Below are 56,736 nucleotides of genomic sequence, written 5' to 3'. Positions count from 1 at the left end.
ACGATCTCACAAACTAAAAATGCCCGGTCGTGACCCGGGCATCGCGTTTCGTTCTAGCGTGTTATACGCGCGCTGTCAGTTCGTGGTCGTCTGGACCTTGGCACGCGCCTGCTCTTCGGCAACCCGCTGCGCAAACATCTGAGAGAAATCGATTGGATCGATCATCAGCGGCGGGAAGCCACCATTGCGCGTGACATCGGCAATGATCTGACGTGCGAACGGGAAGAGCATGCGCGGGCACTCGATGAAGAGAACCGGTAGCATGTGCTCCTGCGGGAAACCGGCAATCCGGAAGACGCCGCCATAGACGAGTTCGGTATGGAATACCGTCTTGTCGCCATCCTTGGCTTCGGCATTCAGAGATAGAACGACGTCGAAATCCGTATCGGAGAGCGGATTGGCGTTGACGTTGACATTGATGTTGATGGCCGGAGCCTTGTCACGCGCCTGCAGCGAACGCGGCGCACCCGGATTTTCGAAGGAGAGATCCTTGGTGTATTGGGCAAGGATAGTAAGGCTTGGGCTCGTTGCACCGTTATTGCTGTTTTCGTCGGCCATTGGCTTTTCCTCGAGGGCATTGGATGGGTGCCGCTCTATCATTTCGGACATGGTGTTACAACCCTGGGCCAGTCGGCCGGCTGGGACGGTTCATCACTTGCCAAGATGCTTCCCTGACCAGGGAGAGTTGTCGTTGGGTTCGCGTCGATAATCCTCGTCGTCAAGGTCGACGATCTTGGAGTCCTTGGTGCGTCTTGACGCGTTGAAGCCGCTCGTTGACCCCACGACAACGAAACGGCGGCTAACATATTGCCAGGCGAGATCGCGCACAGCAGGAATGAAGATCAGCAACGCCACGATGTCGGTGATGAAGCCGGGGATCATCAGTAACAAAGAGGCGATCACGAGCATCGCCGGGCGAAGCAGCTCACGCCCAGGCACCGTGCCGTTTCGCCCTTCGGCAGACATACGGCGGAGGATCCCGATGCCTTGGCGCCTGAGCAGGGCCATACCGAGCATGAAGCTCAGAATGACAAGCGCCAGCGTCGGCCAAAGTCCAATCGCCTTTCCGACAAGCACGAAACCAGCAATCTCGGCGAGCGGAAGCAGCAGCAGAAAACCAGGCAGGATCTTCAAGGGCATCGTTTTATTCCGGCGTGAGCCGGACTCCGTTGGAGGGTCGCGTTGCCGACCCTATTTGAATCATCTGTATAGGCGGACTATATGGGAGTACAAATCAGGGATGTTAACAGCGGCTGCGGCGGGATATGGGTTCAAACGACTTCATCACATTGTTTTTTTTGGTGGCGGCGGTGCTGATTTTTCTGCAGCTGCGCAGCGTCCTCGGTCGCCGTACGGGAAACGAGAAACCCCCGCGCGATCTCTACACGCCGCGCGATGCTGTGGGACCTGAGTCTCCGGACGCCGGAAAAGTGGTAACACTGCCGCGTCGTGATGCGACCGAAGAAGACGACCGCTTTGCGGCGATTGATGCCTTTGCCCCAGCCGGCACGGCGCTCAACGAATCGCTTCGCGAAATCAATAAGGCCGACGCCTCGTTCGATCCGAAGGAATTCGTGAACGGCGCCCGCATGGCCTACGAGATGATCGTGATGGCGTTTGCCGACGGTGATCGCAAGACGCTGAAGAACCTCTTGTCGCGCGAAGTCTATGACGGTTTCGACGCTGCCATCGCTGATCGCGAATCCAAGGGTGAGAAGGTGAAATCTACTTTTGTCGGTATCGACAAGGCTGAAATCACTAGCGCCGAGATCAAGGGCACGGAGGTTCAGATTACGGTTCGCATCGTCAGTCAGCTGATCTCGGCTACTTACGACAAGGCTGACAAGCTGATTGACGGCGATGCAGAGAATGTCGCTGAGATCAATGATCTCTGGACGTTTGCGCGCGATACCCGCTCGCGCGATCCGAACTGGAAACTCGTGGCCACCGAATCGGAAACATGAGTGAAGACACCTCGGGCTTTGCCCTCCAAGCAATAGGCTTCGATGATCTGGAAGGCTGGAAGGATGATGATCCCTCCGGCCTTTTTGAAGCGATGGAGGCATGCCAGCGGCAGATCAATGAGATCAAGCCATATCGGACTGGCTCACTGGGGCTTGCGGTGCAGGATCTGCTGCCGTTGCTTGAGGCAGCTCAGAGTGAGAAAATATCATCGGCAGCCGATGCCCGGGCCTTCTTCCAGTCCCACTGTCGACCTTTCAGAATTCGCCCGACGGATGGCAGTCCGGGTTTCGTCACCGCCTTCTACGAGCCTGAGATTATGGTTTCAGCCGTAACGGATGATGAATATCGCTTTCCCTTCTATCGCCGCCCCGACGAGCTGATCGATCTTGACGAGGTCAATCGTCCGGCATGTCTGCCCGACAGCTACGCCTTCGGCAGGCTAAGCGACGGCCGGATTGAAGCCTATCCGGATCGGCGTGCGATCGATGAGGGATGCCTCGCAGGAAGGGGGCTGGAGATTGCTTGGGCAAAGTCGAAGGTCGATGTCTTCTTCGTCCATGTTCAAGGCGCCGCGCGCTTACGCTACCCTGATGGCAGCATTGGACGTATTAGCTATGCCGCGAAGGCGGGCCACCCTTTCTCGGCGATCGGCAAGTTGCTCATCGAGCGTGGAGAAATCGAACGATCCGAGATTTCGATGCAGGCCATTCGGCGATGGCTGGACGCCCACCCCCATCAGGTGGATGAGGTTCTTTGGCACAATCGCTCCTACATTTTTTTCCGTGAGGTTCCGACAGCAGACCTGAACGCCGGCCCTGTTGCCGCGGCAAAAGTGCCGTTGATCGCCGGACGTTCGCTCGCCGTCGATCGGCTCATTCATACTTTCGGCTTTCCGTTTTTCGTTCGCTCCGAGAACCTTGTCCATCTCGATGATGGCAAGCCGTTCGCGCGGCTAATGCTTGCTCTCGATACTGGCTCTGCGATCGTCGGTCCGGCGAGGGGTGATATCTTCACCGGATCCGGCGATCGGGCGGGAGAGCTTGCCGGAACAGTACGCCATGACGCCGACTTCGCTATCCTGCTCCCCAACGCGGCAGCGGCGAGGTTCGCCTGATGGCACGAGACCGGAAACTCAATGCCGATGAAAGGATACTTTGGGGTAAGGTGGCGCGGAGTACACGGCCAATGCCTGGCAAAAAGGATGAGTTGGCCGAGCTCGATGCGTTTCTGGCAGAGGCAGAGGTAGAAAAGAAAACGGCGGCAAGCGCGAAACAGACGTCTGCAGGTGTGGGCGGGACGGCTACACCTGCGGCTCCCAAATCGCGATCCGGTGTTCACCACCCGCTTGAAAGACCCGTCAAACGTAAGATCGCAAAGGGCCAACTGCCGCTGGAAGCTCGGATCGACCTGCATGGGCTGGTCCAGAGCGAAGCTCACATTCTGCTTCTCGAGTTTCTGATGCGAGCCCATGAACGGGGGATGAGACATGTCCTCGTGATTACCGGCAAGGGCAGTTCGCTTGGCAGCGAAGGCGCTCTGAAGCGCGCCGTCCCGATGTGGTTTTCGAAGCCCGAGTTTCGGTATTTCATCTCTTCCTATGAAACGGCGGCCCAGCATCACGGGGGCGAGGGCGCTCTTTACATCAGGCTGTCGCGTCGCCATGGAGAGAGAGCATGACGCCGTTCGGCGAGGCGGTTCGCAAGCTGCGCGAGCGCAAGGGCGTCTCCCAGAAAGAGATGGCTGCGGCTCTCAATGTTTCTCCGGCCTACCTCTCGGCCCTCGAACATGGGCGGCGCGGCTTACCAACCTTCGATCTGCTCCAGCGGATCGCCGGTTACTTTAACATCATCTGGGACGAGGCAGAGGAACTCTTCCTTTTGGCCCGTTCTTCCGACCCCCGGGTGGTTGTCGATACGTCGGGTCTATCGGCCGAACACACCGCATTTGCGAATCTTCTGGCGGGTCGCATTCGGGATCTTGATCGTGCGACGCTCGGCGAACTGACGAACATTCTTAAAAGCGGCAGAAAAGCGGACGGAAAACGGTCATAATCCCCTGATTTATGGCCAGTTTGAGCGCGCCGGCATTGGGAACTGTGATCAAAAACCCTATATTCTGGCATGTAAAAGGCAGGTGATTCGCAAGTCTCGCCTCAGCCCCGACAACAGGGAAATTCTCGAAAAGTATGACCGATATACCCACGACGGAAAACGGCGTTAGCACCGAATATGGCGCAGACTCAATCAAGGTTCTGAAGGGCCTTGATGCAGTGCGCAAGCGCCCGGGTATGTATATCGGTGATACCGATGATGGCTCGGGTCTTCATCACATGGTCTACGAAGTCGTCGACAACGCGATCGATGAAGCGCTCGCGGGCCACGCCGATATCGTGACCGTAGCGCTCAATCCTGATGGTTCGGTCACCGTCACCGACAACGGCCGCGGCATCCCGACGGACATTCATACCGGCGAGGGCGTGTCGGCGGCTGAAGTCATCATGACGCAGCTTCACGCCGGGGGTAAGTTCGATCAGAATTCCTACAAGGTTTCCGGTGGTCTGCACGGCGTTGGCGTTTCCGTTGTCAATGCGCTCTCCGTCTGGCTGAGGCTGAAGATCCGCCGTCAAGGCAAGATCCATGAGATGAGCTTCACGCATGGCGTGGCCGATGCGCCGCTGAAAGTGACCGGCGACGCTCGCGATGAGACTGGCACGGAAGTCAGCTTCATGCCGAGTTCCGAAACCTTCACGATGACCGAATTCGACTACGGCACGCTGGAACATCGTCTGCGCGAGCTCGCGTTCCTGAACTCGGGCGTCCGCATCCTCCTGAGCGACAAGCGTCATTCGGATATCAAGCAGGAAGAGATGATCTATGACGGTGGCCTGGAAGCCTTCGTCTCCTATCTCGACCGCGCCAAGAAGCCGCTCGTCGACAAGCCGGTGGCAATCCGAGGCGAGAAGGATGGGATTACCGTCGAAGTCGCGATGTGGTGGAACGACAGCTACCACGAGAACGTCCTTTGCTTCACCAACAACATTCCGCAGCGCGATGGCGGTACGCACATGGCTGGCTTCCGCGCTGCGCTGACGCGCCAGATCACCTCCTATGCCGATACGTCGGGCATCACAAAGAAGGAAAAGGTGACGCTGACTGGTGACGATTGCCGCGAGGGCCTGACCGCCGTTCTTTCCGTCAAAGTACCGGACCCCAAGTTTTCGTCGCAGACCAAGGACAAGCTGGTTTCTTCGGAAGTTCGCCCCGTTGTCGAGAACCTCGTCAGCGAAGCGCTAAGCACGTGGTTGGAAGAGCACCCGACGGAAGCCAAGGTTTTGGTCGGCAAGGTGGTCGAAGCTGCCGCGGCGCGCGAAGCTGCCCGCAAGGCGCGTGAACTGACCCGCCGTAAGGGCGCTCTCGACATTGCATCTCTGCCCGGCAAACTCGCCGATTGCTCCGAGCGCGATCCATCCAAGTCTGAAGTCTTTCTTGTCGAGGGCGATTCGGCAGGCGGTTCGGCCAAGCAGGGACGTTCGCGTGAAAACCAGGCGATCCTGCCCCTGCGCGGCAAGATCCTCAACGTCGAGCGCGCTCGCTTCGATAAGATGCTTTCAAGCCAGGAAATCGGCACGCTGATTACCGCCCTTGGTACAGGCATCGGCAAGGACGAGTTCAACGCTGAAAAGCTGCGCTACCACAAGATCATCATCATGACGGACGCTGACGTCGACGGCGCCCACATTCGAACGCTGTTGTTGACCTTCTTCTTCCGCCAGATGCCGGAATTGATCGAGCGTGGTCACCTCTATATCGCCCAGCCGCCGCTCTATAAGGTCTCGCGCGGCAAATCGATCCAATACGTGAAGAACGAGAAGGCCCTCGAGGACTATCTGATCGGCCAAGGCCTGGACGATGCTGCCTTGAAGCTCGGCAGCGGCGAAGTGCGGACCGGCCAGGACCTTGGAGAAGTGATCGGCGATGCATTGCGCCTCCGTGCGCTGCTCGACAATCTGCACTCGCGCTACAATCGCGCTGCCGTCGAACAGGCAGCGATTGCCGGCGCTCTCAATGCGGAAGCCGTCAGCGACCGCTCAAGGGCAGAACAGCTCGCCGGTGAGGTTGCCCGACGCCTTGATCTGATTGCTGAAGAAACCGAGCGCGGTTGGGAAGGCGGCCTGACGAGCGAAGGCGGGCTCAAGCTTGAGCGCATGGTGCGCGGCGTGAAGGAAGTCGTCGTGCTCGACATGGCGTTGATCGGTTCGCAGGACGCGCGGCTTCTCGATCAGCTGTCGGTTCGACTGAAGGAGATCTACCAGACACCGCCGTCACTCTCTCGACGCGACGGTGAGCTGGAAATTTCCGGCCCACGGGCGCTGCTGGATGCGATTTTTGCAAGCGGCCGCAAGGGTCTGACGATGCAGCGTTACAAGGGTCTCGGCGAAATGAATGCCGAACAGCTCTGGGAGACGACGCTCGATCCGAACGTTCGGTCGCTGCTGCAGGTCAAGGTCGCCGACGCGACTGATGCCGATGGCCTGTTTGCGCGCCTGATGGGTGACGAAGTCGAGCCTCGCCGGGAATTCATCCAGGACAACGCGCTGAGCGTTGCAAACCTCGACATCTAAGCGGAACTCGCCCCTGCACGTTGCATCAAAAGCCCCGCGCCGAAGCGCGGGGTTTTTGTTTGAACACTAGTTCGCGATGAACTTGCCTCGGAAGGCGATATCCGAAAGGGGCTTGCGCTGGCTCGGAACTTCCCGCTCTTGGTTACGCTCCGAAAGCACACTCTTGTCGGCAAGACGTCCCACCGCCACGCCTGCTTCGACCCGATAGCCTTCGGGAATAGCAAAGGTTTCCTGGATTTGCTCGTGTTTGATGCCACCCATTCCGTGTGCGTAGAAGCCTGAGAGCCGGGCCTGCAGGGCGAGATAGCCCCACGCGGCTCCGGCGTCGAACGAGTGCGTGTAGCTCTTCCGTCCTTCGGAAAAATCGCCGCTGAACCCCCTCGAGACCACGTAGATCAGCGCCGAAGCGTTCTTCGCCCATTCCTGATTGGATTCGACGAGGAGATTGACGAATTTGTCCCAGTCTTCGGAACCCTTGAGCGCATAGATGAAGCGCCAGGGCTGTTGGTTGGCGGATGACGGTGCCCAATGCGCGGCGTCCAGAATTGTCAGGAGATCTGATTCATCGATCACTTCGCCGGTAAAGGCACGCGGCGACCATCGTTCCAAGAACAACGGATTGATCGGGCATTGGGATTCGCGATTATTGCTCTTTGTCATGGCTCTTCCGAGTGCGTTTGTCAGGTATTCCAGGTAATGTGCAGTTCTTCGCGGAAAGCAAATCGCTTCAAATGGTCGGCGACGACAGTTTCATATCGCTCAAGCTGTGACGGCTCGGCGATCGATAGCGTCACGTGAAGTGCATTGGCATCAGCCGCAAACGTCACCTCCGCCGTGTCGCTGAAGGGCACGCGGCCATGTTCCGCGGTGAATTCCACGGCAAACTTGTGGCTCCAGTGCTTACAGAGTTGCTGAAGGTACTTGCTGGCGTGCGCGGTGGCGACCGTAGACGTTGAAACAGGCATATCAAGCTCCATCTGCCCTGTCTTAGGCCCCATCCAATCGACTTGGCAAGCTTAGCTCCGCAGGCGGTGACAGTCTGTTTCAACAATAGTGGCCTCCCTCGCGCGTAAGGGCACGCTAAGTTTGGCCAAAATCAGCAACCAGAGGAAAGCGTCTTGCTCGTAAATGGGAAGTGGACGGAAGATTGGCAGCCGGTACAGGCGAAGGACGAGAAGGGCGGCTTTGTTCGCCAGACGTCCAGCTTCCGCAATTGGGTAACGCGGGACGGTGCTGCAGGCCCGACGGGGAAAGCTGGGTTCAAGGCAGAAGCTGATCGCTACCATCTTTACGTGGCCTACATCTGCCCGTGGGCGTCACGCACGCTGATCGGCCGAAAGCTTAAAGGGCTGGAGTCGGCCATCTCAGTTTCCATCGTTGAACCGGCGTTGACGAAGCAGGGCTGGCGCTTTGGCGCCTATCCCGGCGCCACGCAGGATCATATCCAGGGCGCAACCTATCTGCACGAGATCTATACCAGTGCTGCGCCCGACTTTACCGGCCGCGCGACAGTGCCGGTGCTCTGGGACAAGCAGCTGCGGACGATCGTCAACAACGAGTCGGCTGACATCCTGAGAATGATGAACGATGGTTTCGGCGATCTTGCTCGCCATCCGATCGATCTCTATCCCGCGGATCGCCGTCCTAAGATCGATGCTTTCAACGAGCGGAAACCGTGCAGGCTTTGCCACCACGCAGCTCGCCTATGAAGAAGCGTTTGCCGGCGTGTTCGAGTGCCTCGACTGCGTGGAGAAAGAGCTTGGCGATCGGCCGTTCTTGTTTGCTGACCACCCAACTGAAAGCGACATTCGCCTTTTTGTGACGCTGGTGCGTTTTGACACCGCCTATCACGGCTTGTTCAAATGCAATCTGAGGCGTCTTTCCGAGTATGCCAATCTTCGCCGCTTCTGCCGGCGGATGCTCGACTGGCCGGGTGTCGTCGAAACGGTCAATTTCGACCATATCAAGCGCGGCTATTACTCAATCGAAAGCCTCAACCCGACGAGGAGCGTGCCGGCGGGGCCTGATCTGGCAGGAATTTTCTGAAGCGGCGTACCGCTTCGGCAAAAAGCCATAATGACACCGGTGAATATCTCGTTCATAGGTGATCAACACATCGATCTTGCTGAGGAGGAAATGTTATGAAGCTTATGCGTGTTGGAGAAGTTGGCCGGGAGAAGCCAGCCATGCTTGATTCCGATGGCAAGATCCGCGATCTTTCAGGCCACGTTTCGGACGTTGGCGGCGATGCGATTTCTCCTGAGGGCCTGTCGAAGCTCAAGGCGCTCGACCCGAAAAGCCTGCCGGAACTCCTGCCTGGCCGCATTGGTGCCTGCGTTGCCGGTACTGGAAAGTTTATCTGCATCGGGCTAAATTTCTCCGACCATGCTGCTGAAACCGGTGCTACGGTCCCGCCGGAGCCTGTCATCTTCATGAAGGCAACATCGGCAATCGTTGGGCCGAACGACAATGTCTTGATCCCTCGCGGCTCGGAAAAGACCGATTGGGAAGTGGAGCTCGGCGTCGTCATCGGCAAGACGGCGAAGTATGTTAGCGAAGCCGATGCGCTTGATTATGTTGCCGGCTACTGCGTTTCCCACGACGTCTCGGAGCGCGGCTTCCAGACGGAGCGTGCGGGCCAGTGGACTAAGGGCAAGTCATGCGACACATTCGGTCCGATCGGCCCCTGGCTCGTGACCAAGGACGAGATTGCCGACCCGCAAAACCTCGGCATGTGGCTGAAAGTTAATGGCGAAACCATGCAGAACGGCTCGTCGAAAACGATGGTTTATGGTGTCGCCTTTGTGGTGTCTTACCTCAGCCAGTTCATGTCACTGCATCCGGGCGACGTGATTTCGACCGGTACGCCTCCGGGTGTCGGCATGGGCATGAAGCCGCCGCGTTTCCTCAAGGCTGGCGATGTGGTGGAGCTCGGTATCGAAGGCTTGGGCACGCAAAAGCAGACCTTCCTGGCGGATCGCTGAGCCCGATTTCGCAATCGTTAAGCATTCGAGCGCACCATGATGCCGGGGTGATTTTCCCGGCATTTCTTTTTGCGGTGCGGATAGCAATGTTGCTGCGCAACAAAAACCTGTTAATCTGCGTTGAGGTGCCAGCACGTCGTTGGAATGAATCCGATGCCTTTTCAATCGGCGTCGTCTTCCAGGTTAGAGAAAGGTGGCGCATCTCATGTTTTACCAGCTTTACGAATTGAACCATGCCGCATTGGCGCCTTATCGTGCTTTTGCCGATATTATGCGCATGGTCTATGCCAATCCGCTCAATCCTATTTCCCAGACGCCCTGGGGGCGTACGATGGCGGCAAGTCTCGAAATGTTCGAGCGCACGACCCGCCGTTACGGCAAGCCGTCGTTTGATCTGAATGACACCGTCATTGGCGACCGAAAGTTTGCCGTGCGGGAAGAGGTCGTATGGTCGCGGGCTTTCTGCAATCTGCTTCATTTCGCGCGCAACGTTCCAAGCGTTCATACGACTGATCCGCGCATTCTCATCGTTGCGCCGATGTCCGGCCACTATGCGACGCTGCTGCGCGGCACGGTCGAGGCGTTGCTGCCTAACGCCGACATCTACATCACGGACTGGATCGATGCGCGAATGGTGCCTATGACGGAAGGCACCTTCGATTTCGATGATTACGTCGACTACGTCATCGAAATGCTCCGCTTCCTCGGCCCGGATACCCACGTGATTGCCGTCTGTCAGCCCTCCGTGCCTGTGTTGGCTGCAGCTGCGGTGATGGAGGCGGAGAACGATCCATTTTCGCCTTCCTCGATGACATTGATGGGTGGACCGATCGACACGCGCATCAACCCGACGGCCGTCAACCAGCTTGCCAAGGAACGGCCGCTGGAGTGGTTTGCCGACAATGTGATTATGAACGTGCCATGGCCGCAGCCGGGTTTCATGCGCCCCGTCTATCCGGGATTCCTGCAGCTGTCCGGCTTCATGTCGATGAACCTCGATCGGCACGTGATCGCCCACAAGGAGTTCTTCATGCATCTCGTGAAGAACGACGGCGAGCCAGCCGAGAAGCACCGCGACTTTTATGACGAATATCTCGCTGTCATGGACTTGACGGCGGAGTTCTACCTTCAGACGGTTGACCAGGTGTTCAAAAAACATGCCTTGCCGAAGGGTGAGTTGCTCCACCGCGGCAAACTTGTCGATCCGGCCGCGATCCGCAATGTGGCGCTCCTCACTGTGGAAGGGGAAAACGATGATATCTCCGGCGTCGGCCAGACGAAGGCCGCCCAGACGATCTGCGTCAACATTCCCGAGAACATGCGCATGCACTACCTGCAACCCGATGTCGGCCACTATGGCGTCTTCAACGGATCGCGCTTCCGTCGCGAAATCGCGCCGCGCATCGTCAACTTCGTGAAGGAACATGCACGGACGGGAAAGCCTGTGGTGAAGAGGGTTATCAAGGGCGGAAAGTCCGGCTGATTTAGGAGCGTCTGAATTAGTGATTTCATTTCAAAGTGTTGTCCGATTTGGGCGCGGACTGCCTTGAAGCTGGCTGGGGGTGTAACCACATCGATTCCAGCGTTCGGCATCTCGCCGGGCGCGGAAAATGCGAGGACACCGCACGATGAACCAGTCAGCATTGCTTCGGCCGGATTGGACTCCGGCTACCATTGCCCTGATGATCCTCGGCTTCGTGGTATTCTGGCCTCTGGGTCTCGCCATGCTCGCCTATATCATCTTTGGGGAGCGTTTGCGCGGTTTCAAGCGTGATGCAAACAGCACCGCCGATGGATTCTTCGCTGGCTGCCGACGTTCGCATGGCCGTTATCGCCCTCATTTCTCGACAGGCAATGTCGCCTTCGACGATTGGCGGAAGGCCGAGCTCGACCGGCTGGAAGAAGAGCGTCGCAAGCTTGATGAAATGCGCGAGGAATTCGATTCCTACGTACGCGAACTGCGCCGCGCTAAGGATCAGGAAGAGTTCGACCGCTTCATGCGCGATCGCAAGAACGCCAAGCGCGACGACAACGGTCCGGTAGCAGAATACCAGACTCCGTGATCCCCAGGACTGTTCAGCACTGAAACTTTGAACCGGCATCCTCGATGCCGGCTTTTCTTTGCCCGCAATTCCAGCGAATCATGTAGAAAATGCCCATGTCCCCGCTCCTCGCAAAGCCACGCCGTATCGTTCGAAAACCGGCTCCGCCCGAGACGCGAACGCTTGAAGTGGCCGGCCGCCGGATGCCGCTGACAATCAAGCAGCACGAGCGGGCAACCCGCATCACCTTGCGCATCGAGCCAGGCGGACGAGCCCTGAGGATGACGATCCCGAGCGGGTTGGCGCAACGTGAAGTGAACGCCTTCCTCGACCGCCATCAGGGCTGGCTACTCACCAAACTTGCCAAATTCTCGAGCGACTGTGGCCTGCGGGACGGTGGCACCATTCTAATTCGTGGCGCATCTCATCGTATTCACCACACCGGCAGCCTTCGCGGCCTGACGGAAGCGATCGTCGTTGATGGCAAGCCGGTGTTGAAGGTCAGCGGCATGCCTGAGCATCTCGGCCGCCGGATTGCCACGTTCCTGAAGAAGGAAGCGCGGGCCGATCTCGAGAGGCTGGCAACACTGCATGCCCGCTCGATTAATGCGCCGATCAGGTCGATCGCCGTGAAGGACACCCGCAGTCGATGGGGTTCCTGCTCGTCGGAGGGAAACCTGAGCTTTTCCTGGCGTATCATCATGGCGCCGCCGTCCGTCGTCGACTACCTGTCGGCCCATGAAGTCGCGCATCTCAAGGAGATGAATCATGGACCGCGCTTCTGGGCGCTCTGCAAAAAGCTCTGCCCGCACATGGAAGAGGCGAAGGCCTGGTTGAAGCGCCATGGCAGCCAGCTTCATGCCATCGATTTCGAGTGACGTAAGGCTTCTAAAATTCAGCTTTTGTCGCGATTTGGCTCGACTCCAATCGCATTTCGTGTCACTTCGCTGCCATGAAACCGGATATCAAAATTTGCGGGCTGAAGACGGCTGAAACAATCGATCGCGCCCTCGCGCGGGGTGCCACGCATATCGGCTTCATCTTCTTTGAGAAGAGCCCTCGCTACGTCGAGCCCGACATTGCCGGCAAGCTTGCGGAGCCTGCCCGCGGCAAGGCCAAGATTGTTGCTGTCCTCGTCAATCCAAGCAACGACGATCTCGATGAAATCGTAGCGCTCCTTAGACCCGATATCCTGCAACTGCATGGCGACGAAAGCCCCGAGCGCGTTCTGACCATAAAGGCGGTCTACGGGCTACCTGTCATGAAGGCGTTTTCTGTGCGGACGGCCGATGATCTGAAGCGGGTCGAGGCCTATATCGGCATTGCCGATCGCTTCCTCTTCGATGCGAAGCCGCCGAAAGGATCGGATTTGCCCGGCGGCAACGGGGTTTCCTTCGATTGGAGCCTGCTCACTTGGCTTGACGACAATGTGGATTACATGCTTTCCGGTGGCTTGAACAAAGGTAACATTGCCGAGGCGCTTGCCATTACGAAGGCGCCGGGGATCGACGCGTCCTCCGGTGTCGAAAGCGCACCCGGCGTCAAGAACGTCGCAATGATCGATGAGTTTTTCGATGCGGTCGAGAGGGCCAATCAACCCGAAACGGCCTCAGGGAGTTGAGAGTGAACCAGACGCCAAAACCGAATTCCTTCCGCTCCGGCCCCGATGAAGACGGCCGTTTCGGTATCTACGGCGGCCGTTTCGTCGCCGAGACGCTGATGCCTTTGATCCTCGACCTGCAGGACGAGTGGAACAAGGCGAAGAACGATCCGGAATTTCAGGCTGAACTGAAGCATCTCGGCGCTCACTATATCGGCCGACCGAGCCCGCTCTATTTCGCCGAGCGCCTGACGGCTGAACTCGGTGGCGCGAAGATCTACTTCAAGCGCGAGGAGCTGAACCACACCGGTTCACACAAGATCAACAATTGCATCGGCCAGATCCTGCTTGCCAAGCGCATGGGCAAGACCCGTATCATCGCTGAAACCGGCGCCGGCCAGCATGGCGTTGCATCTGCGACCGTCGCCGCCCGCTTCGGTCTCCCCTGCGTTGTTTACATGGGCGCGACCGATGTCGAGCGCCAGGCGCCGAACGTGTTCCGCATGAAGCTGCTCGGTGCCGAAGTGAAGCCCGTGACTGCCGGCCACGGCACGCTCAAGGACGCCATGAACGAGGCGCTGCGCGACTGGGTCACGAACGTCGACGACACTTACTACTTGATCGGCACGGCTGCCGGCCCACATCCCTATCCGGAAATGGTCCGCGACTTTCAGGCCGTCATCGGCACCGAAGCCCGTGAACAAATCTTGGAAGCCGAAGGCCGCCTGCCGGATCTCGTCATCGCTGCCGTCGGCGGCGGTTCGAACGCGATCGGCATTTTCCATCCGTTCCTCGATGACGAGGGCGTCAAGATGGTCGGCGTCGAGGCCGGCGGCAAGGGCCTCGACGGCGACGAGCACTGTGCCTCGATCACCGCGGGTTCGCCGGGCGTTCTGCATGGCAATCGCACTTACCTGCTGCAGGATGGCGACGGTCAGATCAAGGAGGGCCATTCGATTTCCGCGGGTCTCGACTATCCCGGTATCGGCCCCGAGCATTCCTACCTGAACGACATCGGCCGTGTCGAATATGTACCGATCATGGACCATGAGGCGCTCGAAGCCTTCCAGACGCTCACACGCCTCGAAGGCATCATTCCGGCGCTCGAGCCATCGCACGCTCTGGCCGAAGTCATCAAGCGCGCCCCGAAGATGGGCAAGGACGAGATCATCCTGATGAACCTCTCCGGCCGCGGCGACAAGGACATCTTCACTGTCGGCAAGATTCTGGGAATGGGTGAGTAAGTCATGACCGCACGTATGGATAAACGCTTCGCCGATCTGAAGGCGGAAGGCCGGCCGGCACTCGTCACCTATTTCATGGGCGGGGATCCGGACTACGAAACCTCGCTCGGCATCATGAAGGCACTCCCCGAAGCTGGCTCTGACGTCATCGAGCTCGGCATGCCGTTCTCCGATCCGATGGCCGATGGCCCGGCGATCCAGATGGCGGGCCAGCGCGCTCTGAAGGGTGGCCAGACGCTGAAGAAGACGCTGCACCTTGCCGCCGATTTCCGCAAGACCGACGACGCCACCCCGATCGTGATGATGGGATATTACAACCCGATCTACATCTACGGCGTGGAGAAGTTCCTGGACGACGCGTTGGCAGCTGGCATCGACGGGCTCATCGTCGTCGACCTTCCGCCGGAGATGGATGACGAACTCTGCATTCCCGCCCTCAAGAAAGGCATCAATTTCATTCGTCTCGCAACACCGACGACCGACGAGAAGCGCTTGCCGACCGTTCTGCGGAACACCTCCGGCTTCGTCTATTACGTCTCGATGAATGGCATCACCGGTTCGGCCCTGCCGGACCCCTCTCTCGTGTCGGGTGCCGTCAAGCGCATCAAGCAGCACACCAATCTGCCCGTCTGTGTCGGTTTCGGCGTGAAGACCGCCGACCACGCAAAGGTCATTGGCAGCTCGGCGGATGGTGTTGTTGTCGGCACCGCAATCGTCAATCAGGTGGCAACGAGCCTCACCAAGGACGGGAAGGCGACCGCCGATACCGTCCAGGCCGTCGCCACGCTTGTTCGTGGATTGTCAACGGGTACACGCTCGGCGCGCCTTGTTGCTGCCGAATAGTTTCCCCACATTGGCAAGAGTCAATCAGGAGTTTTCGACTTGAACTGGATCACCAACTACGTCCGCCCCCGCATCAATTCCATGCTGGGCCGCCGCGAAGTGCCGGAGAACCTCTGGATCAAGTGCCCGGAAACGGGTGAGATGGTTTTCCATAAGGATCTGGAAGACAACAAGTGGGTCATTCCGGCCTCCGGCTATCATATGAAGATGCCGGCGAAGGCTCGCCTTACCGATCTTTTCGATGAGGGCGTCTTTGAAGCGCTGGTACAGCCGAAGGTCGCGCAGGACCCGCTGAAGTTTCGCGATTCAAAGAAATACACCGATCGCCTTCGCGACAGCCGCATCAAGACCGATCAGGAAGACACGATCGTTGCCGGCGTCGGCAAGGTTCGCGGTCTGAAGCTCGTCGCTGTCGTCCATGAGTTCAACTTCATGGGCGGTTCGCTCGGCATTGCTGCCGGCGAGGCGATCGTCAAGGCATTCGAACGTGCCATCGCAGAGAAGTGCCCGCTGGTCATGTTCCCGGCTTCGGGTGGCGCTCGCATGCAAGAAGGCATCCTGTCGCTCATGCAGCTGCCGCGCACGACCGTTGCAGTCGACATGCTGAAGGAGGCGGGGCAGCCTTACATCGTTGTTCTGACGAACCCGACGACCGGCGGCGTCACGGCGTCTTACGCGATGCTCGGCGACCTGCACCTGGCCGAGCCCGGCGCGGAGATCTGCTTTGCCGGCAAGCGCGTCATTGAGCAGACGATTCGCGAAAAGCTTCCGGAAGGCTTCCAGACGTCCGAATACCTGCTGGAACACGGCATGGTCGATATGGTGGTCAAGCGCCACGATATTCCGGATACGCTGGCACGTGTCTTGAAGATCCTGACGAAGAAGCCGGCTGCGGCGCTTTCCAAGGAAAACAGCGGGACGCTCGCGATAGCCGCGAGCGCCTGATCAAACCAATCACAGGCGGGTTGAGCGATGATACCCAGGGGCCAGGCCGCAGTGAGTGAAGCAGCGCAGGAAATCGACAAGCTCATGGGATTGCATCCCAAGGGCTTCGATCTTTCCCTGGATCGCATCACACGGCTCCTTTCCATCCTCGGTGATCCGCAGACGAAGCTGCCGCCCGTCATCCATGTGGCAGGCACGAACGGCAAGGGCTCCGTGACGGCGTTTTGCCGGGCGTTGCTTGAGGCTGGCGGTTACAGCGCCCATGTCCATACCTCTCCGCATTTGGTCAACTGGCACGAACGCTACCGGATCGGCGTCAAGGGTGGCCGTGGGCAACTCGTGGATGATGCCGTTTTTGCAGAGGCGGTGCGGCGCGTCGCGGCCGCCAATGACGGGCAGAAGATCACCGTTTTCGAGATCCTGACGGCCGTCACCTTCATACTGTTTTCAGAGCATCCGGCCGATGCCGCCATTATCGAGGTTGGCCTCGGCGGCCGTTTCGATGCGACGAACGTCATTTCCGATCCCGCCGTCTCGGTCATCATGCCGATTTCCTTGGACCACCAGCCCTATCTCGGGGATCGGGTCGAACTGATCGCGGCCGAAAAGGCCGGCATCATGAAACGTCGTTGCCCGGTGGTCATCGGCAAGCAGGAATACGATGCCGCACTCGACGTTCTGATGTCGACCGCCGAACGGTTGAACTGCCCGACCGCCGTCTTCGGCCAGGATTATATGGCACATGAGGAATATGGGCGCCTCGTTTATCAGGATGAGTTCGGTCTCGCCGACCTGCCCTTGCCGCGCCTTCCGGGCCGTCACCAATATGCCAATGCCGCTGCCGCGATGCGTGCCGTCAAGGCTGCGGGCTTCACGGTGACCGAAGCGATGATGGAAAAGGCGCTGCTGTCGGTCGAGTGGCCGGGTCGCCTTCAGCGTCTGAACGAAGGACACCTGATGGCCAGTGCCCCGGCCAAGGCAGAAATCTGGGTTGACGGCGGCCACAATCCCGGTGCAGGCGAGGTCATCGCCGAAGCTATGGCAAATTACGAGGAAAGGCAGCCGCGGCCACTCTTCCTGATCATAGGCATGATCAACACCAAGGATCCGGTTGGATACTTCAAGGCTTTCAAGGGATTGGCGGAGAAGGTCTATTGCGTGCCGATTCGCGGCAGCGAGGCGATGATAGACCCGGTCATCCTGGCAAACGCCGCCTACGATGCGGGTCTCGTCGCAGAACCGATGTCGACTGTCAGTGACGCGTTGGAGGCAATCAAGGAAGGCGCCTTTGAACAGGCCCATCCGCCGCGCATCCTGATAGGCGGCTCTCTTTATCTTGTAGGCGATGTGCTTGCTGACAATGGCACGCCTCCGAAATAAAAAAAGCCCGGTCAAATGCCGGGCTTCTTCGTATCTGCTTATGGGTAAATTAAGCGGCGCTTGAGATCCAGCTCGAAAGAGCGGTCTTCGGGGCAGCGCCAACCTTGATGTCAGCAACTTCGCCGGCCTTGAATATGGCGAGTGTCGGAATGGAACGGACGCCAAACTGGGCGGCGAGTTCCGGGTTCTCATCGATGTTGAGCTTGGCGACTTTCACCTTGCCCTGAAACTCGATGGCGAGTTCTTCGAGGCTGGGGGCGATCATCTTGCACGGGCCGCACCATTCAGCCCAGAAATCGACGACGACGGGTTCTGCGGATTCCAGAACTTCCGACTGGAAGTTGTTGATATCGACTTTTACGGTAGCCATAGGCTGCTCCTTTACGGATTCCTGTTGAAACACATGTGAGCGTGCGGTGCGGGCATTTCAATGCCCGGTATTTCACTTTGTCTCAAGTTGCGCAAGCGCCGACGCCAAAGCGTCCGGCGTCAGCGTGTGAACGGAGCCGTTTTCGGTATAAACGAGCACGCAATCGATACGCCTGCCAGGGTAGAGCGGTGCCAGGATTTCACGATAGATGGCAAGCTGCGCCTTGTGGGCAAAAGGGATCGCCTCTGCCGTCTGCGGCGGGACACGATTGGTCTTATAGTCGAGCACCACGACGCGCTCGTCGAAGACTGCCATTCTATCGACGCGACCCGAAACAGCGTGGTCGACTCCGCCGATCGTCAGCGTGCCCATGACCGAGACTTCCGCCTGTGCATGGGTTGAGAATACGGATTCGAGGCTCGGGTCCCGCAATAGTTTCACCACCGAATCGACTAGTTGCTGTCGTTCCGCTTCCGGCCAGAACGGCGCGGCACGCTTGGTGTAGCGCACAGCCGCATCCGCCTGTTCACCACGCGGCACATCCGGCAGCGTCTGCAGCATGCGGTGGAGAAGCCGCCCCTTCTCGAGCGAGCGATCCGGCTTGCCTTTTTCGGCGAAAAGCGGGGAGGCGATGAGGAGGTCATCGGCACCATCATCAACGATAGTTCCGACGCCGGACGGGCTAAGCGGGCGAGGCAGTTGTTTGCGCGGCGGCAGCGGCCTGTCCAGGCTGGGCGGGATCGACTCTTGCCTGGCGGTCTGTTGGATGCGTCCGAGCCGTTCAAAGCTTCGCTCCACCCGCGGAACTCTCCATTTGATTCCAGCCCAGCTATCGTCCGGTCCGGAAAATGTCGCGGCCGACACATGCGGATGACTGTGCGTCATCGCGGCGGAAATCATCGCATGCCAGGTGTCGGTGTTGGGCCGAATTCCCCGGTAGCCGCAAACGGTCAGCCGGTCGGCGGCCCGGGTCATTGCGACGTAGAGCAGCCGTCGATACTCCTGTTCTGCCAGCGATTGGATACGCGTCGCATCGGCTTGGGTCAGGGAGTTGCTGAGATCGCCGAGGGGAACCCAGGCCGGCATGGGCGGTTCGCCCTGTTCCTGCTCAAGTAGCCGAAGTTTTGGCATGTGCGAGGCCGTGAAGGCCTTGGACCCGCCGTCGACCAGGAACACGATCGGTGCCTCAAGACCCTTTGACGCGTGCACGGTCATGATCCGGACTTCGTTGCGACCCTTGTCCTGCTCACGTTTTACCTCTGGTGCTTCGATCTCAAGCGTTGAAATGAAGGACTGTAGGCCGGGTAGGCCCGCGCTTTCGTGGTCGAGCGCGAATGTCAGGAATTCATCGAGAATATCGCTGACCTCGGTTCCGAGCCGGGCAAGGAATTGTCGTCGCCCGCCGTGGCATCCCAGAACGCGCGCATAGAAGTCATGGACCGACAGGCTCTTAGATTCATCTAGGAAGAGCTTGAGGCGAGTGACGGCCGTTTCGAAGCGCGCGCTGCCGTCGGCGGCGAACTTCTGAACGTGAGCCCAGGCAGTCTCGCCCTCCGCGCGAAGGGCGGCGACTGCGAACACGTCGTCTTCGCCCAGATCGAGAAGCGGGCTCTTCATGAGCGCAGCCAAGGAGAGGTCATCTTCGGGCAATAGCAGGAAGCGGCCGAGCGCCATCAGGTCCTGCACTGCGATGTGGCTCGTCAGGCGCAGGCGGTCGGCGCCGGCAACCGGTATGTCGCCGCGTCGCTTCAACGCACGCGTCAGTGCGTTGACGAAGGCGTCGCGCTTGCGTACCAGCACAAGGATATCGCCGGCCTCGATCAGCCGCTCCTTGCCCTTCTCGACGATGGTTTCCTTGCCGACAAGATTGCCGATCGTGTGGGCAATGCGACGCGCGAGAACGGATGCCGGGGCGCTCTCCGGCGTGGCGTCAAAAGGTGCGGTCCAGTCCTCCTCCTTTATCGTCACCTCAGGCGCAACCATCTCCCAGAGGTCGACCGCGCCGGGGTGGCCGATGCGGTTGGAACGGTGAACCACGGGCTCGCCCGTCGCGCTCAGCCCACGAGCGTTCTCGGCCGGCGTGAAGATATGATCGACGGCGGCGAGCACATCCGAGGTCGATCGGAACGAGAGCGGAAGCCGCACCGTCGAGAAGGCAAGCCCGCCCTGGGAGACGCGCCGGCGCGTCTGCTGGCTTTCCTCCGAGAAGCGTTCGGGACGGGCGCCCTGGAACGAATAGATAGATTGCTTTTCGTCGCCAACGGCAAAAAGCGTCCGGACCGCATTGCGGGCACTTTCGCCGGAAAAGAAATCCGCCGCCAGCGACTGGATGACGCTCCACTGGATCGGGCTCGTATCCTGTGCCTCGTCGACGAGAATATGGTCGATACCCTGGTCGAGCTTGTAGTGGATCCACGGCCCCACGTCGCTCTTGTTCAAGAGCTCGGCCGTTCGCGTTATCAGATCCTCGAAGTCGAGTTGGCTGCGCTGCTGCTTGAGGTCGTCGTAGTCCTTGTTAAGACGGTCGGCGAGAATGAGTGCAGCACGCGTTGCCTCGTACATGCGCGCCGTTTTCAACCGATCGCGGCACAGTACGACATGCGCTCGCGCCGTTGCCACGGCGTCGATGAGCTCCGGCGCTTCGCTCGACATCGCCTTCACGAGAAACTGCGAATCCGTCTTCGGTTCTCCCTTGCCTGTCAGAAAGATTTTCTCCAGCAGCGAAGCGCGTCGCGCAGAGTCGCGCTCGCGCACCAGCGACCGTAGGCCAGCCGCAATTTCGTGCGCCTTGGCACCGCCATTTTGGTCAGCGACGTCCAAATACCGGTCGAGGACACTGCCGGTCAGGCCAGGAAGCGGCCAATACTCCTCGGCGATTCCAGTCGCCGTGTCATTGGCGGAAAGGCGAAGCTTCTTGCGCAGTACGACATCGAGGCCACCCTTGCGTTCCGCATCTTGCGTAAAGGCGCGGATTGCATTGCGATTGGCGATGATCTCTTCCAGCAGATTTTCCAGGCCCGACTCATCGCCAAGGTTGAGAACATAACCAAAGGCCTCCGCGAGCGCTGGATCGTCCTCTGGCGTCGTCGCGGTGAGGAGGAACCGTCGTGCATCCGCGAGAAGCGTTGCGGCTGCCCGATCGTCGAGCACGGAGAAGTGCCCGGCGACATTGGCTTCCAGCGGAAACTGGTGCAGCAGGGCCTCACAAAATGCGTGAATGGTCTGGATCTTCAGGCCGCCCGGTGTCTCCAGCGCTTTGGCAAAAAGCCGCCTCGCTTCCGCGCGCTTTCCCGCGTCCGGCGCCTTGCCCTCGATCCGCGCAATGCGTTCTTCAAGTTCTTCATCTGGCAGGACGGCCCACTCTGAGAGTCGTTCGAAGACGCGGTTCGACATTTCCGAGGCTGCCGCCTTCGTATAGGTCAAGCACAGGATTGCTGACGGACGTGCTCCGGCAAGCAGCAGCCGAATGACGCGCTGCGTCAGCACATGCGTCTTTCCGGAGCCGGCATTCGCCGAAACCCAGGCCGAGCGTTGCGGATCGGATGCGATCGATTGCTGGATGGTCGTCCAACTCGTCCAGGCGAGGGGATCGTCGTCCTCGGGCAATGTTGGTTCGTCATTCATCGCCGGCTGCCTCATCGCTCTCTGCGGCTGACCATTCGGAAACGCGCGCCAGATGATCGTAATCACCGCCGAAGTCGAACTGTTGTGCCGGCACAAGCCGCGAGGTGAAGCCCTTCTCGCCCGACTGCAGAAGCGCGACAAACTTTATCAATTGATCGATCGAGTCCGCGCCCAGATCCATCGCCGACTTCGCCTTATCGTTCCTGGTCGATGTCTCGTTGTTAACGGTATCGACCTTGAAGCGATCTCCCGGCCGCAGACGCACATAGAGAAGATCCTGCGGAACCAGACTACCCGCGTCCCGGAAGGCGCCGGCATGGAGCGCGGCCGCCTCCAGCGCCAATTGGGGATCGAGAAGGGCGCGCGCCTGCGCCGGAGAGGGATTGTGTCCAGTCTTGTAGTCGATGATGTCGGCGGTGCCGGTTCCGGTGATGTCGATCCGGTCGGCGACGCCGCTCAGGCGGACATTGATGGGCTCCAACTCGACACTGCCACGCACCTCCGTCAGCGTTCTTCGAATGACCGGTCGTCGCTGCGCCTCCCACTCGAGAAAGGCACGGGCAACTTCCCGGAAACGCGGACGCCACACCGCATCGATGTGCGCGGGGAGCTGCTGCGTATCGAAGAGCTCGGTCAGAATAATCTCCATCGCCGTTTGCGCTGCCGGTGTTCCGGCAACGTGGCCTTCGCGTACGAAGCGGTCGATGATCTTGTGATAGAGCGTTCCGCGTTCCGCAGCGCCAGGGTCTCGGTTGAACGGAGCGACCGGATCGAGGCGTAAAACGCGGCGCGCATAGATCGCATAGGGGTCACGACGCAGGCGTCCGACCTCGCTGAACGAGTACGACTTCGGCTGCATTTCCCGCGGTGGCGCCGGACTTGGACGGTGCGCGGTCGCCTGGCGGTCGCCTTGGTCGATCAGGTTTGCCCAATGCACGAAATTGTCGCCGCGACCCTTGAGTTCGGCTTCGAACACCTTTCCACCGAAGGCAAGCAGTCGCTGCAACCACCGCGACGCGACCGTCGGCGTCGACCCTTGCCTGAGCGCACGCGAATAGATGAGATGGCGCGTGCCATTGGCCATTTCGAAATCGTGCGCCAGTTGACCGATTCGCCGCTCCGGCGGCTCCAGGCCAATCTCCGTCTTCATCGTGCGCGAGACGAACGGGTTATTGGACGTTTGTCCAGGCCATGATCCTTCGTTCAGCCCTCCCAGGATGAGCGTATCTACGCTCTGGAGACGTGCTTCCAACGTGCCGAAGATGAACAACCTTGGATGGCTCAGTGCTCGTGGCTTTGCCGCCTGACCCGCCAAGAGTGCCGCGATGATATCGATCCACTGCGGACCGTCGGCGTCGATCTGCCCCTCGGTTTCGATGACTTCGCCGAGCATTGAAGCCAACGCGTTGCCAGCCTCGCCCGACCAGAGTGCCGCAAGGCAGCCACGCTCGTCGCCGACCGCTGCCTCCAGCGCGCGCCCGGTACGTCTTGCCCAATCGGAAAGCGCAAAGCTGGTCGTCAGGCCGCGTTCTTCTGGCAAGCTTCGGACAAGCGCGGAGGCCAGTGGTTCGGTGGCCGTAGCAACCCGGCGGGCTAGCGCGCGCGCGCGATCGACGGCATCGACCGGGAGCGCTTTACGCCATTGCGGCGCATGACGATCCAAGGCGTGCTCCGCCAACTGTTGTTCAAGAAGCGGCTCCAGCGCTGCGATGTCGACATCGGCGACGCCACCTCGCAGCGCCAGCAGCTCGAGTGCCGTTACCGCTTCGACAAGCGCGCTGCGCTCCAGTCCGAAGTGTGCCAACGGATGCTTGAGCAAGCCGACAATGGCGACGGGATCACCCGGGCGAAGCGTTGCCTCGAGCAGCAGTTGCAGCAATGTTCCCTGCGGTGTCGCGGAAAGCGGCGTGCCCGCGGAGTCATCCGCAATGATGCCGAAGCGTGACAATTCAGTGGTCACGCGGCGCGCCAGATTCCGATCAGGGGTAATCAGTGCCGCTCGGCTCTCGCCATCCTTGCCGGGCCGTTCGAGTGCCAGGCGGAGCGCGATGGCAATGGCAGTGGCCTCCTCTCGCTCATTGCCCGCTTCGATCAATGAGACGTCTGCAAATGCTGAAGAAATGGCAGTATCGGGCAGCCTTGCCTTCCAGGCGCCCCAATCACTGGTGGCTTCAGCCGGCGAGAGGGCATGCGATAGGATTTCGCTGCGCTGCCGTAACTCCTCGGCGGGCTCTGCCAACGACACTACGTCGTCGCGAGTAAGGCTAAGCCGTTTCAGAAGTTGAGCGAGGCCGTATTGCGAGTGGCTGCGGCTTGCTGGATCCGCGGGATGACTTTTCTGATCTTCTGGCGCCACCATTCGCCAATGTTCTTCCGGCATAGTGAGATCGAGACCTGGCAGCACGACAACGCCGTCCTGAAGATTGGCCACTGCCGCAATCAAGTCGGCCGTCGCCGGCACCGAGCCCGTCGATCCTGCAATGATAATGGGTCCCATCGGCGGGACCGTCGCAAAGCGATTTGCTTCGGCACGAAGGATGGCGTTGCGATGCCTTGCGGGAGACGATTTGCCGAGCTCGTTCAGTCTTTCCGGCCAGAAGGCGCTGGCGATCTGCAGGAATTCGGAGGTCAGCTGCCACCAGAGCGCATAGTCTTTCGCGTTCAATCGGGACAGTTCGGTCCAATCCCGATCCTCGGTCTCGATGGCGTCGATCAATTCGGCAAGATTGCGCGCAAGCCAAATGGCATCGGCCGGGCTCGCGGGAGCGACGAGCGGCGAATCGGAGTGGATGCTGCGCACGATCTCCGGCAGCCTGTTTCGCCAGGCAAGAATGAGGCGCGCGAGCTCCAGCAGGCGCGCAGTGTTCGATAGCGGCTGGGCAAGATCCAACGTCGCCGGCAGGGCTTCATCGAAATACCCGCTGTCGTCGTCGGTTTCGCCGAGCGGGCGGATGACCGGCAAGATTGCCGATCGCCCGCCAAGAAAGTCGACGAATTCGGAGCGAAGGACGCGTGCAGCACGTCTCGTCGGCAGATAGATGGTGACCTTTGAAAGCGACAGAGGGTCGTCGGGATCATACCGAAAACGGGGCGTCAATCTGCCGTCACAGAGGCCTTCCGCAAGGGTCTTCAGGAAAGGAAGCCCTGCTGGGATGGTCAAAATCCTTGGCCGGTGCTGCGCGGCCATCCGTCATGCAAACGTCCGGTAGCGCCGGATCGTTTCCTCCGCTTCGCCGATTGCCTCGGGCGTGCCGACGGTAAGCCAGTGTCCTTGGAGCACTGTGCCGTAGAGCCGTCCCCGAGAGATCGCCTTGTCGAAATAGAGATTGAGGTTGAACGGATCGGCCGGAGCGTCATCGAGGAACGATGTGTCCATGGCGATCGCGCCGGCGTAAACGACCGGGCTCGGCCCGGAATCGGCAAAGCGCGTCAAACGGCCATCCTTGGCCATGTTGAAATCGTTCTTGCCGTTGTGCCCGGTGGTATCTTCCAACTTCACGCAAAGCATGGCCATGTCCATGCTTTGTGGTTGAAAGAATCCGGCTAAACGTGTCAAGTTGCTCGGAACACCGGGACGCTCTCCGATCCAGAAAAGGTCGGCATTCGTGACGAAGACCTTGCCGGGAGCAAGCAGCTTCAGGCCCTTTGCAAGCCCACCGCCGTTGTTCATCAGCTTCTCGCGCTCGTCGGAGATAATGATCTCGAGGCCTTTGTATGAAGCCAAATGAGCCAGCATCTGGTCGACGTGGTGATGAACATTTACCACGGCCCTTTCGACACCGGCTTCCACAAGCGAATCCAACGCGTAATCGATCATCGCCTTACCGTCGATCTTCACGAGCGGCTTCGGGATGGTGTCGGTGATTGGCCGCATGCGGGTTCCAAGACCTGCAGCGAGAACCATGGCTTGCTTGATGCTCATCTGATCCGAGAAATTATGATTCGTCTGGCACTATTCCAGCCCTTACGAACCAGTCGCGCAAGGGGGCAAGCGTTTCGTGTTTCAACGCTACCGAAAGATAGGAGAGCGTGCGCGGCAGATGCTTCATGTAGCCGGGCTTTCCGTCCCTCTGCATCAAGCGAACCCAGAGGCCGGCAAGCTTGCAGTTGCGTTGCGTCGACATGATTGCCCAACTCTTCAGGAAGCGGGCCTCGTCGAATCTCCCCTGTGCTCTGCGCAGCGCTAGGTAGTCATCCATCAACTGCTGGAACAGATCGGGCGCGATTGTGACGCGCGCGTCTTGTGCGATCGAAGCGAGATCGTAAGCCGTGGGGCCGATCATCGCATCTTGGAAGTCGATCAATCCGACGCGCGCAATGCCCGTCTCGTTCTCTCGCCAGATGATATTCGGCGAGTGAAAATCACGAAGGAGAAGCCCCTTTTCGGAGGTCTCCAATTCGTCGATGAGCCCGTCCCAGATGGCGAGGTATTCGTTGCGCTCTGCATCGCTGGCAGCAGTGCCCCCGCGCCGCCACGGGAGATGCCAGTCGAGAACGAGGCGCACTTCCATCTTCATCGCCGTTCGGTCGAAGTCCGGGATGTGGTGGACATGGCTATCCGTGACGCGGATGTCCTGTGGGATTGTCAGCGAATGGAGATGCGCTAGGCAAGCGACGCTTGCCCGGTAGCGATCGCCGATGGGCTGGCCTTGCGTATCCAGAACACCGCCGGTGCCGAGGTCCTCCAGAAGCAGAATGCCTTGGTCGTAGTCGACCCGGTAGACCTCGGGTGCGGCAAAGCCCTCTTGTCGCAGCACATTCGCAATGGCGACAAAGGGATAGGCATTTTCCGCGATATGCGCGACTTTCGGATATGGCTTGCCGTCCAAGACCGGCGGTCCTTCCGGAAGCGGTGGCCAGTCCATCAGGATACTTCGCGTCCCATCGTCGGTATAGACGGCCTCGTAGGCTCGAAGAGAGGCGTCGCCTGTCAGAAAACGACGCTTCGCGCCGGGATATCCCGCGTCAACAAGGAAATCACGTATGGCAAGGACCCGACGGATTCGCGCGGTCTGCTTTTCCGGTGCTGCAATGGTCACACGACGCCCTTGGCCCTCGTGCTCCAGCTTCAGTGCGATCCGGTCTGCCGGCAGCTCGTCGCTCGCCATCTCAGGCCACTCCACCAGACAGATGCCGTCGTGGAGTGCTTCATCGAAGCCGAGTTCTGTCAGTTCGGCCGGATCGCTGAGACGGTAGAGATCGAAATGCGCGACGGGTATGCGCAGGTCATAGGCCTGCACTAGGGTGAAGGTGGGGCTTGGCACCTCAAGGTCGTCGTCAGCCGCCATCGCGCGAAGGAACGCACGGGCAAGTGAGGATTTCCCAGCGCCAAGGTCGCCCGAAAGGGCAAGGCAGTCTCCCAGCTTCAACGCCAGCGCCAAATCCTCCCCAAAGCGGATTGTTTCCGCTTCATCCTTCAGGAAGAGAGAAATGACAGGAGTACGCGCCATTATTCGGCTGCGACGGATGTCGGGAGATCGACCGAAGGAATCCGGCAGGTCACGATCGTGCCCTTGCCCGGCTGGCTGTCAATGGTGACCGTCCCATGGTGAAGACTGACGAAGCTGTCGACGATCGACAGTCCGAGCCCGGCGCCACCTCTCTTGCCGCTCTTTGCGCCAGTCGAGAACCGGTCGAACACGTTGGCGATCATGTCCTGCGAAATGCCGGGGCCGCGATCGCGTACGGAGAAGACAAAATCCGTCCCCTCGCGTCTGCACTCGAGCGAAATCGACGAGCCTTCTGGAGAGAAGTTGGATGCGTTGGAAAGCAGCTTCACAAGGATCTGCTTCAGTCTCTGCGGATCGGCAACGAGCGATCCCAGATGTGCTGGAGCGGTAATCTCGAGCGTCACGCCGCTTTCCTGAAGCCTGTCGGCGATCTGCATCGATACGTCGTCGAGCAGATCTCCGAGATCGATCGGCGAGTAATTGAGCCGCATGATCCCCGCGTCGACCGTGGCAAGATCGAGGATGTCGTTGACCAACGTCAGCAGGACTGAAGAGGAGGTGGAGATGTGATCGATGTATTCCGCCTGCCGGTCGTTCAGCGGTCCGAGTCCCGGCGTGCGCAGCAGATCGGTGAAGCCGATGATGTTGGTCAGTGGCGAGCGCAGCTCATAGGAAACATGCTGGACGAAGTCGTTTTTGAGCTCGTCCGCCTTGCGCAGCGCTTCGTTCTTTTCCGTCAGGGCGCGCTCGGCTCGGACGCTGTCGGTCATGTTGACGAAAGTCAGCATCGTCTGTGCATTCGGCAACGGAATGACGGCGTAGTCGAGCACGAGACCTGAGAACAGCTCGAGCGTTCCCTGGCTGGAGCGGCGCTCGTCGTCGAAGCTGGTGATCAGCTCTGCAAAGGTCTTCCATCCGTCAGGACGATCATAGGACTGAGAGCATGCCTCGCCAAGGGCGCGGATATGCGTGCTGGGTTTTGCCTCGGCCTCAGTGATTCCCCAGAGTGCGCGGAATGCGGGGTTTGAGAGGCGAATGCGCCCGTCCGGCCCAAAGACAGCAACACCTTCCGAGAGATGGTCGATCGTCTCGCCTTGAACCTTGAGCAGCGTATTGTAGCGTGTCTCGAGGTCGACCTGTTCGGTTAGGTTCTCGAACACCCAAGTGGCGCCGCCCTGCGGATGCGCTGTCGCAAAGACCCGCAGTGTCTGGCCGTTCGGCAAGTGCCAGAGGTCTGACTGAGTATCGAGCGCCCGGTAGACCGAAAGCGCTGCTTCCTTCCAGGATTTCCAGTTCAGTTGGTCTGGCAGCTTCTTGGCCGCACGCAGGCGCTCCAGCAGTTCCGCATTGTCGGGGCGCCTCTCGAGGAAGGCGATGTCCAGCTCCCAGAGGGAGACGAAAGCCTGGTTGTAGAACTGTAGCCGACGTTCGCCATCGAAGATCGCCACCGGCGTTGCGAGATGATCGAGTGTTTCGGCGTGGCTTTTCAGCGTCCGCTCCAATTCGGCGCGAACAGCTTCGATGCCGGAAACGTCGACGGCTATGCCGGCGGAGCCGCTTGGGACTTTCACATCGACAACGTCGAAGAAGGTGCGGTTGCCACGCACGACGGTCGAGATCTTGTCGTGGAATGGCGATTCGGTCGTCGCCGTGGCGCGGATGCGCTCGCGGGCAACCGTGGTCAGGAACTCGCGTCCTTCACTGACCGCCTGCTCCGGTGTCGGGGCCTCGACGGCTTCGCCATAGGCGTGATTGACCCAGGTCAGCCGCCCTTCGGTATCACGCTGCCATGCCGGCAGATCGATTGCATCGAGCATGCCCTGGAACGCTGAGATCGACGACAACAGCCTGTCCCGTTCGATCTTGAGCTCGGCAAGTTCGGCACGAAGATTGTTCAGTGCGACAAACCGGACGAATGCCCGACCGCCGGAAACCCGGCCTTGCGCTTCAAGGATTTCCTCGCGGTGGGTTTCAACGACCATGTCGAAGCTGTGGGCTGACCCGCGCAGGCCGTCGATCGCGTGCTCGAGCTCGGATGCAGAGTGGGACTTGAGCCACAGGCCGAAAGCAAGGAATTCGCCGTCCTGCGGTGCCCCGGTTTCAGCTGGAAGCTGACCGATAAGCTCAGGACGCTCATTGCCATTCCAGATTACAATCCGGCGATTCTTGTCGGCAATCAGCGCCTGGTACTGCGAGATCCGCTGTTGCGCGTCCGAGAGGGCGGAGCGGATTTCACGGCTTTCGCTTTCGAGGTTGCCGCGCTGGCGTACAACCCAGAGAGTTGAAAGCAGCGCGGCGGAGATTACGCCGATGACGACGGAGAGGCCGACAACCTGCGACGAGGTGAAGAGATGCGCGGATGCGATAGCCTCGGCCTCGACCTGCGCGAAAACCGGTGGCGCAATCGATGCGATTGCGGTGCCAGCGGCAAAAATCCGCGCCACACGAGCCAATATTCCTGGCTTCTCGGCGACGGTCTTTGAACTGTCGACAGGTTTCCGTTCACCTGAATAGAGCGGGCAGGAGCCAGCGTGAGCGCCGTTCTCCGCCTGTTCGACCAGGCTGTGCATCATTTCCGACATGCGCGGTATGTCTCCGTCCTTTAATGTGCCGCATCACGACAAGACATCCCATTTTCGAAGCAAACGGACACGTCCGTGGCCACGAATCGAGTGTTAAAACAATACTTCGGAAGGGAATCGGCGGGAAGGTGTGTGTCAAAAAATAAGGGCGCCGCATTTGTCAATGCGACGCCCCCTAGATGTTGTGGATATCAATCTGACGGTTAGTATCTGTAGTGGTCGGCCTTGAACGGACCTTGCGGCGTGACGCCGATATAGGCCGCCTGTTCTGCAGAAAGCTGCGTCAGCTTCACGCCGAGCTTGTCGAGATGCAGGCGTGCAACCTTTTCGTCGAGGTGCTTCGGCAGGATGTAGACCTGGTTCTGGTACTGCCCGGGCTTGGTAAACAGCTCGATCTGCGCCAGCGTCTGGTTGGTGAACGAAGCCGACATGACGAAGGACGGATGACCCGTGGCATTGCCGAGGTTGAGCAGGCGGCCTTCGGAAAGAAGGATGATGCGATTGCCCTTCGGGAATTCGATCAGGTCGACCTGCGGCTTGATGTTGGTCCACTTCAGGTTACGCAGCGCCGCAACTTCGATTTCATTGTCGAAGTGGCCGATGTTGCCGACGATCGCCATGTCCTTCATCTGACGCATATGGTCGATGCGGATGACATCCTTGTTGCCTGTTGTGGTGATGAAGATGTCCGCCGACGACACGACGTCTTCAAGCGTGACGACTTCGAAACCGTCCATGGCTGCCTGGAGCGCGCAGATCGGATCGACTTCCGTGACCTTGACGCGGGCGCCGGCACCCTGAAGCGAAGCGGCCGAGCCCTTGCCAACGTCGCCATATCCGCAGACAACAGCGACCTTGCCGGCCATCATCACGTCGGTACCACGGCGGATGCCGTCGACCAGCGATTCCTTGCAGCCGTACTTGTTGTCGAACTTCGACTTGGTGACGGAATCGTTGACGTTGATCGCTGGGAAGGGCAGGAGGCCCTTCTGGCTGAGCTGGTAGAGGCGGTTGACGCCTGTCGTGGTCTCTTCAGTCACGCCCTTGATGGCGTCGCGCTGCTTTGTGAACCAGCCCGGCGATGCGGCCAGACGCTTCTTGATCTGTGCGAAGAGGATTTCTTCCTCTTCGGAATGCGGGTTTGACAGCACGTCCTCGCCGGCTTCAGCTCGTGCACCGAGCAGGATGTACATCGTGGCGTCGCCGCCATCATCAAGGATCATGTTGGAAAGGCCACCGTCAGCCCACTGGAAGATCTTGTCGGTGTAAACCCAGTAGTCTTCCAACGACTCGCCCTTGATGGCGAAAACCGGAACGCCGGCAGCAGCAATTGCGGCTGCGGCATGATCCTGCGTCGAGAAGATGTTGCACGAGGCCCAGCGGACTTCGGCACCGAGTGCGACGAGCGTTTCGATGAGAACAGCCGTCTGAATCGTCATGTGCAGCGAACCGGTGATGCGCGCGCCCGTGAGCGGCTTTGCTTCGCCGAATTCGGCACGGCAGGACATCAGGCCCGGCATCTCGGTTTCTGCGATCGTGATTTCCTTGCGGCCGAAGTCCGCGAGGCCGATGTCGGCGACGACATAATCTTTTTCAGTGCTCATTGGGTTCTCCAGGCTGAAAAGCGGCTCAAATTCGAAAGCGCACGTGCATGCGCCAGATAGCGTCCACGCGGCATGCGCAGCTATGGTGGCCGTTTAGCAGGCTTCTATGGCGAAGGCAATAATGATATAAAGAAGTCTTTATATGTTTATATGAGCCGCGAGGGGCTCACATTTCCTCGCCGAACCGGTTCTGGATCAGCTCGTCGAGCGCGTCGAGCGCCTGTGCTGCCTGGTTACCGCTGGCGGAAACAAGGACGCTGGAACCGGGGCTTGCCGCCAGCATCATCAATCCCATGATCGACGTTCCGCCGACCGTCATTCCGTCTTTCGACACAGTGATGGCGGCATCGAAATTCTCCACCAGCTGAACGAACTTTGCCGAAGCGCGTGCGTGCAGTCCGCGCTTGTTGATGATCAGAATTTCTCGGGAGAGTGCCGTCATGGGCGCGGTGTGCTCACTATTTGCCACTGAGGACGCGGCTCGCGACGTTGATGTATTTCCGTCCGGCTTCGGAGGCTTCGACGAGTGCCTTTTCCATGTTGTTCTCGCCGCGTACGCCGGCAAGCTTGATCAGCATCGGCAGATTCATGCCGGCGATGACTTCCGTGTGGCCACTGCTCATAACGGATATTGCCAGGTTGGAGGGGGTACCACCGAACATGTCAGTCAGGATGACGACTCCATGGCCGTCATCGGCACGGGACACTGCTTCCAGGATATCTTGTCGCCTCTGGTCCATGTCGTCTTCGGGACCGATACAGACCGTTTCGATGAATTTCTGAGGACCGACGACGTGTTCGACCGCATGACGAAACTCTTCAGCCAGCTTGCCATGAGTGACAAGCACAAGTCCGATCATGATACTACTGCTCCTAATGGCATATGCAAACGGTGGGCCCAATATCGCAATGCAGCAATCGCGTCCACCGTGGGGGCACATCTTGGCGATGAAAAGCCGAAGCGCAAGACAAAAATACGACTTTATAGGCCGGATTTGCCGATTCCGCAGGCATTACTCTCCTATATCGGGCGCTTTTGCCATCAATACCGCCAGCGGCAAGGGAGTATTAGCCAGCAACCGAATGACTGGCAGATCTATGCCGTCGGCAATAGTCGTCCGCTCACCTACAGGCGGCAACCGTTTTTCTCCGGACACGCTTCCTGGAAGAACAGCATAGTGCATCACCGCGCTTTCCGTGTGCGGCAGTCGGACGATGCCGGTGCCGCGCAATTCGATCAAACCGGCAATCGTGGCAGGGCACGTCGCAATCACCGTTCCATCCTGTTTTGAGATCAGCACTTGGTCGTCGGCAACGAGTATCGCCGACATGCCCATGCGCTGCGCTTCGTTGATGCAAGCAAAGGCGAGCATCGACTTTCCCCATCCCGAAGGGCCCATGAAAAGAAGACCGGTGCTGCCGACGACGATAGCGGTTGCGTGGATGTTCGAAGGGGTGTCCGTCATGCGGTGGTATTGGCGGGAAGGGCGAGGATGAAGCGCGCTCCGAGCAGCTTTTCGCTCTCGGGATCGATAATGTTCTCCGCGCGCAGCGAACCGCCATGTGCCTCGGCGATCTGGCGGCTGATTGACAGGCCGAGGCCAGAATTCTGCCCGAAGCCCTCAGATTCCGGCCTATCGGTATAGAAGCGCTCGAAAATACGATCGATGTTTTCGGCCTGAATGCCCGGCCCGTTATCCTCGACGTAAACGATGCAGCGAGAGCGCGTTCTGACCAGCCGCACGGTAATCCTGCCGTCATGCTCCGGCACGAAGGAGCGCGCGTTCTCAATCAGGTTGGTAACGATCTGGCCGATGCGCAGGTCGTGGCCGTTCACCACGAAGCGCGTCTTGACGCCCGGCTTGCGCTCGATGGCGAACTCAATCTGCACTTCTTTCTTGCGACTGCGAATTTGCCGAGACACGTCGATGAGGTCGCGAAGCAGGATTTCCAGATCGACCGAACCTGCATCGACCCGCGCCAACTCGGCATCGAGACGGGAGGCGTCGGAAATATCGCTGATCAGGCGGTCGAGGCGGCGAACGTCATGTTGGATGACGTCAAGCAGCCGTTTCTTGGAATCGTCCGTTTTGGCGAGTGGGAGTGTCTCGACGGCGCTGCGGAGCGACGTCAGCGGGTTTTTCAGTTCGTGGCTGACGTCGGCCGCAAAGCTTTCGATCGCGTCGATACGGTCGTAGAGAGCTGTTGTCATCTCGCGCAGCGCAATTGAGAGGTTGCCGATCTCGTCCTGACGTGCGGAAAAGTCCGGAATTTCCTCGCGTTCCTTTGCGCCGCGGCGAACACGGATGGCGGCGGCGGATAGACGCCGCAGTGGGTTGGCGATTGTCGAGGAGAGAACAAGAGACAGCAGAACGTTGACAAGCGTCGCGACCCCGAACACGCGCATGATGCCGAGGCGCTCGGCGTGGACGATATTGTCGATATCGCCTGCTTGCGTGGACAACAGCAGCACACCGAGAACAGCGCGGAAGCGCTGGATCGGAACGGCGACCGAAACGATCAGCTCGCCTTTCTCCGTGGTGCGAACCACGGCGCCGCGCACGCCGGTCAGCGCGTTCATCACCTCGGGATAGATGGAGCCATCACCGCCCGGCGCTTCCTTGTACAGCGGCAGGTTTCCAGGCTGCAGAACCTTGTTGAAGATCGTCGTGAACCACTGGCTCCAGGTCTGCTCCTCGTCATCCACCGGCGGCAGATCAAAACGCAGGACCTGGCCGCGCGAATAGAGGTGGCGAGAGTCGAGCAGCAGGTTGGCGTCGGCATCGAAAATGCGCGCACGGGTTCTCGTCGGTGAAATCAAGCGGCGCAAGACCGGCGCGACCTTTTCCGGGTCGATCGGGAACTCGAGGTCCTCGTCGTTCGGCACCGGGGTAATGCTCTGGCCAGCCTGCAGTTCGAGCAGCTTTTCCGGGTCGATCGTGATCGAGTTCGTGTCGACCGAAGCGGAAGCCGAGACGGCGCCCGCGATGATTTCGCCCTGCGTCAGAAGGCTTTCGACGCGGGCGTCGATCAGCCCTTCGCGGAACTGATTGAGGTAGAGAATGCCGCCGACCAGGACGACAAGCGCCGCGAGATTGAAGAAGAGGATGCGGCGTGTCAGGCTGGAAAAGACGGCATTGCCGAAGATGCGGCGGATGATCGTGAAGGGATGTGACCAGCGTCGTCCCCTGACGCGGCGACTGCTTACGCCTTCCGCCTCATCCAGATCCCTTTCCTGCACCAACTGTGCCAACGACAGGCCCTTTCGGAGAGCGGGCCGCTTTCGCGATCACCAGCTCTCGACAATTCTCAGATGCCGCGCCGCTTCGGCGTCAGGCTGCTTCGCGGAAGCGGTACCCCACTCCGTAGAGCGTTTCAATCATATCAAAGTCGGTATCGACCATCTTGAATTTCTTGCGGAGCCGCTTGATGTGGCTGTCGATGGTGCGATCGTCGACATAGACCTGCTCGTCATAAGCCGCATCCATCAATGCGTCACGGCTTTTGACGACGCCCGGACGCTGGGCCAGCGAATGCAGAATGAGGAATTCGGTCACCGTCAGCGTCACCGGCTCACCTTTCCATGTGCAGGTGTGGCGTTCCTGGTCCATAACCAGTTGGCCGCGCTCCAGCGAGCGGGCAAGCTGCTGTGCGGTGCCCGGTTTTGGAGCAGCACCGCCGGCCGCGGCGGCAGCCTCGCGGCTCGATGCGCGGCGCAGGACGGCGCGCACACGCTCGACCAGAAGACGCTGCGAGAACGGCTTGGTAATAAAGTCGTCGGCGCCCATCTTCAGGCCAAACAGCTCATCGATTTCCTCATCCTTGGAGGTGAGGAAGATAACCGGCATGTCGGATTTCTGTCGCAGGCGGCGCAGGAGTTCCATGCCGTCCATGCGAGGCATCTTGATGTCGAAGATGGCAAGATGCGGCGGGCGGGCGAGGAGACCGTCGAGGGCGGAGGCGCCATCGGTATAGGTCTCGACCTTGTATCCTTCGGCCTCGAGTGCGATCGATACCGAGGTGAGGATATTGCGGTCGTCGTCAACGAGCGCGATTGTCGGCATGGTATTCGTCTCCGTCATCTATGCGCGTCTCCAGGTATTTAGAAGGTCCCCAGGCGGCCTTTGTGAACCGGATGCGCTTATGGGGATAAAGGTGGAACAAATTGTGGCAAAGATAAAGGGTGAGATTGCTGTAAAGTTTTGAAGGCAACCAAAAGTGGTGTCGCCATTTAATCCAGCCATTTCTGATTCAAACGATTTAAAATATCACAGGAAAATTTAAATCGATTAATAGTTTGATATTACTACGTTTTATTGATTTTCTGCTATTGCGTTTTAAAAAAGCCGCCCGTACGGTCAGCCTCAGTTCTTAACGGCACGAGCCTCAAGGGAAGGGAAAGACCATGGAGCTGTTCGGAGTCCACAACCCGGCGATAGAGCTGGCGACGATCGGTTTGGGGAGTGCAAACAGCGCTCGCTATAACTTTACGGCCGCCTCCCTCTATGAAGAATCGATTCGCCGGGGTGAGGCTGAACTCACCGCGCATGGTGCGTTGCGCGCGTTGACGGGTCAGCACACCGGCCGCTCGCCGAGGGACAAGTTCGTCGTTCGTGATGCCAACACCGACGGTCAGATCTGGTGGGACAACAACAAGCCGATGTCGCCGGAGAACTTCGCGCTCCTGAAGCAGGACATGCTCGCGCACGCCGCCGGCAAGGATCTGTTCGTTCAGGATCTCATCGGCGGTGCCGATGAGAAGAATGCGCTGCCGACGCGTGTCGTCACCGAGTTGGCCTGGCATTCGCTGTTCATTCGTAACCTGCTGATCCGCCCGGAGCGCTCGACCCTCAAATCTTTCGCTCCGAAGCTGACGATCATCAACCTGCCGACCTTCAAGGCCGACCCCGAGCGCTATGGCTGCCGCACGGAAACCGTCATCGCTTGCGACCTGACGAATGGCGAAGTGCTGATCGCCGGCACCTTCTATGCCGGCGAGATGAAGAAGTCGGTTTTCACCGTGCTGAACTATCTGCTCCCGGCAAGGGGGGTGATGCCGATGCACTGCTCGGCCAATGTTGGCCCGGCTGACGATGCCGCGGTCTTCTTCGGCCTCTCGGGCACCGGCAAGACGACGCTCTCGGCCGATCCAGCTCGCACGCTGATCGGTGACGACGAGCATGGCTGGGGCGAGGACGGCATCTTCAATTTCGAGGGTGGCTGCTACGCCAAGACCATCCGTCTGTCGGCGGAAGCGGAACCGGAAATCTATGCAACGACGCAGCGTTTCGGCACCGTTCTCGAGAACGTCGTTCTGAACGATCAGCGCGAACCTGATTTCAACGATGGCTCGCTGACGGAAAACACGCGCTGTGCCTACCCGCTGGATTTCATTCCGAACGCCTCGAAGACAGGTCTTGCCGGTCACCCGAAGACGATCATCATGCTGACTGCCGATGCCTTCGGCGTCATGCCGCCGATCGCCAAATTGACGCCAGATCAGGCCATGTACCACTTCCTGTCGGGCTACACCGCCAAGGTGGCCGGCACCGAGCGGGGCGTGACCGAGCCGGAAGCGACCTTCTCGACCTGCTTCGGTGCGCCGTTCATGCCACGCCATCCGTCGGAATACGGCAATCTCCTGAAGGATCTCATCGGCCGCCACGGGGTCGAATGCTGGCTGGTCAACACCGGCTGGACCGGCGGCGCTTACGGCACCGGAAAGCGCATGCCGATCAAGGCAACGCGCACGCTGCTTGGCGCAGCGCTCTCGGGCGAACTCGGCAAGGCGGACTTCCGCGTTGATCCGAATTTCGGCTTCGCGGTTCCCGTCGCGGTGCCGGGCGTCGAGACTGCCATCCTCGATCCGCGTTCCACGTGGCAGGATCCGATCGCCTATGACGCACAGGCCGGCAAGCTCGTGACGATGTTCATCGAGAACTTCGCCAAGTTCGAAGGCCACGTCGATGGCGGGGTGCGCGATGCGGCCCCGGGGTTTCGCGCCGCGGCTGAATGACGCGCCAAAACATTGATGATTCACGTGAAACTCGGCGGCGTTCGCCGGGTTTCTTTGTCTGTTCCCAAGCGCCGGCCGATGTGAGATAGAAATCGCATGGCCAGCGACCCGCTTTATATCAACGATCGAATCACCATCGCCGGATGGGAGTTGACGGAGCAGTTCGTCCTGGCGGGTGGCCCCGGCGGACAGAACGTCAACAAGGTCTCGACATCAGTCCAGCTGTTCTTCAACATTCCCAACTCACCCTCCCTGAATGAGCGCGTGAAGGTGAATGCCGTGAAGCTTGCTGGCAAGCGCCTGTCGAAAGAAGGTGTGCTGATGATCGAGGCAAGCCGCTTCCGAAGCCAGGATCGCAACCGCGAAGACGCGCGTGAGCGGCTGAAGGAGCTGATTCTCGAGGCGGCAAAACCGCCGCCGCCGCCCCGTAAGAAAACCAAGCCGACAAAAGGATCGATCGAACGCCGGCTGAAGGAGAAGTCGGGCCGCGCCGAGGTGAAGAAGATGCGTGGGCGCCCGCTCGGAGATTGATATGCTGAAGCTGCCGAACGGCGTCAGTCACCTTCCGGACTGCCTGGACCGACCGCGGCAGCAGGGATTGGTCGATATCATCCGGTCGATCGTGGCGGACGCACCGCTTTTCGTGCCCGTCATGCCCGGTACCGGCAAGCCGATGTCGGTGCGTATGACGAATTGTGGGCCGCTCGGCTGGGTCACGGACAAGGAGCGCGGCTATCGCTACCAGTCAACTCATCCCGTTACGGGCAAGCCCTGGCCGGATATGCCCACGGAGTTGCTGGAAATCTGGAACGACGTCTCCGGCTGCGACAAGCCTCCGCAGGCCTGCCTCATCAACTTCTATTCCGACGAGGCGCGCATGGGCCTGCATCAGGACAAGGACGAACAGGATCTCGCAGCACCGGTGGTGTCGATATCGCTCGGTAATAGCTGCCTCTTTCGCGTCGGTGGTCTAGCGCGCAACGACCGTACCCTTTCCTTCAAACTTTCAAGCGGCGATGTCGTGGTCTTGGGCGCGGAAGGGCGCCTTTGTTTCCACGGTGTCGACAAGGTCTATCCATCGACATCGACGCTGCTGAAAAACGGTGGCCGGATTAATCTCACACTTCGCCGGGTAACGCCTTAGAGTTTCCTCAGGGCCACCTGTTCGATCAGGTGATTGTTGCCCTTGCGCAGGATCAGGTCGGCGCGCGGACGCGTCGGCAGGATGTTTTCCCGCAGGTTCTTCAGGTTGATGTTTTCCCAGAGGCCTTCGGCGATCGTCAGCGCCTCCTTCTCGCTGATCGAAGCATAGCGATGGAAGAAGGAGTGGGGATCGCGAAACGCCGTTTCACGCAGCCGCATGAAGCGCGTCACGTACCAGTCGTGAATCCGGCTTTCGTCCGCATCGATGTAGATGGAAAAGTCGAAGAAGTCGGAGACCATGGGCACGATCTTGCCGCCGGCCGGCAGGTCGCGCGATTGCAGGACGTTGATGCCCTCGAAGATCAGGATGTCCGGCCGGTCGACGATCTTGTATTCGTTCGGAAGGACGTCATAGACCAGATGCGAATAGGATGGCGCTTTGACGTTCGGCTGTCCGGCCTTGATCGCGGCCAGGAAGCGCAAGATCGCGCCGGTATCATAGCTCTCGGGAAAGCCCTTGCGCTGCATCAGGTTTTCACGCTGCAGCACGGCGTTCGGGTGCAGGAAGCCGTCGGTGGTCACGAGATCCACCTTCGGGCTGGATGGCCAGCGCGTCAGCAGTTCCTTCAGGATACGGGCAGTTGTCGATTTGCCGACGGCCACCGAACCCGCGATGCCGATCACGAACGGCGTCTTCGCGACGTCAGAGAGACTGAGGAAGCGGTTGCGCTGCTCAAAAAGCAACTGCGACGATTCCACATGGGCAGAGAGAAGGCGCGAAAGCGACAGATAGATCCGCCGCACTTCATCAAGGTCGATCGGGTCGCCCATGGAGCGCAGCCGCTTGACCTCGTCCCCTTTCAGGGTCAGCGGCGTATCCGCACGGAAGCGCGCCCATTCCTCGGAGGAAAAGAAGTGGTAGGGCGAATAGGCATTCGCCTGAAAATGATCGAGCGTCTCGGGCGCTCCGATGAGCTGTCTAGCGATACTCATGAACTTTGCCGGCTCGCCTTTTCCTTCAGGCCGGATTGAGCGGTACGGCGCTCAAGCTCCGCCATGACAGTTTGCAACGGAATGCCCGCCACCTTCAATACGACCAATAGGTGATAGAGCAGGTCGGCGGCTTCATAGGTGAGGTTCTCGCGGTCATCGGCGATCGCCGCCATCACGGCCTCGATTGCCTCCTCGCCGAGTTTCTTGGCAGCTTTCGCCTGACCGGCGGAAACAAGCTTTGCCGTCCAGGATTCCTCCGGCGAGGCCTTGGATCGTGCATCGACAATCTTTTCCAGGTCGGCGAGGGTAAATTCACTCATGATTCCGCTTTCCACTCAGTCCAGACGCATGTCGATGCCGCAGGACGACATATAGCGCTTCGCTTCGCCGACGGAATAGGTGCCGAAGTGGAAGATCGATGCGGCCAGAACGGCGTTGGCATGTCCTTGCTTGACGCCCGCCACGAGATCGTCGAGGTCGCCGACGCCGCCCGAGGCGATAACCGGCACCCGAACCGAATCCGCAATGGCCCGCGTCAGCTCGAGATCGTAGCCGACCTTCGTTCCGTCGCGGTCCATCGAGGTAACAAGCAGTTCACCGGCCCCACGCTCGACCATTTTCCGAGCGAAATCCACGGCGTCGATGCCGGTCGCATTGCGGCCGCCATGCGTATAGATCTCCCAGGCGCTGACATCGCCTTGCGCCGGCGTAGTCCGTCGCTTTGCATCAATCGAAACGACGATGCACTGGTCGCCGAACTTATCCGCCGCTTCCGCAACGAAATCCGGATTGTTGACGGCGGCCGAATTGATCGAAACCTTGTCCGCGCCGCAAAGCAGCAGCTTGCGAATGTCAGCGATGGTGCGAACGCCGCCGCCGACGGTGACAGGCATGAAGCACTGCTCGGCGGTACGAGCCACGACGTCGAAGATCGTTTCGCGATTGTCCGAAGAAGCGGTGATGTCGAGGAAGCAGAGCTCGTCGGCGCCGGCAGCATCATAAGCCTTGGCGGCCTCGACCGGATCTCCGGCATCTACCAGATTGACGAAGTTGACACCCTTGACGACGCGGCCGTCCTTGACGTCGAGGCACGGAATGACACGGGCCTTCAGGGTCATTGAGCAAGCTCCTTTGCGCGTGCGGTCGAAATCAGCGCCAGCGCCTCGTTCGGATCGATACGTCCATCATACAGCGCGCGGCCGGAGATCGCACCTTCGAGCTTGCGTGCGTCGGGCTCGAGCATCCGCTTCACGTCCTCGATCGAAGCGAGGCCGCCGGACGCGATCACCGGGATCGATACGGCTTCGGCAAGTTCGAGCGTCGACGCCCAATTGATGCCGGCGAGGATGCCATCGCGATCGATGTCGGTATAAATGATCGCGGCAACGCCGGCACCTTCGAATTTCTTCGCCAGCTCGATGACGCCGAGCTCGGATGCTTCGGCCCAACCCTCAACGGCAACTTTGCCGCGCTTGGCATCGATGCCGACGGCAACGCGGCCGGGAAACTTCTTGCAGGCTTCGATCACCAGTGCCGGATCGCGAACGGCGATGGTGCCGAGAATGACGCGGGCGAGGCCACGCGACAGCCAGTTGTCGATATGGTCGAGCGTGCGGATGCCACCGCCGAGCTGGACGGGGTTCTTCGTTGCCTTCAGGATCGCATCGACTGCCGCGCCATTGACGCTTTCACCGGCAAAAGCGCCATTCAAATCAACGACATGCAGCCACTCGAATCCCTGATCTTCAAACGCCTTCGCCTGGGCACCAGGGTCGGGATTATAGACGGTCGCTTGGTCCATATCGCCGAGTTTGAGGCGAACGCACTGACCGTCTTTGAGGTCGATTGCAGGAAATAGGATCATTCTGTCTGTCCTTGCAGTGTGCGAGCCTTAAGGCTTCCAGCGCAGGAAATTGGCAATCAGGGCGAGGCCGAGCTTCTGGCTCTTTTCGGGATGGAACTGGGCTCCCGCTAGGTTGTCGCGGCCGACGAAAGCAGTGATCGGTCCGCCGTAATCGGCCGTCGCAATTACGTCGCCGGGGTTCTTCGCCGCCAGATGATACGAATGCACAAAATAGGCATGCAGCCCATCCGGCCCGGTCGGAATGGTGTCGAACAGCGGGTGAGGGGATTTCAGATCCAGCGTATTCCAGCCGATTTGCGGAATCTTCAGATTGGCGTCCGCAGGCGTCATTTCAACGACGTCACCGGGAATCCAGTCGAAACCATCAGTGACAGTCTTCTCAAGACCGCGCGACGACATCAGCTGCATGCCGACACAAATGCCAAGAAACGGCCGGGCCTTCTTCTCGACCGCATCGATCAGTGCTTCCGACATACCGGAAACGGCATCGAGCCCGCGCCGGCAGTCGGCATAGGCGCCGACACCCGGCAGCACCACGCGATCGGCGGCCGCTACGGCCTCGGCCCTGTCGGTCAGATCGATCACAGCATCGATGCCAGCTTCCCGCGCGGCTCGTTCGAAGGCCTTTGTCGCCGAACGCAGATTGCCGGAACCGTAATCTATAATTGCGACGCGCATCAGCGTCCTCCATCAAAACCAAAGAGACCGAGCGAGGTGGCGTTGCCGTGTCGCGGGGCATGGGATGTGGGATCCCATTGCGGCGAGGGCGCCGCGCGGCTGTCGCCGGTGTCGGTCGGAACATTCGAAAAGTAGATCTCTTCCGCGGTCCGCAGCGAGTCGGCCGAAACCAGGTCGGCTTCGTTCCAGCCCTTCGCGACCAGATTGCGTACACGAAGGTTCTGGCCCTCGAGCGCGACCAGCAGACTGGTGCCGAAGGTGATGGCGACGCCGACTGGCCAGAGGTCTGCGCGGTCTGCCAGAGCACCGCCGAGGCTCTGCAGGAGAAATGCCGCGATGGCGTAAAGCCAGAGCCGGTGGAAGGCCAGCCATATCCAAGGGAAGAGAAACCCGAGCACGGTGAACCCGTCGCGGATGAAGCGCGTCTTCTCGTGGTTGGTGTCCGTTCCGCCGGGCGCGGTCAGCACCAGGTAGCTGGAAGTCATATCGTCAAGCTCCCTCGGGGGGCTCAGACGAGCGTGCCCTTCGTCGAGGGAACACGGCCCGCCTGCCTCGGATCTATCTCTGTCGCCGTACGCAGCGCGCGGGCAACGGCCTTGAAGCATGTCTCCGCAATATGGTGGTTGTTGGCACCATAATGGTTGAGAATATGCAAGGTGATGCCGGCGTTCTGGGCAAGCGCCTGGAAGAATTCGCGAACGAGCTCGGTGTCGAATGTGCCGATCTTCGGCGCGCTGAAGGCGACGTTCCAGACGAGGAAGGGACGACCGGAAAGGTCTACGGCTGCCTTCGTCATCGTCTCGTCCATGGCGAGATCGATCGATGCGTAGCGCGTGATACCGCGGCGCTCGCCGAGTGCCTTGGCAATCGCCTGGCCGATCGCGATGCCGGTGTCTTCGACCGTGTGATGATCGTCGATATGCAGATCACCCTCGGTCTCGATCTCCATGTCGATGAGCGAATGTCGTGACAATTGGTCGAGCATATGGTCGAAGAAGCCGACGCCAGTCGAAATCTTCGACTTTCCGGTGCCGTCGAGATTGACGGAAACGGAAACCGAAGTCTCGTTCGTCTTGCGGGACACGGTGCCCGTGCGGCTTGCTGCGGTCTCGGCCATATGGCTGCTCCATCGGGAAATACGGGCGTTCCTTATCAGGCAAGCCGCTAAATATCCAGAACCGCGGAGCCAGAAAACGACGCCATTTGCAATCGGCATTCACGCACTTACATAGGGCTCGACAGGGCCGGTGTTCGGCCCGACGTAGCGAGCCCGGGCAGACGGGCAAAGGTGTATTGATGACAACGATTATTACAGTCCGAAAGGGCGGCAAGGTCATCATGGCCGGCGACGGCCAGGTGAGCCTCGGCCAGACCGTGATGAAAGGCAATGCCCGCAAGGTGCGGCGCATTGGCAAGGGCGAAGTCATTGCCGGTTTCGCGGGCGCCACCGCGGACGCCTTCACGCTTCTCGAGCGGCTTGAAAAGAAGCTCGAGCAATATCCGGGCCAGCTGATGCGCGCGGCCGTCGAGCTCGCCAAGGATTGGCGCACGGACAAGTACCTCCGCAATCTCGAAGCCATGATGCTCGTCGCCGACAAGCAGGTGACGCTGGCGATCACGGGCAACGGTGACGTTCTTGAGCCGGAGCATGGTGCCATGGCGATCGGTTCGGGCGGCAATTTTGCGCTCGCTGCAGCTCGCGCCCTGATGGACACGGACAAATCAGCGGAAGAGGTGGCGCGTCGCGCCCTCGATATTGCCGCCGATATTTGCGTCTACACGAACCATAGTGTGGTGGTGGAAACCCTGGATGCTGAAAGCTGAGCACGCCCCGAATTACCGTTTCCGCGACATCAGCCATGAGGATTTTGGCCTCGTGGCAAAATGGCTGGCAGAGCCGCATGTTGCGAAATGGTGGGGCGCGCCCGAGACAGAGCTTGCGTCGATCGAAGAGGCGATGGAGAGCGTCGAGACAAGGCCGATGATCGTGGAAATGGATGGGCAGCCGATAGGCTACCTGCAAAGCTATGATCCTCATCTGGAAGACGGTCATCCCTATCAGGATCAGCCGAAGGGGACGCTGGGCGTCGATATTTCGATCGGAGTTCCCGAGCTGACGGGCAAGGGTCATGGCACGGCCATCATCCGCCAGTTGGCGGCTGAGCTCTTTGCGAGCGGCGCCAGGCGCATCGTGATCGATCCGGATCCCGAAAACCGTCAGGCGATCAGGGCCTACGAAAAAGCAGGCTTCCACTACGTCGATACAAGAACTTCCATTTACGGTCCGGCGCATTTCATGGCGTTGGACGCACCCGGAGTAACGGACACATGACCACTTTTTCCCCTCGCGAGATCGTTTCCGAGCTCGATCGCTATATTATCGGCCAGCATGAGGCCAAGCGCGCGGTGGCAATCGCGTTGCGCAATCGTTGGCGCCGCCATCAGCTCGATCCAGATCTGCGCGACGAAGTCATGCCCAAGAACATCCTGATGATCGGTCCGACTGGTGTCGGCAAGACGGAAATCTCCCGCCGTCTCGCCAAACTGGCGGGTGCGCCCTTCATCAAGGTCGAAGCGACTAAGTTCACCGAAGTCGGCTATGTCGGCCGCGACGTCGAGCAGATCATCCGCGACCTCGTCGAGGTCGGCATCGGGCTCGCCCGCGAGAAGAAGCGCAGCGAAGTTGAGGCCAAGGCGCATATGAGTGCGGAAGAGCGCGTTCTCGATGCGCTCGTCGGTGCCACGGCCTCGCCGGCGACGCGCGACAGCTTCCGCAAGAAGCTGCGCAGCGGCGAGCTTGACGACAAGGAGATCGATATCGAAATCGCCGATACCGCCACCGGTATGGGTGGCTTCGACATTCCCGGCATGCCTGGCGCCAACATTGGCGTGCTCAACCTTTCCGAAATGTTCGGTAGGGCGATGGGCGGCCGCACCAAGAAGGTCCGCACGACGGTCAAGGCGTCCTATACGGATCTGATCCGTGACGAGTCCGACAAGCTGATCGACAACGAAGTCATCCAGCGCGACGCGGTCCGTGCGGTCGAGAATGACGGCATCGTCTTCCTCGACGAGATCGACAAGATCGCTGCTCGCGACGGCGGGATGGGTGCTGGCGTTTCGCGAGAAGGCGTGCAGCGCGACCTTCTTCCGCTGGTCGAAGGTACGACGGTGTCGACGAAGTACGGCCCAGTGAAGACGGACCACGTCCTTTTCATCGCCTCCGGCGCATTCCATGTCTCCAAGCCGTCCGATCTGTTGCCGGAATTGCAAGGTCGTCTGCCGATCCGCGTCGAGCTGCGCGCGCTCACCAAGGAAGACTTCCGCCGTATCCTGACGGAAACCGAGGCGAGCCTTATCCGCCAGTACAAGGCGCTGATGGAGACCGAGGGCCTCAGCCTCGAGTTCACGGATAACGGCATCGATGCCTTGGCCGATGTCGCTGTCCACCTGAACTCCTCGGTCGAAAACATCGGCGCACGCCGCCTCCAGACCGTCATGGAACGTGTTTTGGATGAAATCTCCTTCAACGCTCCGGATCGCGGCGGCTCGACCGTGGTGATCGATGCCGACTATGTCCGCAAGCACGTCGGCGACCTAGCGCAGAACACGGATCTGTCCCGGTTCATCCTGTGATGAACAAGCATCGGGTCATGTCTTTACTGATGTGATGCGGCGATTTTGACAGCTTGAACTCTCGACAGCGGGCCTTTTACTTTTTAGTGAAGGGCCCGTTTAGTTGTGGGCGCCAGCATCATTCGGCCAAGATTGTGGTCCAGTCAGCGCGTTTCGCGACAATGCCATGAACCGATGGGAACGCTGATAGTGCGACGCCTTCTGACAAGCCTCCTGATTGCTGCTGCCGTGCTGACCACGGCGCCCGCTTTTGCCATGCAAGTGGTACCGCCAGGCAATCGTCATGCAGAGCAACCGGATGTTCCAGGCGCCTCGGTTCGCCGCACCAAAGGCACGAAGACCTCGTTCGATCGCAAATACGAGAAGGTCCGTGACCTTCTGGCGTCGGATCACGAGCTGACGGGCAAGATCAAGAAGATTTCGGCCGCTTACGGCATCGACCCAATCCACGTGATCGGCGCGATTGTTGGCGAGCACACCTATAATGTCGACGCCTATGACCGCTTGCAGTCTTATTATGTGAAGGCCGCATCCTACGCCGGCGAGAGCTTCCGCTTTGCCTATAATGGCGAGGACGTGGACGACTTCATCAAGCGACCGCAGTTCGCCGAATGCAACGGCAAGGGCGATTCCTACACGCTTTGGAGCTGCCGCGAGGATATCTGGGAGAGCGATTTCCGCGGCAAGACGGTCGACGGCAAGAGCTTCCCGGACAACCGCTTCAGCGCCGTTTTCTTCCAGCCCTTCTACGCCGGTCAGACCTTCGGGCTTGGCCAGATCAACCCGCTGACGGCCCTCATGCTCTCGGACCTCGTCTCCAAGGTGTCGGGCTATGGGAAGCTGAACGAGAAAGATGCCGGTTCCGTCTACAAGGCGATCATGGAGCCTGATGTCTCGCTCGCTTTCGTTGCCGCCTCCATCCGTCGGTCGATCGACGACTACAAGCAGATCGCCGACATGGATATCTCCAGAAATCCAGGCCTGACCGCCACGCTCTACAATGTCGGCAATTCGCGCCAGCGCGCGGCCGCTCTTGCCGCCAAGAACCACGCTTCGGGCGAAACGGTCTGGCCTGAAGAGAACTATTACGGCTGGTTGGTCAATGATAAACTGGACGAGTTGGAGCGCCTGCTCTAGCTTTTGCCTTGCCGGAAGAGCTTAAAAATCTTCCGCGAAAGGCTGAATTCTCATGGACATGCGTCCGGATCCATTTGAGCCACCAGCGCCGCTGCCGCGAACAGTGCCGCCGGGCCGTCTTGAGATCATCCGCACGATCCTGCGCAACCCACTGGAGCTCTGGGGTGAGCCTTCCTATACGCTCCCGTGGATCCAGACGCGGTTCTTTCGTGAAAGAACCCTGATCGTCAACGATCCCGGCCTGATCCGCCATGTTCTCGTCGACAATGCCGCGAACTACCGTATGTCGGACATTCGCCAGCTTATCCTGCGTCCCATCCTGCGCGACGGACTGCTGACGGCGGAAGGGGATGTTTGGAAGCGCTCGCGCAAGGCGGTTGCACCAGTTTTCACGCCGCGCCATGCAAGCGGCTTTGCCGGGCAGATGCTGCGTCAGTCCGAGGACTATGCGAGGAAATACGAGGCGGCCGGCAGCGAGGGCAAGGTCTTCGAGATCGCCGCCGACATGACGGAGCTGACCTTCGCCATTCTCGCCGATACGCTGTTTTCGGGTGAGATCGTCACTTCCTCCGACAGCTTTGCCGATGACGTCAACGCCCTCTTGCACCGAATGGGGCGCGTCGATCCGATGGACTTGCTGCGCGCGCCGTCCTGGGTTCCACGCGTGACCCGCATCGGTGGCCAGAAGGTGCTCGACAAGTTCCGCAACATTGTGCGCCAGACCATGGACGCCCGGCTCGCGCGCATGCGGGCCGATCGAACTGCCGCGCCGGACGACTTCCTGACCCTCCTCCTTGAGCAGGCCGAAAGCGGCGGACTGACAAATGACGAAATCGAAGACAATATTCTCACCTTCATCGGTGCCGGTCATGAGACCACGGCACGCGCGCTCGCCTGGACCCTTTACTGCGTGGCGAATACGCCGCATTTCCGCGACGCGATGGAGGAAGAGATCGATCGCGTGCTGGCGCAGGACGTTGAGCCGGTGAGGTGGCTCGATCTGATGCCTTACACCCGCGCGGCGTTCGAAGAAGCGCTGCGGCTCTATCCGCCGGCACCGTCGATCAATCGCGCCGCCATTGCTGCCGATCGCTGGACCGACGCGAAAGGTGAAACGGTCGAGATCGAGTCCGGCGTCACCGTCCTCATCATGCCGTGGACACTACATCGCCACGAACTCTATTGGGACAAGCCGCGCGCCTACATGCCGGAGCGGTTCCTACCCGAGAATCGCGGCAAGATCGGTCGTTTCCAGTTCCTGCCGTTCGGCGCCGGCCCGCGCGTCTGTATCGGTGCAACCTTTGCCCTGCAGGAAGCCGTCATCGCTCTGGCGGTGCTCATGCATCGTTTCCGCTTCGATCTAACGGAGCAGACGAAGCCCTGGCCGGTGCAAAAGCTGACAACGCAGCCGCAAAACGGCCTGCCGATGCTCGTCACGCTGCGGTCTTTGCCTAGATCGGCATAAATCTTTCGAACTATTGCATAATTGACTATGAATGAAAGCCGGGCAAAGTGGCAGCATGCGAAAAAACTGCGTGGGTGCTAGGAGACATTGAATGAGCCGCATCGATAAAAACGGTCTTGCTGTTGAAGCTGTCCTTTATGAGTTTCTGGTCAAGGAAGCGCTGCCCGGGCTGAAGATCGATACCGACAAGTTCTTTGCCGATTTCTCGACCATCGTTCACGATCTGGCGCCGCGCAATCGGGAGCTGCTCGCAAAGCGCGATGCGCTCCAGCTTCGTATCGATGATTGGTACCGCCAGCACGGCGCGCCGACCGATATGGAAGCCTATCAGGCCTTCCTCCGAGACATTGGCTATATCCTGCCGGAGGGTTCCGACTTTCAGGTGACGACCACGAACGTCGATTCGGAAATCGCCTCGATCGCCGGACCGCAGCTTGTTGTCCCCGTTATGAATGCGCGCTACGCGCTGAATGCCGCCAACGCCCGCTGGGGCTCGCTCTACGATGCGCTCTATGGGACGGATGCGATTCCCGAGACCGACGGTGCCGAGAAGGGCAAGGGCTACAATCCGAAGCGCGGTGGGAAGGTCATTGCCTGGGTTCGCGATTTCCTCGACACCGCCGCTCCGCTCGACGGCTGGAGCTGGAAGGATGTTGCGACGTTTGCTGTCCGGGAGGGTGCTCTGGCCGTCACCTCAACCGATGGTGAGCATCTTTCACTGACCGATGCGGCGCACTTTGCCGGCTATCAAGGTGATGCCGCGACGCCGACTCACATCCTGCTGAAGAACAACGGCATCCATATCGACATCGTCATTGATGCCTCAACAGTGATCGGCAAGAGCGATCCGGCGCATATTTCCGACGTCTGGCTGGAATCAGCGATCACGACGATCATGGACTGCGAAGATTCGGTGGCGGCGGTCGATGCCGAAGACAAGGTCGTCGTCTATCGCAATTGGCTCGGCCTCATGAAGGGTGACCTTCAGGAAGAGGTATCGAAGGGCGGCTCGAGTTTCATTCGCAAACTCAATCCCGATCTACAGTACAGCGATCCGGCCGGCACGCCTTTCGAAGTGCATCGCCGCTCGCTGATGCTGGTGCGTAACGTCGGCCATCTCATGACGAATCCGGCTATCCTTGATCGCGACGGTAATGAAGTGCCGGAGGGCATCCTGGACGCGATGGTCACCGGCACGATTGCGCTCTACGACGTCGGCCCGAACGGCCGCCGCAAGAATTCCCGCACCGGCTCGGTCTACGTCGTCAAGCCGAAGATGCATGGCCCCGAGGAAGTCGCCTTCGCCGCCGAGATCTTCTCGCGCGTCGAGGACGCCCTCGGCATGGCTCGCAATACGATCAAGATGGGCATCATGGACGAGGAGCGTCGGACGACCATCAATCTCAAGGAATGCATCCGTGCCGCCCGCGAACGTGTGGTCTTCATCAACACCGGTTTCCTGGATCGCACCGGGGATGAAATCCACACCTCAATGGAAGCCGGCCCGATGATCCGCAAAGGTGACATGAAGCGGGCCGCCTGGATCGCTGCCTACGAAAACTGGAACGTCGATATCGGCCTCGAATGCGGCCTCTCTGGCCATGCGCAGATCGGCAAGGGCATGTGGGCCATGCCGGATCTGATGGCGGCGATGCTGGAGCAGAAAATCGCGCACCCGAAGGCAGGCGCCAACACCGCCTGGGTTCCGTCCCCGACGGCCGCGACGCTGCACGCGACGCACTATCACCGCGTCAGTGTCGCCCGTGTCCAGCATGGTCTCAAGGATCGTGCGCGCGCCAAGCTCTCCGATATTCTTTCGGTCCCCGTCGCGGTCCGTCCAAATTGGACGCCGGAGGAAATCCAGCGCGAACTCGACAACAATGCCCAAGGCATATTGGGTTACGTTGTCCGCTGGGTCGATCAGGGCGTCGGCTGCTCCAAGGTGCCTGACATCAATAATGTCGGCCTCATGGAGGACCGTGCGACGCTGCGTATTTCCGCCCAGCATATGGCCAACTGGCTGCACCACAAGGTCACGACCGAAGCGCAGATCGTCGAGACGATGAAGCGCATGGCCGCCGTCGTCGACCAGCAGAATGCCTCCGATCCAGCCTACGCGCCGATGGCTGCCGATTTCGACGGTTCGATTGCCTTCCAGGCGGCACTTGACCTTGTTTTAAAGGGCAGGGCGCAGCCGAACGGCTATACTGAGCCAGTCCTGCATCGCCGCCGCCTCGAGCTGAAGGCCAAGCAGGCGGCCTGACGAGGATAAATCAATACAAAAGGCCGCCGAAACAATGTCCCGGCGGCCTTTTTAATACCCTATTTCAGCGACAGCCTACTGGATAACGATGACCTTCGAGGTCGTCTTGCCAGGGCGTACGCGGCTGTAGAGGTCGATGACGTCCTGGTTCATCAGGCGAATGCAGCCGGAGGAAGCAGCGGTGCCGATCGAAGCCCATTCCGGTGTGCCGTGCAGGCGGAAGAGGGTATCCTGACCCTTTTCGTTGAAGAGGTACATGGCGCGCGCGCCAAGCGGGTTGCTGAGGCCCGGGCCCATGCCCTCCTCGACATACTTCGCGACTTCGGGCTTGCGCTCGGCCATTTCCTTCGGCGGGTGCCAAGTCGGCCATTCCTGCTTCCAGGCGACGTAGGCCGTGCCTTCCCATGCAAAGCCCTGCTTGCCGACGCCGATGCCGTAACGCATCGCCTTGCCGCCGGGCAGAATGTAGTAGAGGAAGCGCTCGCGCGTGTTGACGATGATCGTGCCCGGGCGTTCGGTGGTTTCGTAAGAGACGATCTGCCGGCGGAACTGCGGCTTAACCTTCTGGATCGGGATCGCCGGAAGCGAATATCCCGCATCCGTCGTCAGGCCGTAAGCGTCGTCGAAGATCTGCGCGGTCTGGACGGTCGGCCCCGGGGCGCCCTCGTCTTCGACGGAGGCGCTCTCGGTAGTCGAGGAGCAACCGGCCAGAGCGAGCGTCGCCATCAGGCCGAATACAGAAAATGCATTGCGGATGCGCATGGATGTCTCTTAAGAAATAGACTGGGAGGAACGGCTTTTGAACCATCTTTGAATATGGTTTATTTTCGATTAACTTTGCCTTTGCAAGCTGTTGCAGTGCGGCAAAACCAATACGCAGCGGCAAATTAGAAGCGCATGGTTTTTTTGCAACAACGCGCGCGCCGGACCGATGGTTATCCATGACGATTTTGAGTGTTTACAATAACAATCCGTTAATAGACGGCCGGCAGTCGGACAGAGCTATGCTCGTGCGCCGCGGGACTCAGATTTTACTTCATGAGATGCGTCACGCCGTCTTGCCCGAACTGTCGCTTGCAAGCGGGCGACGGGCAGATCTGATCACCATTTCGGAGAAAGGCGAGATCTGGATCATCGAGATCAAGACCTCGATCGAGGATTTTCGTGTCGACCGCAAGTGGCCGGACTATCGCCTGCATTGTGATCGGCTGTTCTTCGCGACACACAAGGATGTTCCGCTCGATATCTTCCCTGACGATTGCGGCCTGTTTCTCTCTGACGGTTACGGCGCGCATATGATCCGCGAAGCGCCGGAGCATCGCCTTGCGCCCGCCACACGCAAATCGGTCACCCTGAATTTCTCTCGCGCAGCTGCCCGGCGCCTGCTGCTGGCCGAGTGGGCAAACGGCAAGCCTTTCGAAGTCGACGATATCTAGAGTTATTTGGGCGCGCGCTTGGCAAGAATCCGCTGCAGGGTGCGGCGATGCATGTTGAGCCGCCGCGCCGTCTCCGAGACATTGCGCTCACACATCTCATAAACCCGCTGGATATGCTCCCAGCGTACCCGGTCGGCTGACATTGGGTTTTCCGGCAGCTCCGCCTTCTCGCCGGCCCGCTGCGTCAACGCGGCATACACGTCGTCGGCATCGGCAGGCTTTGCCAGGTAGTCGACGGCGCCGAGCTTCACCGCCGTGACGGCTGTCGCAATATTGCCGTAGCCGGTCAAAACGATGATCCGCGTGTCGTCCCGACGCTGCCGGATCGCCTCGATCACATCCAGCCCATTGCCGTCGCCAAGTCGTAGGTCGACGACAGCGTATTTCGGCGGATGGATCTTTGACTTGGCAACACCCTCGGCGACCGACTCGGCTGTCTCGACCTTAAAGCCGCGCGTCTCCATCGCGCGTGCCAGGCGGCGCAGAAACGGCCCGTCATCATCGACAATCAGCAGGCTGGCGTCCGGACCTATATGATCCGCATCTGCAAGGGAGGATTCGTGGTCAAGCTCGTTCATATTCGTCAATCCCGGCAACCGCCTGCCTGATATAAGTCAAGTATCCCGCTTTTCATTATGCCGATAGCGTCATTTTGTCGAATTTGCATCGATCAGCATGCGCGGCCATTCGACACGGACACGCGCTCCGGCCGTCTCCGGCATGCGGTTCTCGAACACAAGCGACGCGCCGGATCGCTCCAGAAGCGTCTTGGCGATGAAGAGGCCAAGTCCCAGCCCGCCGGCGCGGTCTTCCCGCTGTCTCTTTGTGACATAGGGTTCGCCAATCCGGGTCAGAATATCGGAAGAGTAGCCCTCGCCGTCGTCCTCGACCGTGATGAGGACTTTTCTAGCATCATGCTCGACCGTCACTGTGACCTTGGCGCGGGCGTAGTCGACGGCGTTCTCGATCAAATTGCCGAGCCCATACATGATACCGGCATTGCGATCGGTTACGGGCTCGCCCTTGCGCGGGCTCTTCTCGATCAGTTCGAGTTTGATGCCGAATTCCCTGTGTGGTGCCACGATCTCTTCCATCATGGATGAAAGCGGCAGCCGCCGAAGATGTGCCTCGCCTTCCGCGGAAAGTGTCGCCAGGCGCCGCAGGATATCGCGACACCGCTCACTCTGGCTGCGCAAGAGCTGCACATCCTCGCGAAAGCGATCGTCGTCTTTCAACTCTCGCTCCATCTCCTTGGCGACGACGCTGATAGTGGCGAGCGGCGTGCCAAGCTCGTGTGCTGCAGCGGCGGCAAGGCCGTCCAGCTGTGAAAGGTGTTTCTCCCGCTGCAGCACAAGTTCGGTTGCAGCCAAGGCGTCGGCCAGCTGGCTCGCCTCCATCGAGACGCGGTAGGCGTAGAAGGCGGCGAAGGCCATGGTCGATGCGATCGAGCACCAGACGCCGAACTGCATCACGGTATGGACATTGATCTCGACTCCGTCGAACCACGGCAAGGGAAAGGGCGAGAAGGCGAGGATGGTAATGCAGACCATCGCAACGAGAATGAGCACCGTGCTGAAGCGGATCGGCTGCGATGCGAAGGAAATGATGACAGGAACACAGACGAGGGCGGCGAAGGGATTGGCAAGGCCACCAGTGATGAAGAGCAGCGCGCAAAGCTGCAGAAGGTCGAAGCCGAGCAGCGCGAAGGCCGCGCCCGGGTAGAGCCGATGCGTCGGCGGATAGCGGATCATCAGGTAGAAATTGACCGCTGCCAGTGCTGCGATCAGCACCGCGCATGCGATAAGCGGAAGCGGAAACTTCAGCCAGAAGGCAACGATGAACACTGTCACGGCCTGGCCACCGACGGCAAGCCACCTCAATCGCACCAGTGTCTGCAGTCTCAGGCGTCTGCTGCTGTGCCTATCCTCTTCCGGCGAACTCTCGACATTATCGACCATGTGGCATCCCTTGCTTGCTAGGGCTCATGTACCACGCGGTTTCACCCTTGTCGTCGGCATGGCGTCCTCCGGCCGCTCAGGCCAGGGGTGCTTGGGATAGCGGCCGCGCATCTCGGTGCGCACGTCCTTCCACGAGCCGGCCCAGAAGCCGGGCAGATCGCGGGTTGTCTGGATCGGCCTGTGCGCCGGCGATGTCAGCTCAAGGAGCAGCGGCAGCCGTCCGCCGCCAATCGCCGGATGCTGCTTGAGGCCGAAGAGTTCCTGCACACGAATGGTCAGGGTCGGTTCTTCGCCGTCATATTGGATCGGATGCCGCTGGCCCGTTGGCGCTTCGAAATGCGTCGGCGCGAGGTTGGAAAGATCCCGCTGCAGTTCGCGCGGTATCAGCGCCATCAACCCAGTCGAAAGGCCCGATGGGGAAATGTCGGAAATCCCTCGAGCATCCATCTGATAGGGAACGAACCACTCGTCGAGCCGCGCAAGCAATGCTTCGTCGCTGAGATCAGGCCACGGATCACCGATGCTGCGGTGAAGAAAGCCGATGCGTTCGCGAAGCTGCATGGCCTCTTTGGAAAAGGGAAGCTGTTCCAACCCCAGCTCGCGCACGCCTTCTGCCAGCGCACGGCTGATGGCTTCGCCGGTAGGGCGGGGCAGCGGCGTCTCGTCGAAGACGATCGCGCCGAGCCGTGTCGCCCGTCTGGCTCTGACCTGCCGGCTTTGCCGGTCGAAGAAGGTCTGGTCATCGATCGAAATGGCATCGGGCAACTCTTCCTCGATGTCAGCGCGCAAAACCTCTGCTGCCGCCAAAATGCGCCCCTGCGCCGCGCGGCCTGTCAGGTCGGCGATGACGAGCATCTGGCTGCCGGCAAGTCGTTCGGTCTCCGGCAGTTCCGCGCCGCGTCCGTTCGCCATCAGGAACCGGCCTCTGCCACCGCGCTGCAGCGCGATGCGGTCAGGAAAGGCGTGCAGCAGCAGCCTTCCCGTCTGGCTGGGATCCGTTGCCTTGGCGACATCGAGACCCTTGGCCAGTCGAGCCGCCAATTGGCGCGCGCCTTCGGCGCGATCGCCGCGCTCCGACCGGAAGCGTCGCATCCGCTCTTCGAGGTCTATACTAGGGCCGCCGAGGCCTTGTTCGGTCAGCAGCACGGCAAGCGCCGCCGCATCCCTCGCATGCCCGATCTCGCCGGCAGAGATCACCATAGCGGCCAGACGCGGTGGCAACGCAAGGTCGCGCATCATCTTTCCGCGCGCAGTCAGTCCTCCGTCCTCGCCGAGTGCGCCGAGCTGTCGCAACAGCACGCGCGCTTCCGAAAGCGTCGTCTCCGGCGGCTGGTCGACAAAGGACAGCGACCGGGTATCCTGCACGCCCCAGTGGGCAAGGTCGAGAACCAAGCCGGAGAGATCGCTGGAGAGAATCTGCGGTGGCGTGAATGCCGGCAATGCGGCCGTCTGCCCCTGATGCCACAGACGGACAGCGATACCGGGCTCGGTACGCCCCGCACGCCCGGCGCGTTGGTCGGCTGAGGCGCGTGAAACGCGGACCGTTTCCAGCCGCGTGATACCGGTAGATGCCTCGAACACAGGAAGCCGCTGCAGGCCGCTATCGATCACGATCCGCACGCCGTCGATGGTGATCGACGTCTCGGCGATCGACGTGGCGAGCACGACCTTGCGCGTCCCGGGCTCGGCCGGTCGGATTGCCGCATCCTGTTCTTTCAGTGTCAGGTTGCCGTAGAGTGGTGCGATCAGTGTCTGCATCCCGAAGCGTCCTTCTAGCCGCGCGGCCGTCCGGGCGATCTCCGCCTGGCCGGGCAGAAAGGCGAGGATTGATCCGCTCTCGCTGGCGTGGGCGTCAATGATCGCGCGTGCCATTGCATCTTCTATGCGTTCGCCGCCCGGACGATCCTGATGGCGGATGTCGATCGGATAGCTTCGTCCCATGCTTTCGATCAGAGGCGGTTGATCGAGAAGCGCTGCGATGCGGGCAACATCAAGGGTTGCCGACATCACGAGCACGCGCAGGTCATCGCGTAAGGCGGATTGCACGTCGAGCGCCAGCGCCAGGCCGAAGTCGGCGTCCAGGGAGCGCTCGTGGAACTCGTCGAAAATGACGGTCGAGACGCCAACGAGCTCAGGATCGTCGAGGATCATGCGGGCGAACACGCCCTCGGTGACAACCTCTATCCGAGTTCTGGCGGATATTCTGGTGTCGAGGCGCATGCGATAGCCGACCGTCTCCCCGACGGTCTCGCCGAGCAGCGATGCCATGCGGCTTGCTGCTGCGCGTGCTGCGAGGCGCCGCGGCTCCAGGAGCACGATCTTCCCGTCGCCGCGCCATTCCTGGTTTAACAGGTAGAGCGGTACGAGTGTCGTCTTGCCGGCACCCGGTGGTGCCGAAAGCACTGCGCGGCCCCGCGTGCCGAGTGCTGCTCCAATGGCGGGAAGAACATGCGAAACCGGAAGGTCCGGCAGGGAGGTCGTGCGGTTCACGTGCGCGTCGTTGTCTCATAGGTGGGATGGTACAGTTGCTCATCGTCCAGGATAAGCATCTCGTCAGCCCTAGGGATATCTGAACGTGAAACTACCGGCACAGCCCCGTTACGTGCAAGTCATGCGGCCTTCTGGGCGCAGCGAGCTCAAGAATAGCGCAACTATACAGCCAGAGATAGAACCTCGAGCCCGTCGACACAGGCAGGAGTCGCTGCCATTGGTCGTGAAGCCAACCAAAAACACTCTTTCAGAAAATCCGTCAATCGAATCAATCTGTTACAAAAATGTCAAAAAACTTTGTTGGGTGGTGTTGACTTAGAAAAGGGGCAGGGTCTATAAGCCCGATCACTGACGAGGGCGGCGGCGCTGCTGGCGACGAAGTCCTTCGCTCTGAAGTTTCTTT

At 59.9% G+C, this 56,736-nt stretch carries 52 protein-coding genes and 1 pseudogene (1 of these 53 only partly in view); 26 read left to right on the top strand and 27 right to left on the bottom strand.

Going from position 1 to position 56,736, the window contains the following annotated elements; translation table 11 throughout:
- Positions 1 to 17 carry the end of a DNA polymerase III subunit epsilon gene (gene dnaQ, locus FHX09_RS20285; RefSeq protein ID WP_132592366.1) on the top strand. Its footprint begins 691 nt before the window's first position, so only the last 17 of its 708 coding nucleotides appear in the window; its start codon lies beyond the left edge, outside the window; its stop codon occupies positions 15 to 17.
- Positions 18 to 75: 58 nt separating this feature from the next.
- On the opposite strand, the gene secB is transcribed toward dnaQ, so the two are convergent.
- Entirely contained in the window at positions 76 to 558 is a 483-nt protein-coding gene (gene secB, locus FHX09_RS20280; protein ID WP_007798120.1) for a protein-export chaperone SecB, read from the bottom strand.
- 93 nt (positions 559 to 651) lie between these two features.
- Positions 652 to 1,140, bottom strand: a complete 489-nt coding sequence (locus FHX09_RS20275; RefSeq protein ID WP_132592364.1) for an FxsA family protein — start codon at positions 1,138 to 1,140, stop codon at positions 652 to 654.
- A gap of 125 nt (positions 1,141 to 1,265) precedes the next feature.
- Here FHX09_RS20275 and FHX09_RS20270 point away from each other — a divergent pair, with 125 nt between their 5' ends.
- The 5 genes from FHX09_RS20270 to gyrB all read left to right on the top strand — a co-directional run bounded on the left by FHX09_RS20270 (position 1,266) and on the right by gyrB (position 6,586).
- On the top strand, positions 1,266 to 1,964 hold the full coding sequence (locus FHX09_RS20270; protein ID WP_132592362.1) for a Tim44/TimA family putative adaptor protein: 699 nt from the start codon (positions 1,266 to 1,268) through the stop codon (positions 1,962 to 1,964).
- Positions 1,961 to 3,079 (top strand): murein transglycosylase A, encoded by a 1,119-nt coding sequence (locus tag FHX09_RS20265; RefSeq protein WP_132592360.1) that lies wholly within the window; start codon positions 1,961 to 1,963, stop codon positions 3,077 to 3,079. The genes FHX09_RS20270 and FHX09_RS20265 overlap by 4 nt, the downstream gene beginning before the upstream one ends.
- Complete coding sequence (locus FHX09_RS20260) at positions 3,079 to 3,642, top strand: Smr/MutS family protein (protein ID WP_132592358.1); 564 nt, start codon at positions 3,079 to 3,081, stop codon at positions 3,640 to 3,642. The genes FHX09_RS20265 and FHX09_RS20260 overlap by 1 nt, the downstream gene beginning before the upstream one ends.
- Entirely contained in the window at positions 3,639 to 4,016 is a 378-nt protein-coding gene (locus FHX09_RS20255) for a helix-turn-helix transcriptional regulator (RefSeq protein ID WP_007798101.1), read from the top strand. Before FHX09_RS20260 ends, FHX09_RS20255 begins: the two co-directional genes overlap by 4 nt.
- Before the next feature lie 134 nt (positions 4,017 to 4,150).
- Positions 4,151 to 6,586: a DNA topoisomerase (ATP-hydrolyzing) subunit B gene (gene gyrB, locus FHX09_RS20250; RefSeq protein ID WP_132592356.1), complete on the top strand. Its 2,436-nt coding sequence runs from the start codon at positions 4,151 to 4,153 to the stop codon at positions 6,584 to 6,586.
- A 66-nt stretch (positions 6,587 to 6,652) separates the two neighbouring features.
- Here the strand turns inward: gyrB and FHX09_RS20245 are convergent, their stop codons facing one another.
- Together FHX09_RS20245 and FHX09_RS20240 are read right to left on the bottom strand one after the other, a co-directional pair.
- Positions 6,653 to 7,246 (bottom strand): nitroreductase family protein, encoded by a 594-nt coding sequence (locus FHX09_RS20245; protein ID WP_007798094.1) that lies wholly within the window; start codon positions 7,244 to 7,246, stop codon positions 6,653 to 6,655.
- 20 nt (positions 7,247 to 7,266) lie between these two features.
- Positions 7,267 to 7,551 (bottom strand): DUF2218 domain-containing protein, encoded by a 285-nt coding sequence (locus tag FHX09_RS20240; RefSeq protein WP_183719810.1) that lies wholly within the window; start codon positions 7,549 to 7,551, stop codon positions 7,267 to 7,269.
- Between the two features lie 153 nt (positions 7,552 to 7,704).
- Here FHX09_RS20240 and FHX09_RS20235 point away from each other — a divergent pair.
- From FHX09_RS20235 to FHX09_RS20190, 10 genes and pseudogenes are all read left to right on the top strand, one after another.
- A pseudogene (locus tag FHX09_RS20235) lies at positions 7,705 to 8,632 on the top strand (glutathione S-transferase C-terminal domain-containing protein).
- Between the two features lie 95 nt (positions 8,633 to 8,727).
- On the top strand, positions 8,728 to 9,570 hold the full coding sequence (locus tag FHX09_RS20230) for a fumarylacetoacetate hydrolase family protein (protein ID WP_132592352.1): 843 nt from the start codon (positions 8,728 to 8,730) through the stop codon (positions 9,568 to 9,570).
- Between the two features lie 205 nt (positions 9,571 to 9,775).
- Positions 9,776 to 11,053, top strand: coding sequence for a polyhydroxyalkanoate depolymerase (locus FHX09_RS20225; protein WP_132592350.1), 1,278 nt, complete (start codon positions 9,776 to 9,778; stop codon positions 11,051 to 11,053).
- 145 nt (positions 11,054 to 11,198) lie between these two features.
- Complete coding sequence (locus FHX09_RS20220; protein ID WP_007798075.1) at positions 11,199 to 11,633, top strand: DUF2852 domain-containing protein; 435 nt, start codon at positions 11,199 to 11,201, stop codon at positions 11,631 to 11,633.
- 95 nt (positions 11,634 to 11,728) lie between these two features.
- Positions 11,729 to 12,490, top strand: coding sequence for a M48 family metallopeptidase (locus tag FHX09_RS20215; protein WP_132592348.1), 762 nt, complete (start codon positions 11,729 to 11,731; stop codon positions 12,488 to 12,490).
- Positions 12,491 to 12,564: 74 nt separating this feature from the next.
- Positions 12,565 to 13,233 (top strand): phosphoribosylanthranilate isomerase, encoded by a 669-nt coding sequence (locus tag FHX09_RS20210; RefSeq protein WP_132592346.1) that lies wholly within the window; start codon positions 12,565 to 12,567, stop codon positions 13,231 to 13,233.
- A 2-nt stretch (positions 13,234 to 13,235) separates the two neighbouring features.
- Complete coding sequence (trpB, locus tag FHX09_RS20205; protein WP_007798065.1) at positions 13,236 to 14,456, top strand: tryptophan synthase subunit beta; 1,221 nt, start codon at positions 13,236 to 13,238, stop codon at positions 14,454 to 14,456.
- Positions 14,457 to 14,459: 3 nt separating this feature from the next.
- Positions 14,460 to 15,299 carry a tryptophan synthase subunit alpha gene (gene trpA, locus FHX09_RS20200; protein WP_132592344.1) on the top strand — a complete coding sequence of 280 codons (840 nt, stop codon included), beginning with the start codon at positions 14,460 to 14,462 and terminating at the stop codon, positions 15,297 to 15,299.
- Between the two features lie 39 nt (positions 15,300 to 15,338).
- Positions 15,339 to 16,244 carry an acetyl-CoA carboxylase, carboxyltransferase subunit beta gene (gene accD, locus FHX09_RS20195; protein WP_132592342.1) on the top strand — a complete coding sequence of 302 codons (906 nt, stop codon included), beginning with the start codon at positions 15,339 to 15,341 and terminating at the stop codon, positions 16,242 to 16,244.
- Positions 16,245 to 16,271: 27 nt separating this feature from the next.
- Complete coding sequence (locus FHX09_RS20190; protein ID WP_007798055.1) at positions 16,272 to 17,624, top strand: folylpolyglutamate synthase/dihydrofolate synthase family protein; 1,353 nt, start codon at positions 16,272 to 16,274, stop codon at positions 17,622 to 17,624.
- A gap of 49 nt (positions 17,625 to 17,673) precedes the next feature.
- Here the strand turns inward: FHX09_RS20190 and trxA are convergent, their stop codons facing one another.
- The 12 genes from trxA to FHX09_RS20130 form a co-directional block, all read right to left on the bottom strand.
- Positions 17,674 to 17,994, bottom strand: coding sequence for a thioredoxin (gene trxA / locus FHX09_RS20185; protein ID WP_007798054.1), 321 nt, complete (start codon positions 17,992 to 17,994; stop codon positions 17,674 to 17,676).
- 72 nt (positions 17,995 to 18,066) lie between these two features.
- Positions 18,067 to 21,618 (bottom strand): double-strand break repair helicase AddA, encoded by a 3,552-nt coding sequence (gene addA / locus FHX09_RS20180; RefSeq protein WP_184450546.1) that lies wholly within the window; start codon positions 21,616 to 21,618, stop codon positions 18,067 to 18,069.
- Positions 21,611 to 24,805 (bottom strand): double-strand break repair protein AddB, encoded by a 3,195-nt coding sequence (addB, locus tag FHX09_RS20175; RefSeq protein WP_184450545.1) that lies wholly within the window; start codon positions 24,803 to 24,805, stop codon positions 21,611 to 21,613. Before addB ends, addA begins: the two co-directional genes overlap by 8 nt.
- 3 nt (positions 24,806 to 24,808) lie before the next feature.
- Complete coding sequence (locus tag FHX09_RS20170; protein ID WP_007798046.1) at positions 24,809 to 25,540, bottom strand: nucleotidyltransferase family protein; 732 nt, start codon at positions 25,538 to 25,540, stop codon at positions 24,809 to 24,811.
- Positions 25,541 to 25,553: 13 nt separating this feature from the next.
- Positions 25,554 to 27,068, bottom strand: a complete 1,515-nt coding sequence (tsaE, locus tag FHX09_RS20165; RefSeq protein ID WP_132592336.1) for a tRNA (adenosine(37)-N6)-threonylcarbamoyltransferase complex ATPase subunit type 1 TsaE — start codon at positions 27,066 to 27,068, stop codon at positions 25,554 to 25,556.
- Positions 27,068 to 29,650, bottom strand: coding sequence for a PAS domain-containing sensor histidine kinase (locus FHX09_RS20160; protein WP_184450544.1), 2,583 nt, complete (start codon positions 29,648 to 29,650; stop codon positions 27,068 to 27,070). The genes tsaE and FHX09_RS20160 overlap by 1 nt, the downstream gene beginning before the upstream one ends.
- A gap of 203 nt (positions 29,651 to 29,853) precedes the next feature.
- A complete protein-coding gene (gene ahcY / locus FHX09_RS20155; RefSeq protein ID WP_132592332.1) occupies positions 29,854 to 31,254 on the bottom strand; it encodes an adenosylhomocysteinase in 1,401 nt (466 codons plus the stop codon).
- A 166-nt stretch (positions 31,255 to 31,420) separates the two neighbouring features.
- Positions 31,421 to 31,696 (bottom strand): HPr family phosphocarrier protein, encoded by a 276-nt coding sequence (locus FHX09_RS20150; protein WP_007798031.1) that lies wholly within the window; start codon positions 31,694 to 31,696, stop codon positions 31,421 to 31,423.
- A 16-nt stretch (positions 31,697 to 31,712) separates the two neighbouring features.
- The gene (locus tag FHX09_RS20145) at positions 31,713 to 32,114 is read right to left on the bottom strand and encodes a PTS sugar transporter subunit IIA (protein ID WP_007528763.1); all 402 of its coding nucleotides are present in this window, start codon (positions 32,112 to 32,114) and stop codon (positions 31,713 to 31,715) included.
- A 153-nt stretch (positions 32,115 to 32,267) separates the two neighbouring features.
- Entirely contained in the window at positions 32,268 to 32,720 is a 453-nt protein-coding gene (locus FHX09_RS20140; RefSeq protein WP_132592330.1) for a serine/threonine protein kinase, read from the bottom strand.
- The gene (locus FHX09_RS20135; RefSeq protein ID WP_245505513.1) at positions 32,717 to 34,480 is read right to left on the bottom strand and encodes a sensor histidine kinase; all 1,764 of its coding nucleotides are present in this window, start codon (positions 34,478 to 34,480) and stop codon (positions 32,717 to 32,719) included. The genes FHX09_RS20140 and FHX09_RS20135 overlap by 4 nt, the downstream gene beginning before the upstream one ends.
- A gap of 106 nt (positions 34,481 to 34,586) precedes the next feature.
- Positions 34,587 to 35,318, bottom strand: a complete 732-nt coding sequence (locus tag FHX09_RS20130; protein ID WP_193385410.1) for a response regulator transcription factor — start codon at positions 35,316 to 35,318, stop codon at positions 34,587 to 34,589.
- Between the two features lie 341 nt (positions 35,319 to 35,659).
- On the opposite strand from FHX09_RS20130, the gene FHX09_RS20125 reads away from it, so the two are divergent.
- From FHX09_RS20125 to FHX09_RS20115, 3 genes are all read left to right on the top strand, one after another.
- Complete coding sequence (locus FHX09_RS20125; RefSeq protein ID WP_183719733.1) at positions 35,660 to 37,270, top strand: phosphoenolpyruvate carboxykinase; 1,611 nt, start codon at positions 35,660 to 35,662, stop codon at positions 37,268 to 37,270.
- A gap of 96 nt (positions 37,271 to 37,366) precedes the next feature.
- Positions 37,367 to 37,801 (top strand): alternative ribosome rescue aminoacyl-tRNA hydrolase ArfB, encoded by a 435-nt coding sequence (gene arfB / locus FHX09_RS20120; protein WP_007798015.1) that lies wholly within the window; start codon positions 37,367 to 37,369, stop codon positions 37,799 to 37,801.
- Position 37,802: 1 nt separating this feature from the next.
- Positions 37,803 to 38,414 (top strand): alpha-ketoglutarate-dependent dioxygenase AlkB, encoded by a 612-nt coding sequence (locus tag FHX09_RS20115; protein WP_132592324.1) that lies wholly within the window; start codon positions 37,803 to 37,805, stop codon positions 38,412 to 38,414.
- Here the strand turns inward: FHX09_RS20115 and coaA are convergent.
- Genes coaA through hisB form a run of 7 tightly spaced genes read right to left on the bottom strand, consistent with a single transcriptional unit; the run spans position 38,411 to position 43,065 of the window.
- Positions 38,411 to 39,406 (bottom strand): type I pantothenate kinase, encoded by a 996-nt coding sequence (gene coaA, locus FHX09_RS20110; protein WP_007798008.1) that lies wholly within the window; start codon positions 39,404 to 39,406, stop codon positions 38,411 to 38,413. The two genes, FHX09_RS20115 and coaA, sit on opposite strands and share 4 nt — an antisense overlap.
- Positions 39,403 to 39,726 (bottom strand): phosphoribosyl-ATP diphosphatase, encoded by a 324-nt coding sequence (locus FHX09_RS20105; protein ID WP_132592322.1) that lies wholly within the window; start codon positions 39,724 to 39,726, stop codon positions 39,403 to 39,405. Before FHX09_RS20105 ends, coaA begins: the two co-directional genes overlap by 4 nt.
- 15 nt (positions 39,727 to 39,741) lie before the next feature.
- Positions 39,742 to 40,524, bottom strand: coding sequence for an imidazole glycerol phosphate synthase subunit HisF (gene hisF, locus FHX09_RS20100; RefSeq protein ID WP_132592320.1), 783 nt, complete (start codon positions 40,522 to 40,524; stop codon positions 39,742 to 39,744).
- Positions 40,521 to 41,270, bottom strand: coding sequence for a 1-(5-phosphoribosyl)-5-[(5-phosphoribosylamino)methylideneamino]imidazole-4-carboxamide isomerase (gene hisA / locus FHX09_RS20095; RefSeq protein WP_184450543.1), 750 nt, complete (start codon positions 41,268 to 41,270; stop codon positions 40,521 to 40,523). Before hisA ends, hisF begins: the two co-directional genes overlap by 4 nt.
- A 27-nt stretch (positions 41,271 to 41,297) precedes the next feature.
- A complete protein-coding gene (hisH, locus tag FHX09_RS20090; protein ID WP_184450542.1) occupies positions 41,298 to 41,948 on the bottom strand; it encodes an imidazole glycerol phosphate synthase subunit HisH in 651 nt (216 codons plus the stop codon).
- The gene (locus tag FHX09_RS20085; RefSeq protein ID WP_007797993.1) at positions 41,948 to 42,433 is read right to left on the bottom strand and encodes a DUF2628 domain-containing protein; all 486 of its coding nucleotides are present in this window, start codon (positions 42,431 to 42,433) and stop codon (positions 41,948 to 41,950) included. Before FHX09_RS20085 ends, hisH begins: the two co-directional genes overlap by 1 nt.
- Positions 42,434 to 42,456: 23 nt before the next feature.
- A complete protein-coding gene (hisB, locus tag FHX09_RS20080) occupies positions 42,457 to 43,065 on the bottom strand; it encodes an imidazoleglycerol-phosphate dehydratase HisB (protein WP_184450541.1) in 609 nt (202 codons plus the stop codon).
- Between the two features lie 179 nt (positions 43,066 to 43,244).
- On the opposite strand from hisB, the gene hslV reads away from it, so the two are divergent.
- The 6 genes from hslV to FHX09_RS20050 all read left to right on the top strand — a co-directional run bounded on the left by hslV (position 43,245) and on the right by FHX09_RS20050 (position 50,449).
- Positions 43,245 to 43,772: an ATP-dependent protease subunit HslV gene (gene hslV, locus FHX09_RS20075; protein WP_007797985.1), complete on the top strand. Its 528-nt coding sequence runs from the start codon at positions 43,245 to 43,247 to the stop codon at positions 43,770 to 43,772.
- Entirely contained in the window at positions 43,759 to 44,280 is a 522-nt protein-coding gene (locus tag FHX09_RS20070) for a GNAT family N-acetyltransferase (protein ID WP_007797982.1), read from the top strand. The genes hslV and FHX09_RS20070 overlap by 14 nt, the downstream gene beginning before the upstream one ends.
- A complete protein-coding gene (gene hslU, locus FHX09_RS20065; protein WP_132592314.1) occupies positions 44,277 to 45,584 on the top strand; it encodes an ATP-dependent protease ATPase subunit HslU in 1,308 nt (435 codons plus the stop codon). Before FHX09_RS20070 ends, hslU begins: the two co-directional genes overlap by 4 nt.
- 189 nt (positions 45,585 to 45,773) lie before the next feature.
- Positions 45,774 to 46,721 carry a DUF1402 family protein gene (locus FHX09_RS20060; RefSeq protein WP_132592312.1) on the top strand — a complete coding sequence of 316 codons (948 nt, stop codon included), beginning with the start codon at positions 45,774 to 45,776 and terminating at the stop codon, positions 46,719 to 46,721.
- A gap of 52 nt (positions 46,722 to 46,773) precedes the next feature.
- On the top strand, positions 46,774 to 48,186 hold the full coding sequence (locus FHX09_RS20055; protein ID WP_132592310.1) for a cytochrome P450: 1,413 nt from the start codon (positions 46,774 to 46,776) through the stop codon (positions 48,184 to 48,186).
- Positions 48,187 to 48,277: 91 nt separating this feature from the next.
- Positions 48,278 to 50,449, top strand: a complete 2,172-nt coding sequence (locus FHX09_RS20050; protein WP_132592308.1) for a malate synthase G — start codon at positions 48,278 to 48,280, stop codon at positions 50,447 to 50,449.
- Between the two features lie 75 nt (positions 50,450 to 50,524).
- On the opposite strand, the gene FHX09_RS20045 is transcribed toward FHX09_RS20050, so the two are convergent.
- Complete coding sequence (locus FHX09_RS20045; protein WP_132592306.1) at positions 50,525 to 51,211, bottom strand: L,D-transpeptidase; 687 nt, start codon at positions 51,209 to 51,211, stop codon at positions 50,525 to 50,527.
- A 179-nt stretch (positions 51,212 to 51,390) separates the two neighbouring features.
- On the opposite strand from FHX09_RS20045, the gene FHX09_RS20040 reads away from it, so the two are divergent.
- The gene (locus FHX09_RS20040) at positions 51,391 to 51,885 is read left to right on the top strand and encodes an MmcB family DNA repair protein (protein ID WP_132592304.1); all 495 of its coding nucleotides are present in this window, start codon (positions 51,391 to 51,393) and stop codon (positions 51,883 to 51,885) included.
- 2 nt (positions 51,886 to 51,887) lie between these two features.
- On the opposite strand, the gene FHX09_RS20035 is transcribed toward FHX09_RS20040, so the two are convergent.
- The 3 genes from FHX09_RS20035 to hrpB form a co-directional block, all read right to left on the bottom strand.
- Complete coding sequence (locus tag FHX09_RS20035; RefSeq protein ID WP_007797961.1) at positions 51,888 to 52,463, bottom strand: ActR/PrrA/RegA family redox response regulator transcription factor; 576 nt, start codon at positions 52,461 to 52,463, stop codon at positions 51,888 to 51,890.
- A 69-nt stretch (positions 52,464 to 52,532) separates the two neighbouring features.
- Positions 52,533 to 53,843: an ActS/PrrB/RegB family redox-sensitive histidine kinase gene (locus FHX09_RS20030; RefSeq protein WP_007797957.1), complete on the bottom strand. Its 1,311-nt coding sequence runs from the start codon at positions 53,841 to 53,843 to the stop codon at positions 52,533 to 52,535.
- A 24-nt stretch (positions 53,844 to 53,867) separates the two neighbouring features.
- Positions 53,868 to 56,333 (bottom strand): ATP-dependent helicase HrpB, encoded by a 2,466-nt coding sequence (gene hrpB, locus FHX09_RS20025; protein WP_184450540.1) that lies wholly within the window; start codon positions 56,331 to 56,333, stop codon positions 53,868 to 53,870.
- Between the last annotated feature and the right edge of the window lie 403 nt (positions 56,334 to 56,736).

Source organism: Rhizobium sp. BK538, from assembly GCF_014197575.1.
Classification (GTDB): domain Bacteria; phylum Pseudomonadota; class Alphaproteobacteria; order Rhizobiales; family Rhizobiaceae; genus Rhizobium.
Note: the sequence above shows the minus strand (reverse complement) of the source record. Positions and strands in the feature narration are given on the sequence as shown.

What these genes read in the sequence shown, in the direction of transcription:
- gyrB (WP_132592356.1), top strand. Translation starts at nt 4,151, where the DNA reads ATGACCGATATACCCACGACGGAAAACGGCGTTAGCACCGAATATGGC.
- FHX09_RS20085 (WP_007797993.1), bottom strand. Translation starts at nt 42,433, where the DNA reads ATGACTTCCAGCTACCTGGTGCTGACCGCGCCCGGCGGAACGGACACC.
- FHX09_RS20030 (WP_007797957.1), bottom strand. Translation starts at nt 53,843, where the DNA reads ATGGTCGATAATGTCGAGAGTTCGCCGGAAGAGGATAGGCACAGCAGC.
- addB (WP_184450545.1), bottom strand. Translation starts at nt 24,805, where the DNA reads ATGGCCGCGCAGCACCGGCCAAGGATTTTGACCATCCCAGCAGGGCTT.
- FHX09_RS20115 (WP_132592324.1), top strand. Translation starts at nt 37,803, where the DNA reads ATGCTGAAGCTGCCGAACGGCGTCAGTCACCTTCCGGACTGCCTGGAC.
- FHX09_RS20070 (WP_007797982.1), top strand. Translation starts at nt 43,759, where the DNA reads ATGCTGAAAGCTGAGCACGCCCCGAATTACCGTTTCCGCGACATCAGC.
- FHX09_RS20105 (WP_132592322.1), bottom strand. Translation starts at nt 39,726, where the DNA reads ATGAGTGAATTTACCCTCGCCGACCTGGAAAAGATTGTCGATGCACGA.
- FHX09_RS20245 (WP_007798094.1), bottom strand. Translation starts at nt 7,246, where the DNA reads ATGACAAAGAGCAATAATCGCGAATCCCAATGCCCGATCAATCCGTTG.
- trxA (WP_007798054.1), bottom strand. Translation starts at nt 17,994, where the DNA reads ATGGCTACCGTAAAAGTCGATATCAACAACTTCCAGTCGGAAGTTCTG.
- addA (WP_184450546.1), bottom strand. Translation starts at nt 21,618, where the DNA reads ATGAATGACGAACCAACATTGCCCGAGGACGACGATCCCCTCGCCTGG.
- FHX09_RS20215 (WP_132592348.1), top strand. Translation starts at nt 11,729, where the DNA reads ATGTCCCCGCTCCTCGCAAAGCCACGCCGTATCGTTCGAAAACCGGCT.
- hisF (WP_132592320.1), bottom strand. Translation starts at nt 40,524, where the DNA reads ATGACCCTGAAGGCCCGTGTCATTCCGTGCCTCGACGTCAAGGACGGC.
- coaA (WP_007798008.1), bottom strand. Translation starts at nt 39,406, where the DNA reads ATGAGTATCGCTAGACAGCTCATCGGAGCGCCCGAGACGCTCGATCAT.
- ahcY (WP_132592332.1), bottom strand. Translation starts at nt 31,254, where the DNA reads ATGAGCACTGAAAAAGATTATGTCGTCGCCGACATCGGCCTCGCGGAC.
- FHX09_RS20260 (WP_132592358.1), top strand. Translation starts at nt 3,079, where the DNA reads ATGGCACGAGACCGGAAACTCAATGCCGATGAAAGGATACTTTGGGGT.
- FHX09_RS20265 (WP_132592360.1), top strand. Translation starts at nt 1,961, where the DNA reads ATGAGTGAAGACACCTCGGGCTTTGCCCTCCAAGCAATAGGCTTCGAT.
- FHX09_RS20170 (WP_007798046.1), bottom strand. Translation starts at nt 25,540, where the DNA reads ATGAGCATCAAGCAAGCCATGGTTCTCGCTGCAGGTCTTGGAACCCGC.
- trpA (WP_132592344.1), top strand. Translation starts at nt 14,460, where the DNA reads ATGACCGCACGTATGGATAAACGCTTCGCCGATCTGAAGGCGGAAGGC.
- FHX09_RS20050 (WP_132592308.1), top strand. Translation starts at nt 48,278, where the DNA reads ATGAGCCGCATCGATAAAAACGGTCTTGCTGTTGAAGCTGTCCTTTAT.
- FHX09_RS20145 (WP_007528763.1), bottom strand. Translation starts at nt 32,114, where the DNA reads ATGATCGGACTTGTGCTTGTCACTCATGGCAAGCTGGCTGAAGAGTTT.
- FHX09_RS20130 (WP_193385410.1), bottom strand. Translation starts at nt 35,318, where the DNA reads ATGCCGACAATCGCGCTCGTTGACGACGACCGCAATATCCTCACCTCG.
- tsaE (WP_132592336.1), bottom strand. Translation starts at nt 27,068, where the DNA reads ATGGCGCGTACTCCTGTCATTTCTCTCTTCCTGAAGGATGAAGCGGAA.
- FHX09_RS20210 (WP_132592346.1), top strand. Translation starts at nt 12,565, where the DNA reads ATGAAACCGGATATCAAAATTTGCGGGCTGAAGACGGCTGAAACAATC.
- FHX09_RS20220 (WP_007798075.1), top strand. Translation starts at nt 11,199, where the DNA reads ATGAACCAGTCAGCATTGCTTCGGCCGGATTGGACTCCGGCTACCATT.
- FHX09_RS20150 (WP_007798031.1), bottom strand. Translation starts at nt 31,696, where the DNA reads ATGACGGCACTCTCCCGAGAAATTCTGATCATCAACAAGCGCGGACTG.
- FHX09_RS20035 (WP_007797961.1), bottom strand. Translation starts at nt 52,463, where the DNA reads ATGAACGAGCTTGACCACGAATCCTCCCTTGCAGATGCGGATCATATA.
- secB (WP_007798120.1), bottom strand. Translation starts at nt 558, where the DNA reads ATGGCCGACGAAAACAGCAATAACGGTGCAACGAGCCCAAGCCTTACT.
- hslU (WP_132592314.1), top strand. Translation starts at nt 44,277, where the DNA reads ATGACCACTTTTTCCCCTCGCGAGATCGTTTCCGAGCTCGATCGCTAT.
- FHX09_RS20225 (WP_132592350.1), top strand. Translation starts at nt 9,776, where the DNA reads ATGTTTTACCAGCTTTACGAATTGAACCATGCCGCATTGGCGCCTTAT.
- hisB (WP_184450541.1), bottom strand. Translation starts at nt 43,065, where the DNA reads ATGGCCGAGACCGCAGCAAGCCGCACGGGCACCGTGTCCCGCAAGACG.
- FHX09_RS20190 (WP_007798055.1), top strand. Translation starts at nt 16,272, where the DNA reads ATGATACCCAGGGGCCAGGCCGCAGTGAGTGAAGCAGCGCAGGAAATC.
- FHX09_RS20275 (WP_132592364.1), bottom strand. Translation starts at nt 1,140, where the DNA reads ATGCCCTTGAAGATCCTGCCTGGTTTTCTGCTGCTGCTTCCGCTCGCC.
- FHX09_RS20040 (WP_132592304.1), top strand. Translation starts at nt 51,391, where the DNA reads ATGACGATTTTGAGTGTTTACAATAACAATCCGTTAATAGACGGCCGG.
- FHX09_RS20125 (WP_183719733.1), top strand. Translation starts at nt 35,660, where the DNA reads ATGGAGCTGTTCGGAGTCCACAACCCGGCGATAGAGCTGGCGACGATC.
- FHX09_RS20055 (WP_132592310.1), top strand. Translation starts at nt 46,774, where the DNA reads ATGGACATGCGTCCGGATCCATTTGAGCCACCAGCGCCGCTGCCGCGA.
- arfB (WP_007798015.1), top strand. Translation starts at nt 37,367, where the DNA reads ATGGCCAGCGACCCGCTTTATATCAACGATCGAATCACCATCGCCGGA.
- FHX09_RS20240 (WP_183719810.1), bottom strand. Translation starts at nt 7,551, where the DNA reads ATGCCTGTTTCAACGTCTACGGTCGCCACCGCGCACGCCAGCAAGTAC.
- hisA (WP_184450543.1), bottom strand. Translation starts at nt 41,270, where the DNA reads ATGATCCTATTTCCTGCAATCGACCTCAAAGACGGTCAGTGCGTTCGC.
- hisH (WP_184450542.1), bottom strand. Translation starts at nt 41,948, where the DNA reads ATGCGCGTCGCAATTATAGATTACGGTTCCGGCAATCTGCGTTCGGCG.
- FHX09_RS20255 (WP_007798101.1), top strand. Translation starts at nt 3,639, where the DNA reads ATGACGCCGTTCGGCGAGGCGGTTCGCAAGCTGCGCGAGCGCAAGGGC.
- FHX09_RS20270 (WP_132592362.1), top strand. Translation starts at nt 1,266, where the DNA reads ATGGGTTCAAACGACTTCATCACATTGTTTTTTTTGGTGGCGGCGGTG.
- FHX09_RS20045 (WP_132592306.1), bottom strand. Translation starts at nt 51,211, where the DNA reads ATGCGCATCCGCAATGCATTTTCTGTATTCGGCCTGATGGCGACGCTC.
- hslV (WP_007797985.1), top strand. Translation starts at nt 43,245, where the DNA reads ATGACAACGATTATTACAGTCCGAAAGGGCGGCAAGGTCATCATGGCC.
- FHX09_RS20160 (WP_184450544.1), bottom strand. Translation starts at nt 29,650, where the DNA reads ATGTCGGAAATGATGCACAGCCTGGTCGAACAGGCGGAGAACGGCGCT.
- FHX09_RS20230 (WP_132592352.1), top strand. Translation starts at nt 8,728, where the DNA reads ATGAAGCTTATGCGTGTTGGAGAAGTTGGCCGGGAGAAGCCAGCCATG.
- FHX09_RS20140 (WP_132592330.1), bottom strand. Translation starts at nt 32,720, where the DNA reads ATGACGGACACCCCTTCGAACATCCACGCAACCGCTATCGTCGTCGGC.